Genomic DNA, 45,989 nt, shown 5'->3' with positions numbered 1-45,989 from the left:
AGGCTCTAAGAAAAGATCCCCCGACACTAAACTGGCGATGCGCACCGTCACCACATTGTAGTTACCCGTGGTTAAGGCATAGACACTGGCATAGGCACCGATCGCGTTAGCAATTAAAATAATAAAGGTACCCAGGATAGCAGGCGATAAAACCGGCAATGCAATCTCCGTCCAAAACTGCCATTTTTTTGCGCCTAATAAAGTACAGGCGGCTTGCCAGTCATCCTGTAAAGCATCAAAAGCGGGATACAGCAATAAGGTTGCAAGTGGCACCTGGAAATACACATACAGAGTTAATAGTCCCCACTGTCCATAGAGATTAAAATCATCAATCAGACCGACTTTTTTTAACAATAAAGTCACCGCACCGTTGAATCCTAGAATAATAATAAAAGCAAAAGCCAAAGGCACACCACTGAAGTTGGCGGCCATATTGGTAAAAGCCACCACTGCATCACGCAAGCCAGAGTCAACTTTGCGTAATGAGGCCACAAAAAACAGCGCTAAAATTAGGCTGATACTACTGGACCAGAACGCCAGCCATAAACTATTGCCAAAGGCCTGTAAAATAAAGGCCGAATTAAAGATAGTTTGATAGTTTTCTAAACTCACCTGCTGATCAAACACAAAGCTGTTAAGCACTATCCAAATCATCGGCGCAATTTGAAATAAAAAGAACAGCACTAAAAACGGCAATAATAACCATAAGGGTCTGAATCGCTTTAGTGACTGTGTTTTAAATTTTTCAAAGCGCCCTGTTTTTCTCTGTGCTACGCCGGGTAATACAGTGCTATTCATCGCCTTAACCTTGTTTTAATAAAGCAGGATTATAGGGTTTTTGATGATCAGACAATCCCAATAACTGACACAGCAGCCCGCAAATTTGAGTTTGTTTTAGATCAACGCTTTTCTGGCTAAACTGCGTGCCAAGTAAAAACAGCGGCACCGCGCGCTCCTCCTCTAAAATGCCCCCATGGGTTTTATCATTATTCATGCCATGATCACTGGTGATCACCACTTGATAACCTTCTTCTATCCAGGTGGGTAAATAATCCGATAAAATGATGTCCGCCTGACGGGCACTATTGCGGTACTCGGGGGAGTCCAAACCAAACCGATGGCCCGCATCATCAATATTCATCGGATGAATAAGTAAAAAATCCGGTTGATAGGTTTGCCGTAAATGCTCGCCATCGGCAAACAAAATAGTGTCCGGGTAATGATCTAAGTGATAAAACATACCATGTTGAATATTAAGAGATTTATCATTACAGATACGATCTGTTTGCTGATTGTAGGGGCTGCTATTGTATAATTCACTGACCCAGTGATAGGCCGCCGCAGCGGTGGTTAGCCCCGCTTGTACCGCTAAGCTAAAGACACTGCTGTTAAATGATAAACGCCTCACCTGGTTATTGACTATACCGCTGTGTACAGGCGCTTCGCCGGTTAATAAACATTCATATAACGGCCGTGATAATGACGGTAATTCACAGCTGATCTGGTAAGTCGTTGCTTGCTGGCTGTCCATAAAGGCACTCAAGTAACCCATACAATTTTGGGCTACTTGATAATTTAGGCCATCAAGAACAACAAAGATTACTTTATTGCTCATGCTGCTGCCCCTTATTGGATATGGATAAGAACGTTTTCTTGCCATTGTCTTGGCAATTTACGCGCTGTTTTTTCCCAGTCTTTAAAGTCCGTGATTGGGAAAACATTGCTGTACTGATCATTGCTAATCAGTTTCGCTTGTGTTGCTGCAGGCAGAACGACATTGCTACGAATAGGACGGGCATAACCTTCGGCTAAATTGATTTGCCCTTGATCACTGAAGATATATTCACGTGCGAGTTTCGCGGCATTGGGGTTTTTTGCGTATTTATTGATAATGGTGGTATATCCAGAGATAACCGAGCCATCCTGTGGAATAGTCACGGTAAAGCGTGAACTATCAATTTTAGCGCGGTAGTTCAAAGCGTTAAAGTCCCACATAATAGCTAAGGCAACCTCCCCTTTCTCAATATTGGCAATGCTCGGATCATTCATTGATAAACGCCCTTGCTTGGCCAATTCAGCAAAGAATTTCAATGCGGGTTCGATGTTTTTCTCATTACCACCATTAGCAAATGCCGCCGCTAATACGGCATTATTTGCCTGCGCTGCAGTGCCCACATCCCCCACTGTGACTTTGTAGTCGCCGGCTAATATATCAGCCCAACTCTTGGGTGGGTTTTTCACCAGGTTATTGTTGCTTAAAAAAGAGATAGTGCCGGTATAGGCAATCGCCCAGTGCCCGTCTTTATCTTTTGCCCAATCGGGAATTTCCGCCCACGTGCTTGGTTTATAAGCTTGTGTTACCCCTTTTTCCACCGCGACACGGGCAAAAGCAAAACCCACATCACCAATATCTGCCGTGGCATTATTTTTTTCAGCGGCGAACTTGGCTATTTCCTGCGCTGAACTCATATCGGTATCCTGATGGCTTAAACCGTAGAGCTTGTTCATATCTGCCCAGGTATCTTTCCAGTTTGCCCAGCTGCCCGGCATACCAATACTGTACAGTTGCCCCTCACTTTTTGCCTTATCAATCAAAGTATTAATATCACTATCCGCATGTGCAACAGTGGCAATCAGACAACCGGCTAAGGTGGTCATGGTAAGTAGTTTTTTCATGGCATTTCCTCTGGACTAGGTCAGTTAAATAAGTTGTCATCATAGAGTGGGACTGTGACACTTTAAAGAAGCTAAGATGACAGTTTAAAGAAGGTAAAATAACTGTTTTGTATTGCATACTGATAAAGAGGATTGTCATATTTCTGTTATTAAAGGGTGCTACTTTTACGCCTTTTAAAGCGCTGGAATAGGTCAGTCATGGAAAACACTAAAGCGACGCAATTAAGCCGTATAAAAGATAGCCTCAGACAATTATTAGCACAGAATGTATTGCATGGATCGCAGAAGTTACCCTCAGAAAGAGCGTTAAGTGTGCTGTTTTCCACCACCCGTATTACCCTTAAAGAAGCACTGTCAGCCTTAGAAATTGAAGGGATAATTTACCGCGAAAGTCGCCGTGGTTGGTTTGTTTGCCCTACGCCTTTGATTTACAACCCGCTATCACGTTGCCATTTTCATCAGTTGGTTAGTGACCAGCAGCGCAGTGCCAAAACGCAAGTATTAGCGGTGCACACAAAATTCGCAGATGCACAGCAAAGCAAGCTGTTAGGCTTGGAGAAACTCACTGAATTACATTGCATTGAGCGACTGCGTCATGTGGATAACAGGCCCGTTTTATATGTACAAAACTGCCTGATAAGCGCCCTTTTCCCCGATATATTGAAACAGGATTTAAGTCAGTCTTTAACCCGGCTTTATCAACAGCGATACGGTTATCAGACCTTACGCTCACGCTTTGAAGTGACTTTGTGCGGTGCGAATAGCCAGGTTGCTGACGCCCTGCACCTGGCACAGGGTCAGCAAGTATTAAAAATATGCAGGGTTAATTATCAGCAGCAAGGCACTATTATTGATTGTGAGTTTGAATATTGGCGCCCCGATGCGGTAATCATTACTATTGATAGCCACGAAGGATAATGCAAGAGCTTTCTCGCCCTAGGCGCAGCTTGTTTTATTGCTTCCGGTTGTTTTATCTAGGGCCTGCGCGATCGCTGCAGCACCCTAGATGTCCTCCAGTCGGAAGCTGCGCACTTATTAGGCAGGTTGTTGACTTTAATTTCTCACTCTGTAAAATGTACTTCAGCAAAAGAAAGCCTTACGTTTACATTCTCCATTTCGTTGTTTTATTAATAATACCACGCACTGTAGTTTTTAAGTTCCAGTCTGTTTTTACGCTATTCAAGCCTTTTGAAGGCACCATACATTAAAAAAATTACAGGATATTATTATGTCTGAGAAAGTACAAGGAACCGTTAAATGGTTCAACGAAGCTAAAGGTTTTGGTTTTATCGAGCAAGCATCTGGTCCAGATGTATTCGCTCACTTTAGTGCTATTGCAAGCGACGGTTTCAAAACTTTAGCTGAAGGCCAAAAAGTAGAATTCACTGTAAGCCAAGGTCAAAAAGGCCCGCAAGCAGACAGTATCGTAGCGCTTTAATTCGCTGTGATATATTAGCTCAAAAATAGAGCTGAATAAATAATGGTAAACCTTTGCGGGTTTGCCATTTTTTTTAAATAATTTATATTTATAGAATTCCAAATCGATTAAATTCATACCCATTTATACGACTTAAAGCACATGCTGAGCAGACGTAAAACTACTTTAAGTCTTTTTTATTGACTTTTTAATTAGAACATCCAGTTACTGTAATCAATGCCTTGCTTTCATGAGTTTTTCGGTGCTTAATTTAAGGACAAAGTGTATCTTTACCAGCCGCGCAACTTGAACTTATCTGGTTGTACAGATCGCAGCTTGCCAATCATCAATAGTGAGGAATCAAATAACATGCAAAGCAGTCAGCTTGGTTTTAACCCGAATTATGCAGAAGATGCACCAACACTTGAACAGGTCAGCGGATTAATAGGTGATGCACTTCTGGAATTCGGCGTTCCCTGGTGCGGCCATTGTCAGGCGGCGCGACCTGCAGTGGAAGAGGTACTGAACGAACATTTAAAGCTGCCGCACATCAAGTTATATGACGGAAAAGGTAAACCCCTGGGCCGAGCATTTCGGGTTAAACTTTGGCCGACTTTGATTTTGCTGCATGATGGTAAAGAAGTGGCACGATTGGTGCGGCCTTTGAATACTGACGAAGTACGCCAACTGTTGGCACAATGCGCCTAAACAACCCTTTATCGTCCTGCGGGTATTGAAGCTGCAGGATTTTATGGGTGAATCTTTTAAGCTTACTTATTGCCCTTAAAAATAAAATACCCACAATATTATTGACGTTAAGTTGACCTGCATTTATTTGCCTGTAAAATGTGACTTAAATCTCATTATTTGGTTATTGTCGTTAAAAATAAAAATATGCATAAAATCATTAACGTTAAGTTGACCTCTATTTTTTCCCCAATATGTCAAACATTGCTTCAGGAAGATGATCAAAAACTAAAAACACAAATTCAAGATAAAGACCTGAATAACGGCACCGAGTTACTTCTTATTCGTCTCGATGGCACTATTATCGGTTATGCAACTTTTGACCTTGTGGATCATATATATGTCCATATTAATTCAATCCACTTCAGAAAAATGATTAAAGATCATGCGCTTGCTGAATACTGGTTATCTCGTCAATTAAAGCGCCATTTACGAAAAAACACCTACATCAATATTAAGTTAGCCCGTCAATACATCTGCTAAAGAAAGGGTAAAACAACCTCTATTTAAAGACTCAGTGGTTAAAAGCCCACCTGCAAAAATAAAAGTTGCTTAGTTTTATGGATTGCTTATTGCGCATGCAGAGCTTCAACGGGGTCGAGTCGGGCGGCGCGTCGGGCGGGCAGCACACCGGCAATAACACCAATACTGATGGCGATGACTTCGGCCAGAATGACAAAATTCCAGGAGGTATGTACCGGCAGAGCAGGTAAACTCAGATGCAGGAGTTGGGCAATACCAATACCCAGTCCCAATCCGGCCAGCCCACCAACCGCGGAAAGTACAATTGCCTCTCCTAAAAATAAACTGAGTACCTGAGAGCGCCTGGCGCCCAATGCGCGAATTAAACCGATTTCACTGATCCGCTCATTGACGGCAATAGTCATGATAGTGACTATCCCGATCGCGCCAACTAATAATGAAATACCGCCAATCGCGCCCACGGCAAAGGTCAGCACACTCAGTACAGAGCCCAACACCTCAAGCATCTGCTGCTGGGTGGTAATGGTGACATCGTCCTTGCCATGGCGTGCTTCGAGGATTTGTTTAATACCCGCCACCACGGTTTCAACGGAGGTATTATCATCATAAAGCAGATCCACTTCATGCAGGGTGTCACGGTTAAATAAACTCAGCGCCCTGGATGCCGGAATGTAAACGGTATCATCAAGATCAAAGCCTAATACGTTGCCTTTTGACTCCATCACACCAATAATACGAAAACGATTGCCCCCCACCGTAATGCGTTGTCCTAAAGGATTTAAATCGTCAAATAGTTCATATTTGAGTTTACTGCCGAGTACCGCAAAAGCACGCGGAGCGGTGGGATCATCATCGGGCAGAAAGTGCCCTGACTTTATGACCATTTGAAAAGCTTCCGGCATTTGTGAACCGGCACCATAAATCGTCGTGCGGCGGCTGCGATTACCCGCCTCTACCTCGGCATTACCCTGCACAAAAGCCACCACGGCTTTTGCATAGGGCAGCCGTTTAAGCGCCTGCGCATCTTCAATGGTTAATGGTCGCTCGGTACCAAAGACCCCCATACTGATCCCGCCGGTTGTCGCTTTGCCGGGATTGATGGCCACCAAATTAGTGCCAAACTGGGTAAATTCAGCCAGCACAAACTGATGCACACCTTCGCCGATAGAGGTTAACAACACAACCGCAGCAACGCCCACGGCGATACCTAATGCAGATAAAAAACTGCGCAGACGATGGGCAATCAGGGATGCGGCGGTTAAATGAAGAAGATCACCGAGGCGCATAATCTATTTACCGCTCAGCGCGAGAACAGGATCGAGGCGCGCGGCCTGCCTGGCCGGCAGTAAACTAAAAATAAATCCGGCCAGTAGACTCACAGCAACCGCTGTTAATACCGCCCACAGCGGAGCATAGGCTGGCAGGTCCGGGAAAGCATAGCGAATAGCAAAACAACCCAGCTCACCTAACAATAAACCGATTGCGGCGCCAAAGGTTGATAACATAATCGCTTCAAATAAAATCAGCCGCAGAATCTGCCGTTGCGGTGCACCCAGAGCTTTCAGTAAACCAATTTCCGCAGTACGCTGGGAGACGGCCACCAGCATCACATTCATGATTAAAATGCCGGCAACAGCGAGGCTGATTGCCGCAATGCCGCCGATAGCATAGGTCAGCGCCCCTAATATACTGTCAAAGGTTTTCAGAACCGCATCCTGAGTAATAACGGTGACATCGCGCTTGCCCTGATGACGCTCTTTTAACAGCTCGATAGTAGATTGCTTGACGGACTCAATGGCCGAACGGGTTTTAGCTTCGACCAGAATACGAAACAGTGAAGCACTATTGAATAACTGTAGGGCAGATGCGACCGGAATAATAACCGTATCCTGCACATCCACACCAATCGAGCGGCCTTTCGAGCCCATAATACCAATCACTCGAAAACGTCTATCTCCCAGACGTATCCATTGACCCTGTGCGGCTTGTGCACCAAATAGCTGCTCACTTATATTACGGCCAATCACACAAACGGGAGTGGCGCGATCCAGATCGCCAGCAGGTAAAAAATTTCCCTGCGCCAGTTGCCAATGGCGAATATCTAACAGCTCGGCGTTACTGCCAATAATCGCCACTTCACGTGAACGTCCTTGAAAACTGGCATTAATTGAGCCGATACTGATCGGCGCTATACGGCGAACGTTGCCGTTACGGGTTAACAGCTGCGCATCATCCAGGGTCAGATCCCGAGGAGTCGTGCCCACCATCGCAATCGGGTTAAGCCCTGATGTTTCAGAATAGCCGGGGAAAACAATCACCAGATTGGTGCCTAATGAACTAAATTCATTGCTCACATAGCGCCTTGCACCCTCCCCCAAAGCGGTTAACATAATGACCGAAGCAACACCGATAGCCATTGCAATTAACATCAGGATTGTCCGCGTTGGGAAACCGCTCAGGGCACGCCAGGAAAAACCTATAATGTCACGCAACGAGGCTCTCATATGCTTGCCTGAGATAAAGTCTGATCTGATTCAATACGGCCATCAAGCATTTTTATCTGCCGTGTTGCGCGCTCACCGATGTTGGCGTCGTGAGTCACGATAATCACCGTAATGCCCTGACGGTTAAGCTGCTCGAGAATATTAATCACATCCAGACCGGACTTTTGATCCAGATTCCCGGTGGGTTCATCGGCCAGTAATAGTTTCGGCTGCATAATAGTGGCACGGGCAATCGCAACTCGTTGGCGCTGCCCGCCGGAAAGCTGATCGGGAGTATGCTGAGCACGATCGGTCAAATCCATTTCGGTGATCGCTTTATTAACCAGCGGGTGGCGCAGCTTTGGATCCGTGCCGGCGAGTATTAAAGGCAGCTCGATGTTCTGTGCAGCCGTTAATCGGGGAATAAGGTGAAAAGCCTGAAAAACAAAGCCAATGGTTTTACTGCGGGTGGCGGCCTGCTGGTTATCGGGCAGGCTGGTAACATTTTGCTGATTTAACAGATAAGTGCCCGTCGTGGCGCTATCCAGCAGGCCTATTAAATTCAGCAGGGTTGATTTTCCTGAACCGGAAGGCCCCATAATAGAAATATATTCACCCGCCACAATAGATAGATTGATATCATCCAGAGCATGGACCCTTTGTGAGCCAACCAGAAAGTCACGATGAATATTAGTTAATTCAATCATGCTTAATTCGATCATAGTCAATTCATTCATGGTTATTTTCAACATCTTTACTTTCAACTACAGCACGGACACCCTGTTCAACACCTTCCCGCTCGATTGAAGTGACTAGCTGCTCACCCGCGCTAAGACCCTCCAACACTTCCGTAAAACTCCAGTTGCTTATGCCGATGGTGAGCTGTCGTTGCTCAAGCAACCCATCTTTTTTTAAAATAAGCACCCTGTTAGCTTCAAACAGCGCTGCTGTGGGAATACGCAAAACATTATCACGCTGCTGCAGAATAACTTCGGCATCGGCACTGTAACCGGGTAGCATATTGTCTGTATTGTCGATATTGATAAATTCAACTTCTATTTCAACGGTGCGCGACTGTTTTTCCAGATCCAGCACATAGTCGGCAACCCGCCGTACTGTTCCGGCAAATGTTTTTCCTGCAAAGGCATCCAGTGAAATACGAGCGGGCATTTGCGGGCGAACCTGCGGTGCATCTACTTCATCAATGGGCGCGGAGACATACAGACAGCTGTAATCGATCAAATCAATCGCCGGCAGAGTCGCGACGCCAATCGGTGAAGGCGTCAGAAATTCCCCCACGGCGCCATTCACTTCAGCAACCCGGCCGTTAAAAGGCGCGCTTAAGCGGGTCCGCGCCAACGCTGCTCGAGCCACATCTATTTGTGACTGACTGACCTTGACTGAGGTATGCGCGGCTTGACACGCGGCTTGTCTGGCGTTTGCTTCGCTTTCGGCCTGGTCAACACTCTCGGCAGAGACCATGTTTTTTTTGAACAGAGTACTCAGTCGATAAGCTTCACGTTTGGCAAGGTCGGCAATAATACAGGCTTCGCGCACCAGAGCCGTGGATCTTTCACTTTCATGCTCAGCCAGTGTGACTTGGGCTTGCAGATCATCATTCCATATTTCCAGCAGCAGTTGCCCGGCCTTGACCCGATCCCCCTCTTTAACCAGCAGACTTTCTATCTGGCCACCGACTGAGGGAGAAAGGCGCGCACGTCGGCAGGCCTTGAGCGTTCCCGCACGCGTATTAGTAATGGTTGCCAGTACTTCACCGTTGCTGACCTCCTGCACCACCACCGCGACCGGGCGAGGACGTTGAAGGTAAACAATAAAAGCGCCAATGGTGACGATAATCAGCACACTGATAATGAGCAGGCGATGTCTTTTTAGCATGAAAAGTTCCCGGTTATTTTTACAGGAAAATTATATGGTCGTTTATAAATACGAACCGGATTAATTTATGCTCAGCGAAAAATAGCACTGATTAATCAAGTTGCGATCAGCCCAAAAGATAAAGTTAAGACTCTTAAAATCTCCTTTCGCTAAGAGAGCCTCAGCCCGATGATGAGATAATCAGAACTATTCTAAATATAGATATAAAACAGAATAGAGACAATGATCCAATGAGTTGAGTGCTGTAGCAGATAATTAATAGGTCAATAACGGAATATTATCAATCGAATAAGAGGGTTGTCTGCGGCTGTTTAAGGGCATAAATACAGGGGAAATAAGTGGTCTTGCTAAAGGTCGTCAATCGTAACCGCGCGCCTGAAGTTACATTTTCTAAAGAAAGTACAACATGAGTGCGGATCTTTATAAGGACGAGGGCTTAAATGAAAGGTTGCATCAGTCTTTTAATTTAATCGAGGTAAAGCAGATTGCTGTCGTTGAAAAGGGCATAAAAAGCCCGCTCATTCATTATTTTTATTGCAGCTGTCCATAATTAACGCTTGTTTTTTGTGGGATTGCTCACACACCATAAATGCAAACTGCAAAACAGCTCACAAAAACAGATACAAACGAAGTTTCTCGTTTGCACGGCTAATTTTTATTAGATATCTTTATTCCAGAAAAGTTCAATAATAAAAAAATCAATTAAAACACAAGACCTGTATTACTCAGGTATCTATGATAACAAAGGAAATTAACTACTATGAAAAAATCAATTCTAGCTTCAAGCATTCTCGCTTTATTGGTAGCATCTGCAGCGAACGCAGGTCAAACATTTGATACTGCTGCCGGCTCTTTATACTTAGGTGGTGATGTTGAGTTTGATTACACATCTGAAAACGGTGAAAAATATGATGGCGGAATAGTAGATGCCGACTCAGATTTCGTAGGAAGCGGTCGTTTACTGATTGATATCCACGGTCAGAAAGTTTTAGACAACGGTGCATTTGCATCATTTGCAGTAGCACCTACATTCGGCCAAAATGGCGACCATGGCACTGATGATGTTAAATTTGCCTTTGGTATGATGAATGACTGGAGCTTAACAGTCGGCCATTTTGAAGCACAAGATCTTTCACCAGCAGGTCAGGATACTTACGTAGCTGAATCTGGTACTACTATGTACCGCGCAGATTATGCTCGCGGCCGTAATGATGAGAGTAATGGCGCTCAAGCAACCTTTAATAAAGCAATGGGTGCAGCTGGATTTGAATTAACTGCTTACTCACAAGACAATGGTAACCTTGTGATCCTTCGCCCTGTTGTGACAGCTCCTTTAGGTGATAAAGTATCAATGGCATTTGGTCTTGAATTACCAGTAGCTGGTGACGACGATGGTACTACAGACGCTAAAGATTGGATGGGTGCTGGTGGTTCACTTAGTCTTCAGGCAACTGATGACTTAACTTTAGCTGTTCGTGCTGCTTACTTATCAGATGATAGAGAAGCTGATTCAATTGATTCTTATACAGCCGGTCTTAACGCACAGTTCCAAAACTTATTTATCGCCGCATTATACGGTGAATCTGATTCAGACGAGAATACAGCTGATACAACAGAAATGCAGGTTTACGCTTCTTACAAAATTCCAGCTGTAATGGAAATTGATAACTTTGATATCTACTTGGGTGCGGGCTGGTCACAAGCTGAAGTTGATAATGAAACTAAAGATGACGTACTTGGTGCTCGTGTTCGCTTTAAATACATCTTCTAATTTAGTTTATTTAGCGGCCTAGCCGATAAACAAATTAAATAATAAAAACCTCACTTCGGTGGGGTTTTTTTATGGTTAATTTTTAAGTTAATTTTTAAAAAAACTGTTCACCAAAAACAGTGCTTACTCAAGCACTTGCTTTCATGCCTTTTTCCTGCGCAATATTTTCCCTTAGAGCATTTACTAATTGTAAAAGCAGTTTAATCCAGAGCGGTTAAACCGGCGCTGGATTTGACCACAGAATGCTCAGGTAAAAAACTTTCAGCGGTCGACTCTAACATCTCCCGCGCCACATTTTTAGGGTAGTTTGCAGCAACAAAACTGCTTTTGGCCGGATAGGGGTAAATTTCATCAAAGCGTAAAATAGCGGTTTGGCTGGTACGCCGGTAAATATGTGCGCGGTTAAGCTGGCTCGGAGATTCAAGCCCAGCCGCGTTAATAATCTGCATGGCTGCCTGCACGGTTTTATGGTGAAATGCGGCCACTCGAGTGGCTTTATCCTCAACCACCAGTCCATTAACTAAACTGGGATCCTGCGTTGCTATACCGGTCGGACATCTATTAGTATTGCAGATTAATGACTGCACACAACCCAAGGCTATCATCATACCGCGAGCGCTATTACACAGATCGGCTCCGAGTGCGATATTTTTTACCAGATGAAAACCGGTAAAAATCTTGCCGCTGGCAATCACTTTAATTTCATCTTTCAGGCCAAAACCGATCAGAGTGTCACACACAAAACTCAAGCCTTCCCGTAACGGCATACCCACGGAGTTAGAAAACTCCAGGGGTGCGGCCCCGGTGCCGCCTTCGCCGCCATCAACGGTAATAAAGTCAGGCTTGATGGCGGTTTGAATCATTGCTTTACAGAGTGCAAAAAACTCACTCTTGTTACCGACACAGAGCTTAAAACCAATCGGCTTAGCGGCGCACAGCCGGCGTAACTTTTGGATGAAGAACATCATTTCCAGAGGTGTTGAAAAGGCGGAATGGGTAGCGGGGGAGTTAACCGTTTGTCCTGCAATAACGCCCCTTATCTGCGCTATTTCTATGCTGTTTTTATCACCGGGCAGGATACCGCCATGACCCGGTTTTGCACCCTGTGATAATTTAATTTCAATCATTTTGACGTTATCGAGCAGGGCTATTTTTATGAAATTTTCCGCGCTAAAGTTACCCTGTTGATCGCGGCAGCCAAAATAGCCGGTGCCAATCTGCCAAATTAAATCCCCCGCGTGGCTTAAATGATAAGGGCTGACGCTACCTTCGCCGGTATTGTGGGCAAAACCGCCTATTTTAGCGCCTTTATTAAGTGCCAGGATGGCATTATTACTTAAAGCGCCAAAGCTCATGGCGGAGATATTAAAGATACTAGCGCTGTAGGGTTGCAGGCAATCAGGGCCGCCGATAGTGACGCGGGAATCGGCCATTACGTGGTTAACATGAAGCGCCGCCAGTGAATGCCCGATCCACTCATAACCAACTCGTTGAGTATCAACCTTAGTACCATAGGGTATGGTATCAAGTGCGCCTTTGGCCCTTTGATAAATAACCGAACGAAACATACGGTTAATCGGCACACCATCGGTTTCTGATTCAAACAGATACTGTCTTATATAAGGGCGAATATATTCGGTTATCCAACGCAGATGGCCGACCACCGGAAAATTTATCCACAGGGCATGTTTAGTTTGGCGCATGTCAAAGATACCAAGCAGGGTAACGGGTAAGATTATCATCAATAACCACAGCAGCGCCGGCCAAAATAAAGACAGTAAACAAACCATAACCACTAATAAACCGGCGACCAAAACAAAATATTTTTTAAGCATAATATTACTCCCATGTTTAGTGTGTTGCGCTTATTAGCTTAAGTGTAATAATAAACTAAGCAATTAAGTTCCTGACTTTTTATGGTTTTCCTGCTTTCTCGCCGACGGTTTTGACAAGTGTTTTATTATTAGTCAATAGGACGTTGTTTTTCTCTTATATCCGGCATAATATTGGGCACTTTTTTATTTTTATTTACCTACAGACAACAGAGGTTACCCTTGAAGCTTGCTCGCTTATATTCGATTATGCCCGGGTTAGAAGGACTGCTGGATTACCGCCGGCAATGGTTTCGTGATGATCTTCGCGCGGCGTTATCCGTGGTGGCGGTTGCCCTGCCGGTGGCTATTGCCTACGCCCAATTAACCGGTGTAAATGCAATAGCGGGGTTGTACTCGTGCATTCTGCCGATGTTGGTTTATGCCTTATTTGGCAGTTCACGGCAATTAATCGTCGGTCCCGATGCAGCCACCTGCGCAGTGATTGCGGCGGTTGTGAGCCCGTTAGCTATGGGTGATCCGGTTAAGCATTGGCAACTGGTTATGACCATGACCGGAATGACCGGTATTTGGTGTCTGCTGGCCAGTAAATTTAAGCTTGGAGTGCTCGCCGACTTTCTATCCAAACCGATTTTAATGGGGCTGTTAAATGGTGTCGCCATCACCATCATCGTCGGTCAATTTTCTAAACTTTTTGGTTTTAACTTCGAACATCGTTATCTGATTGAGCGCCTTGCAGACCTGCCTAATTATATTAACCAATTTCATGTGCCGACAATGTTAATAAGTCTGCTGGCTTTATCTGTTTTTTTATTGATTAAACATTTTCGTCCGCAATGGCCTGCGGCATTGGCGGTGATGATATTGAGCGCTTTTGTGGTGTGGTTCTTTAAATTGGGTAGCTTTGATATCAAAACGGTCGGGCTTATTCAATCGGGAATGCCGCTGTTTCAGACACCGGCCTTTGACCTTGGAATCGCACGTGAACTGGTTATGCCGGCACTTAATCTGGCAATGGTGAGCTTTGTCAGTATGATGCTCACGGCGCGCAGTTTTGCCGCCAAAAATGGTTATGATATTGATGCCGATAGAGAGTTTATGGCATTGGGGCTGGCTAATATTGCTTCTGCATTTTCCCAGGGATTTGCCGTGAGCGGGGCGGATTCACGCACAGCGGTGAATGATGCCAATGGCGGAAAAACCCAGTGGGTCTCGATTATAGCGGCTCTACTGATTACGCTGGTGGCATTATTTTTGACCTCACCGTTACAATATATCCCTTCGGCTGCATTGGGCATTGTGCTGGTCATTGCCTCCCTATCTCTGATTGATCTGAAGGCGCTGTGGCAGCTCCGTAAACGCGATAATTCAGCCTTTTTTCTGGCCTTAACGACCTTGTTGGCGGTGCTCTTTATTGGTGTTATTCCCGGGATCACGCTGGCCGTACTGTTAGGTTTATTCCAATTTTTACGCGTGGTAATGCGCCCCACGGAGCAAGTCTTAGGCTTGGATCATAAAGGAGTAATACGCAGCATTGATAGTGCGGGTAAAGCCGAGGCAATACACGGAGTATTTATCTATCGTTTTAATTCTCCGCTGACCTATTTTAATGCGCTCTACTTTAAACGCCAGCTGCTTAAAAAAGTCACAGGCGAAGAGGGGGTTGAATGCCTGATTGTGGATGCTGTGCCCTGTTTTACGCACTTGGATTTAAGTGTGATGGCAATGCTTGCGGATTTACATATTATATTAAAAAAGCTTGGTATTCGTCTGGTGGTGGCCGGACGCAAGCGACAGATGCTCAAGTGGTGTGAATTGGCCGGCGTATCGACCACCGACGGCGGGGTGTTGATCCGTTCAGATCTTTATCTAGCGTTAAAAATGAATCAGATCTATAAACAGGCTCTTGCAGAGGGATTAGCACCTTTAGTACATAAGCAACCCGGCAGTGAGGATGTTGTAATACACCGTCATTTATAGGGATATTAGGGTCTGTTTAATCAAAAAGAGGGTGGTAAATATAAGTTAACTGGCGGTTTTTGATCCTATTATATTTTCATAAAACCGTCATATTCAGCTCATAACAAAAGCAGCCAGGAGACCATATTTATCCGTAAGTTCAGAATCTTTTAAACTTATTACGCCTCATCAAAGGATTCCGATTGAATGCATGCCAATCAACCTTAAAAAACGAAGTAAATACTAACTTACTAAGGATGCTTTAGCAGATAGCTTATTTTGACCATGAGTTTGATCTTTATCAAACCGAGCAAGGCTGACATTTTACAATGTAAATGGATACGCTTATTATATCGTCAGGTTATCTTTGGATTGCATTGATAGGGTAAAAATTTTCTCTTTTGGAACATTTTAACAAATTGTAAGCAGGTTATTCCAGCGCGGCGACGGATAACACGATTCAATAAAACAGCCCCTAATCAACAGATAAAACAAAAAATTTTTAAGTAAGCGCTATTGAATGCAAAAATGTAATTAACCCTGCATCTAATGATAACAAACACAAGGATCTTTTTTACTTATTTATGCAAGGATCTTGTGGCGAAAAACAGATCTTAGCGGTAGAATTATCCGCCCGAATTTAATAACTGGAGTTAATGATGTCCCTGGCAATTTGGCAAGAGTGCCTAGCACAATTAAAAGACGAACTGTCAGCCGGAGACTTTAGTACTTGGTTACGTCCTCTCCAAGCAGATTTTAATAATTCAACCCTGTCGCTTTTTTCTCCGAATAAATATACCAGCGAATGGGTGCGTAACAAATACATGGCGACCATTGAAGACAAGATCCAGCAACTTGTTAATCAGGAAGATCCTAACCATTCGATCAAGATTCGTTTAATGGTGGGTAATGTCAGCTCTGTTGAAAAAAAACCAGCCAAGCCAATCCCTGCCGAGGCAACGCTTAAAAACCAACCTTGGGAAGGGGAGAGCAAAGTTAATCGGGTGCCCCACAAAAGTAATTTGATAAAAAAATATACTTTTGATAATTTTGTTGAAGGTAAATCAAACAACTTTGCTATCGCAACCACCCAGCAAATCGCTGAAAATCCGGGTGATGTATACAATCCTCTGTTTTTATATGCGCATCCAGGCTTAGGTAAAACACATTTATTACACGCCGTTGGCAATGCTATTATCGCAGAAAATCCTGACAGTAAAGTGGTCTATATTCGCTCTGAGCGTTTTGTCCAGGATATGATCAACTCTATCCGTAATAATACGATTGAACAGTTTAAAGAATATTACGCATCACTTGATGCACTACTTATTGATGATATTCATTTCTTTGCCGGTAAAGATCGCTCTCAAGAAGTGCTTTTCCAAACCTTTAATTCGATGTTAGATGCGCATCAACAGGTTATTTTAACCAGTGACCGTTTTCCTAAGGAAATTGAAGGCATTGACGAGCGTCTGCGTACCCGTTTTGGTTGGGGATTATCCATTCCAATCGATCCGCCTGAATTGGAAACCCGGGTTGCCATTTTAATCACCAAAGCAGAAGAACGCGGTCTGAAACTGCCCGATGATGTGGCTTTCTTTATTGCTAAGCGTTTAACCATCACCGACGTACGGGTTTTAGAAGGTGCGATTGCTAATATTTCTGCAAAAGCACAATTCACCGGTCAGGATATTACTATTTCGCTGGTACAAGATGCGCTGCGCGATATGCTTGCGGTGCATACCAAACAAACAACCATTGATAATATTCAAAAAATAGTCGCTGAACATTATCGTATTAAAACCTCTGATATGTCCTCAAAACGCCGTACTCGCACCGTAGCGCGGCCTCGTCAAATTGCTATGGCATTGGCTAAAGAGTTAACCCAACACAGCCTGCCGGAGATTGGAGAGGCATTCGGCGGACGGGATCACACCACGGTCTTACATGCTTGTCGAAAAGTCCAAGAGTTGCGTCGGGAAAACAATGATATTCAAGAAGATTATAAAATCCTCATCCGCACACTTTCGATGTGATCCAGCCGGTCAAAACTGTTGCTCATTTATTTGAGTTAAAGCACAGCGAGCAGTTCATTAATTAAGTAATTTAAAGTATAAATTACCGTCATTAATGACACTCCTGTCAATTTTCAGCGTCTCCAACATTAACCACTTATTTAATGTCATTGCTATAAGGTAAGTTCGATTATGCATTTTTCAATTTCAAGAGAAGCCTTTCTCCGTCCGTTGCAACTGGTTGTCAGCTCCGTTGCCGGTGGACGTCCCGCGTTACCCATTATGGCCAATATTTTAATTGAAGTGAAAGATAACCAATTAAGCCTGACAGGAACTGATCTGGAAGTTGAACTGATTGCCCTTGTCGCACTGGAAAATCCCAGTGAGAATGGTGTTATTACTGTTCCTGCGCGAAAATTACTGGATATTTGCCGAGGTTTATCGGAGCCCTGTGAAATCAAATTTCAGGTAAAGGATGAGAAGGTAACCGTACGCTCAGGGCGTAGTCGTTACTTACTATCTTCATTGCCTGCTGCTGACTTTCCCAATATAGAATCCTGGCAAAGTCTGGTGGAATTAACTGTGCCTCAGGCTGAATTTAAAAAACTGATCGAATTCACCCAGTTTGCGATGGCCAGTCAAGACGTGCGTTATTATCTTAACGGCATGTACTTTGAAGCTTCTGAACAGACATTACGCAGCGTGGCAACGGACGGCCATCGACTCGCATCCTGTTCAATAAAGCTTAATCAACCGATAGAGCAGCAGTCAGTGATTGTGCCGCGCAAAGGGGTGATAGAGTTAGTTAAACTACTCGATAATGATCAGGCAGATGTTACTATTCAAATCGGCCAAAATAATTTACGCGCAGTGATCGAAGGTTTTATTTTCACTACTAAGTTGGTCGATGGGCGTTTCCCGGATTATCGCCGTGTTATTCCTAAAAATGGCGATAAAGAATTAATCTCTAATAGAGAATCCTTAAAGCAGGCCTTTTCCCGTGCCGCTATTTTATCCAATGAAAAATTTCGCGGAGTACGTTTAATTCTTTCTGAAAATCTCTTACAAATTACCGCAAATAATCCCGAAAGAGAGGAGGCTGAAGAGTATATCGATGTTGATTATCACTCTGCCAACTTAGAAATCGGCTTTAATGTAAGTTACGTTCTAGATGTATTAAACACGCTTAAAAGTGAACAGGTTAAAATTACCTTTAGTAATTCAGATCACAGTGCTTTAATAGAGTCCATAGACAGTGATGACTCACTTTATGTTCTTATGCCGATGCGCCTCTAGCGCTTAACTTAGGTGAAAAAAATCCTCAAAAAGATATTTGTCTTTAAGGTCTGGTTATATGTCACTGTCTAAATTGATTATCAATCAGTTTCGCAATATCAGCTCGGCCACGCTCAATTTTAATCCTAAAATAAATGTGCTCGTAGGCCCCAATGGCAGTGGTAAAACAGCACTGCTTGAAGCTATTTATTTTCTTGGACTGGGGCGCTCCTTCCGCACCCATTTAACCACTCGCGTGGTTGAGCACGAATCAAAATCCTTTACGCTTTTTAGCGAAATCAAAAGCAATAACGCCTTAATTCCTATCGGTTTGCAAAAAAGTAAAAGCGGTGAGACTTTATTAAAGATTAATGGCAGTTACTGCAAAAAATTAGCCAATTTAACGCAATACCTGCCGTTACAACTTATTACCCCGGAAGGTTACACTTTACTGTCAGGAAGCCCTAAAAACAGGCGTGCTTTTTTGGATTGGGGGGTTTTCTACCATGATCCTATTTTTTACACTAACTGGTCGCGCATTAAACGACTTTTAAAGCAACGTAATGCTGCTTTAAAGCAATGTAAAACTTACAATGAGCTCCAAGTATGGGATAATGAACTCTGTGTTTTAAGTGAAGAAATCAGTCAACAACGAGAAGCTTATTTTGAGTTGCTAATGCCCTTAGTGAAACAAACCTTAAACGACTTTTTACCTGATTTTTCTATTACCAGTCAATTCTTTTGCGGCTGGGATAAAAACAATAAATCACTACAAGATTATCTGACCGATAATTTTTATCGCGACAAACAAATTGGTTATACCAGCGCCGGACCTCAAAAAGCAGATCTGCGCTTTAAAATCAACGGAATACCTGTTAGCGATGTATTATCAAGAGGGCAGTTAAAGTTATTTGTTTACGCATTACGCTTAGCGCAGGGATTATTTTTAAACTCCTTTGATAATAAACAGTGTGTTTTTTTAATTGACGATTTTAGTTCTGAATTAGACCAGAAAAAACAACAGATATTAGCAAAGCATATTATAAATTCGAATGCCCAGATATTTATCAGTGTTATTTCACAAGAAAATATTGATACCTTATTTGGACAGGAACAGACTGTGTTTCACGTGGAACACGGTAAGATTACAGCAGAATAGGTGGAAGTTTGATGGCTGAAAATAGTTATGATTCGTCAAATATTAAAGTACTAAAAGGGTTAGATGCAGTTCGCAAACGCCCTGGCATGTATATTGGCGACACGGATGATGGCACCGGTTTACATCATATGGTTTTTGAGGTTTTAGATAACTCAATTGATGAAACGTTAGCAGGGTATTGTACTGATATTATTACTACAATCCACACTGACGGCTCAGTTTCTGTACGTGATGACGGCCGCGGTATTCCGGTTGATATGCACGAAGAAGAAGGTGTTTCCGCAGCCGAAGTTATCATGACCGTGTTACACGCAGGTGGTAAGTTTGATGATAACTCCTATAAAGTTTCCGGCGGACTTCACGGCGTGGGTGTTTCCGTGGTTAATGCACTTTCGCAAAAACTGCGCTTAACCGTTAAACGAAATGGCCACATTTACCAGCAAACCTATCTTAATGGTGAACCCGAGACGCCGATCGCCGTTATTGGTGATACTGAGCAAACCGGCACAGAAATTCGTTTTTGGCCCAGTGAAAAAACATTCTCCGATACCGAATTTCACTACGAAATATTGGCTAAAAGGTTACGCGAACTGTCTTTCTTAAACTCTGGCGTGTCAATCAAACTGTTTGATAAACGCGAAGAGGACAAGTCAGATCATTTTCATTATGAAGGTGGTATTGAAGCCTTTGTTAATTATTTAAATAAAAATAAAACCCCTATCCATCAAAAGATTTTTCACTTCACAACTGAGCATGAAGACGGCACAAATGTCGAAGTGGCCATGCAGTGGAATGATGGTTTCCAGGAAAACATTTACTGTTTTACCAATAATATTCCACAAAAAGATGGCGGTTCCCATTTAACAGGTTTTCGGGGTGCATTAACTCGTACTCTAAATAATTACATGGAAAAGGAACTTGCTAAGGTTAAAAACAGCAAGAATAAAACGGCCACAGAAGGCGGTGATTCACGTGAAGGTTTAACCGCGGTTATTTCCGTGAAAGTACCTGATCCTAAGTTCTCTTCACAAACTAAAGACCGTTTAGTTTCATCAGAAGTGCGACCTGTTGTAGAGGGTGCAATGAATGAGAAACTACAGGAATTTTTACTGGAAAACCCTTCTGAAGCGAGAATTATAACGGGCAAAATTATTGATGCCGCACGAGCACGAGAAGCTGCCCGTAAAGCCCGTGATATGACGCGCCGAAAAGGTGCCTTAGACCTGGCAGGTTTACCCGGCAAGCTAGCAGATTGCCAGGAAAAAGATCCCGCATTGTCTGAACTCTATATTGTCGAAGGAGACTCCGCTGGCGGCAGTGCTAAGCAGGGACGTTCGCGAAAAAACCAAGCTATATTACCCCTTAAAGGTAAAATCCTGAACGTTGAAAAAGCACGCTTTGATAAAATGCTTTCTTCTCAGGAAGTAGCAACCTTAATCACAGCATTAGGTTGTGGTATTGGCCGCGATGAATACAATCCGGAAAAGACCCGCTACCATCATATAATTATCATGACCGATGCCGATGTGGATGGTTCTCACATTCGAACATTGTTACTGACCTTTTTCTTCCGTCAAATGCCGGAGTTAATTGAAAACGGCTACATCTATATTGCTCAACCGCCTTTATACAAAATCAAAAAAGGTAAGCAGGAAGATTACGTCAAAGATGAAGCCGCAATGCAGGTATTCTTAACCCGTTTAGCGATGGAAAATTCATCTCTGCACATAAACCCTGATGCACCGGGTATTTCCGGTAATGAATTGGAAAGTATGATTCAGCGTTACCGCAGTGTTCAAGAAACCATTAAACGTTTATCTCGCCGTTATCCGTCGACGATTTTAGACAAGCTTATCTATAAACCTGGACTATCCGCCGATAATCTCATTAATCAATCGGTTGTAACAGAATGGGCAGACGATGTTGTAGCAACATTAAATCAAGAAGATTTAGGCGGCACAATTTATAAAGCTGCGGTGGTTAAATCTGATGATGAATTGACCAACAATGTGATTTTTACGGTGCGTAAACACGGAGTGGATAACAGCTATCTGCTTGATGAAGAGTTTTTTAATTCATCTGGTTATAAATCTTTGGTTTCATTAGGTAATGAAATACAACACCTTCTGGAAGAGGGTGCATACATAAAACGTGGTGAACGCAGAAAAGATGTTAATAACTTTATTGAAGCGGTAAACTGGTTAATGCATGAATCAAAACGCGGTCTTTATATTCAGCGTTATAAAGGGCTGGGAGAGATGAACCCTAGTCAGCTATGGGAAACCACTATGGATCCTAATGCGCGTCGTATGCTGCAGGTAACAATCGAAGATGCGGTGGGTGCAGACCAACTATTCTCTACCTTAATGGGTGATAATGTTGAACCTAGACGTGAATTTATAGAAAAAAATGCTCTGCGTGCTGAAAACTTAGATATCTAAAAATAAGCACAGTAAAACACCCTAAAAAGCCCGTCAGTTTGCCACTGACGGGCTTTTTTTTTACGCTGAAAAACGTCAGTGTAATACCAAACGTAAATTAATGCGTTTGGTATTATCTTCTTGATAGGATGTATTCTATGCACCGCAAACAGCGCACCCTACGGACTAGAATACCAAACCGATGCGGCTACGAATTTCCCGTCCATTTTTCTTGTGGTGAACGACTGTTTTAGCAAGAGGAAACATGGAACGACAAATTTATCAGGAAAAAATTTGAACGTTGGAATTTCTGACAACGACCTGAAAGGCGTAGGGCAGGACGCCCGGAGTCATTTACGGCAGTTCAGGATATGAGCGGGACAGGCTCTGCCGTCCTTGTATACGGCACTGTGAATTATGCGACAGCATAGTGGCATGAACAAAACTACCTTTACCTTATTGCTTTTTCTATTGAGAGAGCATGACTCTATCGAACTGCGAAACTGCGTTTCAGTTTCTCATCGTCTACACGCCGTCAAGGGCGGAATTCCAACAATGAAATTTACAACAACACCTTACAAGCGAAGGCTTACACATAAAAAATGTGGCATTGACATTACCATACTGAACGTGGCAACGAGACATCCAAAAAGAAACAACACTTCAGCAAGTTAAAATAATGTCCAGGTTGTTTCACGTGAAACAAAACGGCTAATAGCAGCTAACCAGCCAGAGCCAATGACTGGCTGAGAAACATATACAGACCGGTACCCGCCATAATACTGAGCAGCGCATTACCACGCCACAGATGCAGAGCAATCACCAAAAGAAGTGCCAGCAGCTCTGCCGGGCCATCACTTAATGCACTGAAACGCAAATCTCGAAAGCAGTAAATCAGCAATAACACCATCATTACCGGTGGTAGATAACGTCCTAAATAGAGCAACATAGGATGGTCGCTGACCTTGTATAACAAAATAAAGGGCAGCACCCGGGTTATAAAAGTCGCTACCGCCATCACCGCAATCAACAGCAGCAAGTAATGAGTATCCTGCATCTATACAGACTCCTGTTTGATAGTATCGCTTGGCTTGTGTGTTAGGCGCAGGATCAGCAATACGATAATCGATAGCAGAATAGACATGAGTAGCATATTGTCCCGGCTGAACAGCCAAATTGATAGGAAAGCCACAACCCCAGCCATCATAAAGGGCCAGGACTCACGTACTGATTTATACTGCTCAATGGCCAGCACCGTAAACAACGCCGGAAGAGTAAAATCCAGCCCGCTGGTATTAAAGTGCATATTGGCACCGATAATGGCACCTAAGGTCGAGCCAATCACCCAATAGCTATGATTTAAAACAGTTATCAGCAGATAAAAATCAGTCTGCTCTTTATCTTTGGGGGGGCGGGTACCGGTCAGCAGAGAATAGGTCTCATCGGTCAATCCGAAAATCAAATAAAACTTGCGCAACCAGTGGGTCTTAAATTTATTAATCAGGGAGATGCCGTAAAACAGATGACGTGAATTTAATAACAAAGTAGTGATAGCCACTTCCATAAAACCGGCGTGGTTAGCCAGCAACCCGACAGCCATAAACTGTCCGGCTCCCGCGTAAATAACCAAGGACATCAATGCGGCGTAGATCCAGTGAAAACCAAGTTCGTTGAACAGAATGCCAAATGCCATGCCCATCGGAATATAACCAAACAACACGGGGATAGTCGTTTTGAAAGCGTTTAGTAAAAGTGACTTATTCATTAAAACAACTCTATTATATTTTATCGGTGGCAAGCCCATAGACAAAACTGCTGAGCATAACGCTATCTTACACCTAAAATTTAAAGATATTATTATAACTAGCTAATAAATTAACGGCTTATTTCTTTGTTGTTTCACGTGAAACACTGTTATTTATTGCCGTACAATTGGTTAATAGTATCTGCCAGAATAGTGATACCGCGCTCAACTACTTTGTCATCCTGCGCATAATTAACCCGAATACACTCCTGCGTATGCCGCCAATCCTGATCTAAACCAGGAAAAAAATAATGCCCCGATACAATTAATAGACCTTTGCTTTTAAGTAATTTGTACAACTCATTGGAAGTGATCGGTAAATCTTTAAACCATAACCAAAGAAATAATGCACCTTCAGCTTTGTGTATTTTAAATTCCGGCAACGCTATCTTTGATTTTAACAGGCTAATCGCTTTAGTTGCTTTACTCTGATAAAAAGGTCTAATTACCTCATTACTTAATTGAATTATTTCTTTAGATTTAACTAAAGGTAATACAATTTCAGGACCAATACCGCCGGGAGACAACGCCATAATTCCCGATAAACTGGACATTGCTTTAATAATTTCAGGTTTGGCGATAACAATACCGCAACGTGCGCCGGGCAATCCAAATTTAGATAAACTTAAACACAATATCGTATTAGTATTCCAGAAGGGAGTTGCCTGTTCAAAAATAATATTTGGAAAGGGCGTACCGTAAGCATTATCAATAATGAGCGGAATGTTATTATTTTTTGCTAATCTATCAAGATGAATTATCTCATCATCCGTTAATACGTTACCCGTTGGATTTGTCGGACGAGAAACACAGATAGCACCGACATCCTCGGTGATTTTCAAAGCATCAAAATCAACGTTGTATTTAAAAAACCCATCCGCTAATTCTGTTATTTTAGGGCGCTGTGCAACAAAAGCATTCTCAGAAACGCTTGCGTCTGCATAACCTATATATTCAGGTGCTAACGGGAATAATATTTTTTTCTTTATATCACCGCTGAAATTACCTGCGAGCAGATTAAATATATAAAAAAAGGCATTCTGACTACCGTTGGTGAGCATTATATTTTCTGCTGTTAATTCCCAATCATAGAGATCATTAAATAACTCAACCAGCGCGTTGATAAAGCTGGTTTTCCCCTGCGGCCCGTCATAATTTGCTAAGGTATTGATTAACTTTCCTTCCGATAATAATTGCTGCATCAGCTCCTGCAGTCTGTTTTGTATCTCGGGAATGGCGGCCGGATTCCCCCCGCCCAGCATTAAAACATCCTCTCCTCCCTGAAGACCTTCATTAAGATCATCCATTAATTCAGTAATGCCTGAATGTTGTGTAAATTTATTTCCAAATACTGAGTAAGGCATTTTTTTTCCTTTGGTCTTTTAAGCATGAAATAGTAAAATTTCAAGCTTATTGATATTTTATTTAATACCAATAAGCTTAATTTTTACAGATAAAATGAAACACTAACAGATCAATAATGTTGCAAATTGTTATCATTCTGCTGTTAATAAGTTTCACGTGAAACAAAAAAGCTCAGTAAAAAACTGAGCCTTTTATAGGATATATCTCTGCCTCTAAAATAAAAGCCAGAGAAAAAAACAGTTAATTATAAAACAGACACATCAGCAATTTTTAAAAATAAGTTACGTAAACGATTTAAAATAGCAAGACGGTTCTGTTTGATAGCCGGATCTTCGGCCATTACCATTACGTTATCAAAGAATTCGTCCACAGGGACTCTCAGAGCGGCAAGTTCAAACAAGGCTGACTCGTAGTCTAAGTTCTCAAATAAAGGGCTTAACGTTGATTCTAGAGAGGCTAAAATTTTCGATAATTTAATTTCAGCGGGTTCCTGCAGTAAAGAAGGGTCGACCTCTGGATTTATATCATCTTTAACTTTCGCTAATATATTACTGATGCGTTTATTGGCAGCGGCAATGGGAGCGGCTTCCGGTAATGTTTGGAACTTGGCAACAGCCTGAATACGCTTTTCAAAATCGACTGGCTTGGTAGGTCTTCTGTCCAGTACCGATTGAATCAATTCAACCGAATAACCGTTAGCTTGATATGTTGCACGGAACCGTGCAAACAGAAAATCCACAACATCCTGGGTGACGTTAAGGTTGGTTAATTTATTACCATATTGCAGTTTCGCAATTTCAACCAAATCGACAATATCCAGATCCAGATTTTTAGCGGTAATAATACGTAACAAACCGATTGCAGCGCGACGCAGTGCAAAGGGATCAGCAGCGCCTTTCGGTGCTTGACCAATACCAAAAATACCCACTAGCGTATCGAGCTTATCTGCTAAAGAAACGGCGCATGCCACTAAAGAGGTGGGCAATTTATCACCGGCAAAACGCGGTAAATATTGCTCATTTAAGGCAATCGCAACTTCCTTATCTTCACCATCATGTAACGCATAATGCATTCCCATAATGCCCTGCACATCCGGGAACTCCATGACCATATCGGACATTAAATCTGTTTTAGATAAAAGACCGGCACGTTGGGCATGTTTTGTATCAGCATTAATTTGCAGTGCAACATCTTCGGCGATGTTAGCAATACGTTCAGATTTTTCTTTTAAGGTGCCTAATTTTTGTTGGAACAAAACACTGGATAAAGATTCTAAACGGCTTGCTAGCGTTTTTTTCTTATCTGTTTCAAAGAAGAATTCAGCATCGGCTAAGCGCGGACGAATTACTTTTTCGTTTCCGCTTACCACCTGTGCAGGATCTCGACTGACAATATTAGAAACAAAAATAAAGCGCGGTAACAATTTACCCTCTTTATCTAATACCGGAAAGTATTTTTGATTGTCTTTCATCGTATAGATCAGTGCCTCGGAGGGTACTGCTAAAAATTTATCTTCAAAAGATCCTACTAAAGTAACCGGCCACTCAACCAGTGAAGTCACTTCTTCAAGTAAACCTTCATCAATGGCTGCAACACCATTTTCATGGGCTGCCAATGCCTCAACCTGGTCACGAATAATCGCTTTACGACGTTCATAATCAACAATCACTTTACCGCTATCGTCTAATAATGCTTCGTATTGATCAGCATGATCAATAATCAATTCAGCTTGACCTAAAAAACGATGTCCACGAATAACGCGATCGGATTCAACCCCTAATAATTTACCTGGAATTAACTGCGCACCAAATAACATGGTCACAGTATGAATAGGGCGGATAAATTGGATGCTCGAAGATCCCCAGCGCATCGGCTTAGGAATAGGTAACTTGGCAAGTGCACTGGCGGCGATTTCAGGAATCAGTTGGGCAACAGATAACCCTTTGACCTCAGCTTTAAATAATAACCATTCACCTTTATCGGTGACCAGACGCTCAGCTTGCTCAACGGTAATACCGTTTGAACGCGCCCAGCCCTGTGCAGCTTTAGTCGTCTGACCTTCGGCATCAAACGCCATATTTACCGCAGGACCGCGTTTTTCTACTATTTTATCCCCTTGCGAGTCCGATAAGTTAGCAATAACTAACGCCAGACGACGTGGAGATGCTAACCAGCGAACGCTTTCAAAGGATAACTGAGCTTTATTTAATTCAGCTTCAACATTACTTGCAAAAGATTCGGCAAGTTTACGCAGTGATTTGGGCGGTAACTCTTCGGTTCCCAGTTCAATCAATAAATTTTCTTGTGACATGAAACTTGCCTCTATTTAACTAGGTTTTTACAAAGTGGAAAACCAAGCGCTTCACGCTTGCTGTAATAGGCTTCTGCGACTGCTTTTGATAAGGCACGAACGCGAAGTATGTAACGCTGACGCTCTGTGACCGAGATAGCATGACGTGCATCAAGCAGATTAAAAGCGTGCGAGGCTTTCATTACCTGCTCATAGGCAGGCAATGCAAGTCCCGCTTCGATCAGTTTTTGACTGTCTTTTTCGCATTGATCAAACTGTGCAAATAAAGCATCTACATCGGCATGTTCAAAGTTATAAGCTGACTGCTCAACCTCATTTTGGTGGAAGATATCACCATAGGTCACTTTACCCATCGGACCGTCGGTCCAGACAAGGTCATAAATACTTTCAACGCCCTGTACGTACATTGCAATACGCTCCAGACCATAGGTTATTTCACCGGTTACCGGCGAGCATTCTAAGCCACCCACCTGCTGGAAATAAGTAAACTGCGTTACTTCCATGCCGTTTAACCAGATCTCCCAACCCAGTCCCCATGCGCCAAGAGTGGGTGATTCCCAGTTATCCTCGACAAAACGGATATCATGAATCGAAGTATCAATGCCGATTTCCTCAAGCGACTTTAGATAAAGCTCTTGAATGTTTTTTGGAGAAGGCTTTAAAACCACTTGAAATTGATAATACTGCTGCAGACGGTTTGGGTTTTCGCCGTAACGGCCATCGGTAGGTCGACGACAGGGTTGCACGTAGGCGCTGCTCATCGGCTCGGGACCAATTGAACGTAAAAATGTTTGCGGATGAAATGTACCGGCACCCACTTCCATATCAAGCGGCTGAACAATAGCGCAACCTTGGCGAGCCCAAAAATCTTGCAATGCAAGAATGAGCCCCTGGAACGTTTTAGTATCGAATTTTTGCATAATTTAGGCTTACAGTTGATGATAGGAAAATGACTGCCATTATACCTATGGTAGATTATTATACCAATGCCAATCAGTTAGATGAATTGATATTGAAGTTAAGAATAAGGCAGATTATTGATTAATATTAAAACGACAAAAGGTTTAACCGTAAAAGGGCAGATATATCATAATAATCAACTGCACAGCTCAAAACAGTTTTCTGTGTTAACCTGCAAAATCCTTAGCAATCATTTTGATTTATTTAAATTGTTAGGACCTGATACTCAATCGGCTTCAAGTCGGCATTCAACATAGAAAATACACATGACGAATAAACTCAAAGAATCTGATCTCTACCTGCCAATCAAAGCCTTCCTTGAAAATCTCGGTTATCAGGTCAAAGGTGAAATTAATGATTGCGATATAGTGGCCAAAAAAAATGATTCTGATTTAAACAATTCATTGATTATTATTGAACTGAAATTAAATTTGAATATTACCTTGTTATTACAAGCTGTTGAGCGTTTGTCTGTTGCTGATACTGTCTATATTGCGATACCCAAACATAGTCCTATTTATAAAAAACAGGCATCAAAGGTGCAAAAACTGATCAAGCTGTTAGGGATAGGATTGATTGTTGTTGATATGCAAAAAGAGCGGCAATATGTTGAAGTACTCAATGATCCTAATGATTACGTACCTCGTAAAAATAAACGTAAACAAGGTGCGCTGTTAAAAGAGTTTTCAACACGTATCGGTGATCCTCAGAAAGGCGGATCTAAATCCACAGGAGCCGTTTTAACGGCTTACCGTCAACGTTGTATCAGAGTGGCACAATATTTATCAGAATTACCTTCAAGTAAAGGTTTTGAAATAAAAAATGCCATCAATGAACCGCAGGCAACGCTGTTTTTAAGAGATAATTATTATGGCTGGTTTGAAAAAATTGATCGTGGGATTTACAGCATCTCAGAAAAGGGCATCAATGAACTCCCTGAATGGCTAATTAAAATGAATAAACTGTCACTTTAATAAAATAAAAAAGGCGACTAATCAGTCGCCTTTTTTGATCAACATTTAGAATGTTAATATTACTTTCGGAGCATCTTAATAACACGCAATTTTGCAATTGCCTGTGCTAATTGTGCTGTGACAAGGGCATAATCAATATCCTTACTCGGATTTGACATTTGCTCTTGTGCCGAACGTTTAGCTTCTTCTGCTTTAGCTTTATCAAGATCTTGACCTCGAATAGCAGTATCAGCAAGCACGGTTACACCACCAGGCTGCACCTCAAGAAAACCGCCAGAGATATAAAAAACCTCTTCGACGCCATGTTGCTTAACCATTTTAACCATTCCCGGCTTAATAGGTGTTAACAGTGGCGTATGCCCAGGCATAACGCCCAGATCACCTTCTTGACCTGAAACTTGCAGATGTGAAACGCGCCCAGAAAAAAGAGATTCTTCAGCACTTACAACGTCTAAATGTGTAGTCATTGCTTTAGTCATAATTATCTCCAGGTATTACATTTTTTTCGCTTTTTCAACAGCTTGTTCAATCGCACCTACGTACAGGAACGCTTGCTCAGGGATATCATCATATTCGCCAGCAATTAACCCTTTAAAACCAGCTAATGTATCTTTAAGCGGTACGTAAATACCCTTTTCACCGGTAAACACTTCCGCTACGTGGTAAGGCTGAGTTAAGAATTTTTCAATTTTACGTGCGCGAGATACAACTAGCTTATCTTCTTCAGATAATTCATCCATACCAAGAATCGCAATGATATCTTTGAGCTCTTTATAACGTTGCAGGGTACCCTGTACGCCACGTGCGATATCATAGTGTTCTTGACCAACAACTAATGGATCAAGTTGACGAGATGTAGAATCTAACGGGTCAATCGCAGGGTATAAACCCATAGATGCGATATTACGGTTAAGTACAACTGTTGCGTCTAAGTGAGCAAAAACTGTTGCTGGAGCCGGATCGGTTAAATCATCCGCAGGTACGTATACCGCTTGGATTGATGTAATAGATCCTGTCTTAGTTGAAGTAATACGCTCTTGCAGCATACCCATCTCTTCCGCAAGTGTTGGTTGATAACCAACAGCAGAAGGCATACGGCCTAATAACGCTGATACTTCAGTTCCCGCAAGGGTGTAACGATATATATTATCAATAAATAATAATACGTCTTTACCTTCATCACGGAAACGCTCAGCCATAGTCAAACCGGTCAGCGCCACACGTAAACGGTTTCCTGGTGGCTCATTCATTTGACCGTAAACCATCGCTACTTTTGATAATTCAGGTTTTTCGATGTTAACAACACCCGCTTCCTGCATTTCAAAGTAGAAATCGTTACCTTCACGAGTACGCTCACCAACACCGGCAAAAACAGACAAACCTGAATGTTTTAAGGCGATATTATTGATAAGTTCCATCATATTTACTGTTTTACCAACACCCGCACCGCCAAATAGGCCGATTTTACCACCTTTAGAAAATGGGCATATTAAGTCTATAACTTTAATACCCACTTCCAGTGGCGAGAAAGATGCTGATTGCTCTTCGTAAGTAGGTGCGCTGCGGTGAATTCCGTAATGCTCTGTTGCACCGATTTCGCCACACTCATCAATAGGCTCACCCAATACATTCATGATTCGGCCTAATGTAGCCGTACCAACGGGTACTGTAATTGCTTTACCTGTATCAGTCACTTCTAAACCACGACTTAAACCATCGGAAGTACCCATGGCGATACAACGAACAACGCCGCCGCCAATTTGTTGCTGGACTTCCATGGTAAGATTCTTTGCAGTCACGATCAATGCACTGTATATACTCGGCACAGTTTCTTGTGGGAATTCAACATCCACAACAGCACCGATAATCTGAACGATTTTACCTGTACTCATCTTTGATCCTCTAAATTTTGTTAATCTGCTTATACCGCACCAGCACCCGCACAAATCTCAGAAAGTTCCTGAGTAATTGCAGATTGACGTGCTTTATTGGCAATAAGTTGTAACTCATCAATCAAATCACTCGCATTATCGGTTGCCGATTTCATGGCAATCATACGAGAAACTTGTTCACAGGCTAAGTTTTCCACAACTCCCTGATACACTTGAGACTCCACATAACGAACTAATAATGAATCCAAAATATCTTTCGGTTCACCTTCGTATATGTAATCCCAGCGATCAGAAGCAACTTCCTTATCACCATCTGCTTTGGGCAGTGGTAATAATTGGCTGATTGTGGGGTCTTGTACCATGGTACTAATGAATTTATTGTTCACTATAAACAAACGATCGAGTTTACCTTCGTCATAGGCATCTAACATAATTTTCACCGAACCAATTAAATCATTAACTGATGGTGCGTCACCCAAACCAGAGGTCTGAGCAACTACGTTAGCGCCTAATCCATTGAAGAATGTGGCTGCTTTAGAACCTATTACAGCTAAATCAACTTCAACACCCGCTTCCGAATGTTTTTTCATTGCTGCAACAACCGGTTTAAACAATTTAATATTTAAACCACCACATAAACCACGATCACTTGAAATAACAATATAACCAACTCGGCTTATCTCTCTTTCTTCAAGATAAGGGTGATGATACTCCAACTCACCAAGTGCGATATGACCAATCACTTTTTGCATGGTTTTAGCATAAGCAAGACTGCTAGTCATGCGCAATTGCGCACGACGCATCTTTGATGCTGCAACCATTTCCATGGCACCAGTGATTTTTTGAGTATTTTTAACACTCGCGATCTTATTTCTAATTTCTTTATCGCCGGCCATTTTCTAGCTCCTAATTAATGATTAATTAACCGTCTAAGTAGTTAAATAATTACCAGGTTTGCGTCGCTTTGAAAGTTTCCAATATTTTATTGAGTTGACCTTCAATTTCTTTGCTGTAATCACCGGTTTCATTAATTTGAGCATAGAACTCAGCATGCTCAGTTTTAGCATAAGAGATGAGAGAGGCTTCAAAGTCTAAGATTTTTTCAACCTCAATATCTGCTAGATAACCTTTCTCTGCTGAAAACAGTGATAACGCTTGTTCAACAACTGACAATGGAGCATATTGTTTTTGCTTCATCAATTCAGTTACTTTCTTACCGTGGTCAAGCTGTTTACGTGTTACTTCATCAAGATCCGAAGCAAACTGTGCAAACGCGGCTAATTCGCGGTATTGAGCCAGTGCGGTACGAATACCACCCGCTAGCTTTTTAATTATTTTAGTTTGCGCAGCACCACCAACACGTGAAACAGAAACACCAGGATCAACAGCTGGACGAATACCACTATTAAATAACTCTGTTGTTAAAAATATCTGACCGTCGGTAATGGATATTACGTTAGTAGGTACAAATGCTGATACATCACCAGCTTGTGTTTCAATGATAGGTAACGCGGTTAAAGAACCGGTTTTACCTTTCACTGCACCTTTCGTGAATTTTTCAACGTAATCCGCGCTTACACGAGATGCACGTTCAAGAAGACGAGAATGAAGGTAGAAAATATCACCAGGGTATGCTTCACGACCAGGCGGACGTTTAAGCAGCAGTGAAATTTGACGGTAAGCAACAGCTTGTTTAGACAGATCGTCATAGACAATCAGTGCATCTTCACCACGGTCACGGAAGTATTCTCCCATTGAACAACCCGCATAAGGGGCTAAGTATTGCAGTGCAGCGGTTTCAGATGCAGAAGCAACAACAACAATAGTATTTGCTAATGCGCCATGCTCTTCAAGTTTGTTTACCACGTTTGCAATGGTTGATGCTTTTTGACCAATCGCAACATAAACTGAATACAGTCCGGTTGATTTTTGGTTAATGATTGCATCGATTGCAATAGCGGTTTTACCAACTTGACGGTCACCGATGATTAATTCACGTTGGCCGCGGCCAATAGGAATCATTGAATCGATTGATTTCCAGCCAGTTTGCACTGGTTGATCAACTGATTTACGCTCGATTACGCCGGGTGCTATTACTTCAATTGGCGAGTAACCGTCATTTTCAATCGGGCCTTTACCATCAATAGGTTCGCCAAGTGTGTTTACAACACGACCTAATAAACCTTTACCTACTGGCACTTCAAGAATACGTCCAGTTGATTTAACCTTTTGACCTTCTCGAAGATCATCGTAAGGCCCCATTACAACAGCACCAACTGAGTCACGCTCAAGGTTAAGTACCATTGCAAAACTACCATTTGGTAGTTCAATCATCTCACCCTGCATACATTCAGCAAGGCCATTGATACGAAGAATACCATCGCTAACAGAAACGATTGTACCTTCGTCACGCGCTTCACTTACCGCTTCGAATTTTCCAATTCGCTGCTTGATAAGGTCGCTAATTTCAGTGGAATTCAGTTGCATGCCAATTTCCCATTAAGATTGTAAAGTATTAGATAAACGAACTAGTTGACCTTTAGCAGAGCTATCAATCACTAAGTCACCCGCAGTAATTACCATTCCGGCAATCAGGGTTTTATCAATACTACAATGTAAATTTACTTTTCGTGCGAGACGTTTTTCTAACGATTTACTCAACTCAGTATGTTGCTTTTTAGAAAGGGCATAAGCAGATACAACGTTTACGTCGACCTGTTTTTTATACTCATCTTCTAATCCAGCAAAGAGTTGTGCAACGCGAGGTAAAACACTCAAACGTCCATTTTCAGCCATTATTTTAATGAAGTTCAGACCATTCTCATCGAGTTGGTCTTCACAAACATTAAGAAACAATTTGGCCAGCTCTTGTGCAGCTTTATCACTTGTTAATATTTTTACCATCGTTGGATTATTAACAACTTCAGCGCTAAAAAACAGCATCTCAGACCAAGCTTCGATCTTGTTGTTATCAACGGCAAATTCAAAAGCAGCTCTTGCATAAGGGCGAGCTACGGTAGTCAATTCAGACATAAGCTCGCTCCTTATAGTTCAGCAACCAATTTATCGATAATATCGCTGTTCGCTTCTTTATCGACAGTACGCTTAATTATTTTCTCAGCACCCGCAATAGCAAGGCTGGAAACTTGTAGGCGTAACTTTTCACGCGCACGATTCATTTCAGCTTCGACTTCCGCTTGACCTTGCGTAATTATTTTTTTACGCTCGATTTCAGCTTCCTCTTTTGCTTTTTCAACAATTTGTGCGCGACGTTTATTTGCCTGATCAACAATTACAGCTGCTTGTGCTTTAGCTTCTTTCAACTTTTCAGTTGCTTTCACTTTTGCTAATTGAAGATCTTTTCCTGCACGTTCAGCTTGTGTCAGACCATCCGCAATTAACTTTTGGCGTGCTTCAATAGCAGCCATAAGTGGGGGCCACACGAACTTCATGCAAAACCAAACAAAAATTGCAAATGCAATTGCTTGGCCTAGTAAGGTTGCGTTTATATTCACCGCATTATCTCCCGTGTTTACAAGTTAGAAAAATACTGGAAATAATTATTTATCCGGCGACCGCAAACATCAGGTAAAGACCAAGCCCTACAGCTATCATAGGAATCGCATCTACTAATCCCATAACAATGAAGAATTGAGTACGAAGTAGAGGTATTAATTCAGGCTGACGAGCAGCGCCTTCTAAAAATTTACCACCCAACATACCTATACCGATTGCAGCACCTACTGCTGCTAAGCCCATCATTAGTGCAGCTGCAATGTATAATAAATCCATACTGATATACTCCTAAAAATTATAAGTAATTATTTTTGCTATTTAATAGCGAAAAAGGTTTAAAAAGTGATTAGTGATCTTCTGATGCTTGCGACAAGTAAACTATTGTCAACACCATAAATATAAATGCTTGTAATGTAATGATTAAAATGTGGAAAATGGCCCAAGGAACGGATAATAACCATTGTGACCACCAAGGTAATAACCCGGCAACCAAAATAAATATAAGTTCACCTGCATACATATTTCCGAATAGTCGAAGACCTAAAGATACAGGTTTGGAAATGAGTGTAACACCTTCTAATATTAAATTAAGCGGTATAAATGCCCAATGATTGAAGGGTTGTAACGTTAACTCCTTAACAAAACCTGAAACACCTTTAATTTTAATACTGTAAAACAGTATTAAAAAGAACACACCTAATGCCATTGACATTGTTATATTAACATCAGCAGAAGGTACAACCCTAAAGTAAGGAATCCCCACAGCTTTAGCTGCTTCCGGTAAAAAATCAACCGGAATCAAATCCATTAAGTTCATTAGAAATACCCATCCGAAGATAGTTAAAGCTAATGGAGCAATTAATGCATTTTTCCCATGGAAAATATCTTTTACAGTTCCGTCGACAAATTCAACCATCATCTCAATAAAGCACAAAAACTTTCCGGGTACACCAGTTGTTGCTTTTTTACTGGCGCTGCGAAGCAACCAAAGCATCAACACCCCTAAAAGCACAGAAATAGCGATTGAATCTATATTAATAGACCAAAATCCCTGCCCTGCATTTAAGAAAGTGAGGTGGTGTTCAATGTACCTCTGAGAAGTTAAAACTTCATCTGAACCAGTCATAAAAGTCCTGTCTAGTTACGCTTATGTAAAACACATGACATAACATATTGTGTAGCAAGTGTTATCGTATAAGCAGTGAAAAAAACACCTGCATTTATCGGTATATTTTTAAAAACATATATAAATAAACAAATAGAAACAATCAATTTATAGAGCGTTCCTATATATGCTTTTGTAACCACTAATACCGCTGATTTATTACTTGCTTTGCTCATAAACAAACTAGCCAACAACGTAGGCACACAATACACTAGTCCCCCTAAGATAACTGAAAGTCCAGTTGTCTTATCTTTTGTATAGTAAAAGAAAAGTGAAAATAGTCCAAGACTTATAAGCTGACCAAAAAATATTACAAATACATTTTTTAACCACTGACCATCTGAGCTCATTGCTAATCCCTTCTTACCACGAAAGATACTCGCATTGTATTGCAATAATGCTATTAAATACAATGAATTTGCAAACAAAACATGTTCTTTGAGATGAACAACAAATAGCGCCTAAATTACCATAAATGGTTAAAGAGTTTACAAACACAAGACTGGCACCTGATTTTTGTTTTTTTGTGCGGTTGAATAATTATTCAACATTCAGGACGTTTTTGTGTAATTTGCAAGCTATTTTTGGGCTTTTAATCACATTTTTGTAAAAACAAATAGATTAAAGATAAAAACAGTTTGCTTTTTTATTTACATTTACCCGCACTTCACTGACCCCGATTTATTCGTAGCTTACTAGTATATTTAACCTGTTTTTTGTTCTTTGCATAGCACTATGCTGATGGTGTACGATGGACGATAAATAACATTTTAAATCTCTGTTTGTTTACCACTTTGTCAGCATCAGTATTACCTAATTCAGTACTACCCCAGACCTTAAATTAACGTATTGGATCTCTTAATTACGGCTGAGCGAAAAAAAACACCCGTTTAATGTGTTTTTCTGAGTTTCAGGGTGGGAAAGTGATATTTCATTCTGTATGCTTTTAATAGTAATGGATCGTTTTTTGTTAAATCAATTACCATGGAAATCCATTCCTGCCGTTCAATATTTCTCTTATATTTATTGAGATTCGACAGTGTTTGTTTAAAAAACACATAGAAAGCAGCTGATATTTAGTTTTTCAATAACCACTACCACTTGTAAACTCTATGTTATAGATAATTAAAATAAAAATGTAGAGGCAACTCATAAATTGGAATAAAAGATGGAAATATTAAATATGGAGAGGCGTTTAATAAAAGACAGAATCCTCTCTTTAATAAAAGCTCTTTGTAATGGCGTTTATGAACGGGAAACAACCATTCGATTATGTTTATTAGCCGCTCTTGCCGGAGAAAGTGTATTTTTACTCGGTCCGCCCGGTATCGCCAAAAGTTTTATTGCTAAACGATTAATTAAAGCCTTTGATAAATCCTCTTTTTTTGATTATCTGATGACCCGTTTTTCAACACCCGAAGAAGTATTTGGCCCTTTATCAATACAGGAATTAAAAGATAATGGGAATTATATCCGCTTAACCGAGGGCTATTTACCAACGGCTGATGTGGTCTTTTTAGATGAAATATGGAAGGCTGGACCGGCTATTTTAAATACATTATTAACCGTTGTAAATGAACGCACCTTTAAAAATGGCCAACAAATATTGCCTATTCCGATGCGTTTATTAATCACTGCATCCAATGAACTGCCTGAAGCAAATAGTGGGTTAGATGCGCTTTATGACCGGATGTTAATTCGTATTTCTATCCATCGAATTGAAGAAAAAAGAAACTTTAAAGCGATGTTAATGGGGGAAGGGGAAATGGCAGATATTTCACCTGAACTAACCATTAAAAATGATGAATTTCAGTTATGGCAAAATCAAATTAATGACGTCAAATTAAGTGACGCGCTGTTTGAAAAAATTTACCAATTAAAGTCACAAATAGAGCAAGAAAAAGAAAATAATGAAGCGGGTGGTAATAGTAACAATGATCTGTATATTTCCGACAGACGTTGGAAAAAGTCTATTCGCCTGCTAAAAGCTTGTGCTTATTTTAATGGTCGTGATGAAATCAATCCCTTAGATCTACTTATTTTAAAAAACTGCCTATGGAATAATCCACAATCATTACAAACGATAAGTTCGATAATTCAAATATTTGCAACAACTCAAGCATTTGATCAGCAAAATGCTGACAACCATATTAACCAGTCTGAGCAAACATTAGAAAATGCGACGAAGCAAATGCTTGAGCGTTTAAGTGCAACTATCTCTATTGAAAAAACCCGGCGTAAAGAATTTTTTAAATTTGACATTAACAATGCTAAGCGTTTTACCATAAACGATAATCCACGCATGATTAAACTTGTTTTACTGCAGGTTAATCCTTCCGTGTCAGAAATTTCACCAGGGGATAGTGAATGGGTTTATATTGATGGAGATGATTTAGCCAAGAAAATTCGTAGCGGAAAATGTGAAATTTATGGATATATCAATCGGAAATTAAAACTTTTCCCTTTACGATTTGAAATTGATGCCTATCAGCAATTAATTATCAAAGATATCAGCAATCGGAATATTAATATTAGTCTTGTAAAAGAAAATAATGAGCTGTTATCTGATCAGGTTAATTGGCAACAACAGGTTGAATCGGCACAACAAAGTTTAAATCAGGCAACACAAAGTATCAGTCAGTCTCGCATTCAATTCCATTCGGCTCTTCCCCATAATTTCTTAGATGAAAAACTGCCGGTGAGCATCGATAATGGTTTTCAACAAAGCATTAATAAAGTTGAAACTCTGCAGGGAAAAATGAAAAAAAACAGTCAACGAATATTAAATATTGCTAAATACTTTGAATAAAAGGCAGATATAATGGCACTTTTTGAAGAATTTAATATGGCTATTGCCGTACTAGAATCTGGATTTATTGAAAATATAGTCAGTGAAGTGATGGTCACACCAGGAATTATTGCCGCATTGAAGTCAAGTGACGGTATCAAAAGATCCTTAAAAAAAGAGATGAATCTCTGGAAATCGCAAACAAAACAAAAGTTACTAAAAAACCCGATCGATACCCATCTTAATGAAGAAATGACTTATTATCATGAGGTTAAATCTTATAACCAAGCATTTTTTTTAAAAAATATTGAGCAAATAGTTGCACAGATAAATGTTAACTCGCCTTTTTATTCGCAAGCTGTCGGTTTAGTCGATAATCAAAAACAGAAATACAATCCGCTATTTAAACACTATTTTTGCGACCAATGGTATCAGGCTTTATTTACTCATTTACAAAAAGAACAAATAAAAAAATTAGATAAAGATAAATTATTGCAAAACCTTTATCAGCGGATCGACACAATGACCCAATTAAATGAAATTGATGGTGTCATAGATGAAAAAAAAAGCTTACGCCTATGGGATATGGCAAAAGCAAAACTGACTAAAACAGACACCAGAAATCTCAAAAAGATAGTTAAATTTCTTAATAAAAATAATGAACTGCAAAAAATAGCCGAAAAATTGGGGCGCATGGCTAATGAAATAGAAACACAGACAGTCAGCAATGTGAAAATTGAAAAGATTGAAAAAGTAGATACAAAAAGTACTCAGGCAAGCGGGGATATCATAGGTATTCACGAAAGTGACGATCTGGAAAGATTATTACCCGCAGAGGCGATGTTTTTAGTTTATCCCGAATTAGAAACTATTTTTTATAAACACCTTGCCGATAAACGATTAGCCACTTATCAGCTGCAAGATACACAACAGACAAATCAAAAAACCATAACCTTTGAACAACGATCTAAACAGGCCGAAGAAGATAAGGGCCCCTTTATTATTGCCATTGATGCTTCCGGCTCTATGATGGGATTACCGGAGCAGTATGCAAAATCTTTTGCCTATGGATTAATGCAAATAGCACTAGCCGAAGATAGAGAATGCTACATAATTATATTTTCAACACAACAGATCACCTATCAATTAACCAAAAAAAATGGCTTATCAGAAGTCCTTAATTTTCTTTCCTATAGTTTTAATGGCGGGACGGATTTAACATCTGTGCTCACCCAGTCAATCGACCTGATGAGCACTGAAAAATATATTAATTCAGATCTAATTGTAATTTCTGACTTTATTGCTCCTGCTCAAGCAGAAGCTTTAGTAGATAAAATAGATGCCATCAAAAAATGTAAAAATCGCTTCCATGCATTAAATTTATCTAAACATGGCAATCCTGATCTATTAGCTATTTTTGATTACTACTGGGAGTATTTCCCAACCAGATTAAGCAAATTAAAAGGGTTCTTTATAGATGAAAACAGTAACTTATGATTGAAAATGAGTGAGAATTTCCTGTAATTTATCATTTGCATCAAAGCTGATAACTAATTTGCCTTTACCATTTTTTGATTGGGATAATGAAACAGATGTCCCTAATTTTTCAGATAACCCCCCTTGTATTGCTATTAATTGATCATCAATGCTTTTACTTTTAGACGCTAATTTAGGGGTCAATTCTTTCTTTACAAGCTTTTCAGTTTCACGCACATTTAAGCGTTTATCTATGGTTATATTAGCAATTTTAAGCTGCTTTTCTGCGCTTAATGATAACAGTGCTCGAGCATGGCCCATCTCAATCTCACCGTGCTCCAATAATAGTTTAACGTCTTCATTGAGATTGTTTAATCTTAATAAATTACTGATAGTGGTGCGGGATTTTCCAACCGCTTTAGCGACTTCAATATGGGTTAAATTAAATTCATCTAAAAGGCGTTTTAATGCAATAGCTTCTTCCATCGCATTGAGGTTTTCGCGTTGAATATTTTCTATTAATGCAATGGCTATTGCCGCGTTGTCTTCTACATTTTTAATAATGCAGGGCACATTTGCAAGACCAGCAATTTTAGCTGCTCTCCAACGACGTTCTCCAGCAATAATTTCATATTTTTGGTGACCGGTTTCTCTAATAACCAGTGGTTGGATGATACCTTGGGCGTGGATTGAATTAGCCAGTTCATCCAATGCCTTGCTGTCCATCTCTCTTCTGGGTTGATATTTACCAGCATGCAGAGAATTAATATCAATGTCTCTTAATAGCCCTTTAACACCAACATCCTCAACCAACTGTTGGGTTTTTTCTGCATTGAAATCATTAGAAACCTGTTTTTGACGGTGGGATGAACTACTGCTTAATAATGAATCGAGTCCTTTGCCTAAACCTCTTTTTTTCCCTAACATAGTCAGCCCTCTTTAGACAGTTCCAGCAATTTGTTGATCAAGTTTCTCTTCGCGACGTAATATTTCACCCGCCAATGCCAAATAAGCTTTTGCACCACTTGAGTTTTTATCATAATACATAACCGGAGTACTAAAACTTGGCGCTTCAGCTAAACGGATATTGCGCGGAATAATAGTGCGATAAACTTTTTCACCAAAATGTTTTTTTAATTGATCCGAAACATCTGAACAAAGGCGATTACGAGGATCGTACATAGTGCGTAAAAGACCTTCTATCTTAAGCCCCGAATTAACCACTGATGCGAGCTTACTGATAGTATCAACCAGCGCAGTTAATCCTTCCAATGCATAATATTCACACTGCATAGGAATTAAAACCGAATCAGCCGCCGTCATGGCATTGACGGTCAGCATATTTAACGAAGGAGGGCAGTCAATAAAAATATAATCATAATTATCTTTGTAATTTGCTAATGCACTGCGCAGGCGCGTTTCTCGAGCAAAAAATTCCATTAGTTTCACTTCAGCCGCAGTCACATCACTGTTTGCTGCAACCAGATGATAACCTCCGGTTGTTTCAACCTCTACCACTTGATTCAGTGGTAACTCATCAATTAATAAATCGTAAGCACTATGAGCAACTTCATATTTATCAACACCACTTCCCATCGTTGCATTACCTTGGGGATCTAAATCAATCACCAAAACCTTACGTTTGGTTGCCGCCATTGAAGCCGCTAGATTTACGCAGGTTGTTGTTTTACCTACACCACCTTTTTGATTTGCTATCGCAATTATTTTACCCACAAGACCTACTCTTAATTAAAATTAATACCATACCCAAACAACTTGAAAATGCAGACTCAGAGCTAAGCGGTTGTCACTGAACGATCTATAATCCAAAGATCCTGATTGATTATTTAACTACATTTAATTTTAACCAAGCAACGTTCGCCTTCAAGTGTTGGCACTTGTAATGAAATTGATTCTATAAATTCAAACTCTTTATCCAGTTCTTTTATTTCTTGCGCCGGAAATTGACCTTTTAAGGCGAGAAAGTGCCCTTTTTCACGGGGCAAATGTTTACACCAGTACAACATATCATGAAGTGAAGCAAATGCACGGCTGAGAACAACATCAAATTTGTCCTCGGGTTGATAATCTTCCACACGGCTTTGAACTGCTGTTACATTCTTTAAACCCAGTTCCAAAAGTGCTTGACGAATAAACCGCAAACGTTTACCGAGGCTGTCTAATAAAACAAATTGTTTATCGGGATTGAGAATAGCGAGTGGCAACCCGGGCAAACCCGGACCGGTACCCACATCAATAAAGCGTTCTCCGGCCAGATAAGGAGAGACAACTATACTGTCCATTATATGTTTAACAAGCATTTGATCAGGATCTCTTACAGAAGTGAGATTGTAAGCTTTATTCCACTTGTTTAATAACTCGACCAACTGAACTAACTGTTGCTTTTGCAGATCGGTCACCTCAAGTGCTGTTTGATCAATTAATTTTTGTAACTTTTCAAGCAGACTCATTTATAAAACCTTACGTCTTAGAGAATTTTTCTTTATATAAATTAATAAAATAGAGATTGCAGCCGGTGTTACGCCTGAAATTCTCGAAGCTTGACCAATATTTTCGGGCTTAGTATTATTTAATTTAGCCGTTACTTCGTTTGATAAACCTTTAATATCAGAGTAATCCATATTATTAGGCAATAATGTATCTTCATTACGTTTAAGTTTTTCTATTTCATCAAGTTGACGATCTATGTAACCCTGATATTTTATTATAATTTCAACTTGCTCAGCAGCCTGGGCATTTTCGATGACCGGACCTAATCCTTCAATTGAGATTAAACTTTGATAATTGACTTCTGGCCGGCGGATCATCGCTTCAAGCGTACTTTCACGCTGCATTGGTGCTTTTAATAAATCATTTATCTGCTGGGCATTTTCTGAGAATGGATTAATCCATTGATTTTTTAAGCGTTGGATTTCTGTTTCTACCGCTTCCTGTTTCTCGCTAAATGCTTTCCAGCGAAGATCATCAACCAGACCCAATTCACGTCCTTTTTCTGTTAATCGAGCATCGGCATTATCTTCACGTAACAACAGGCGATATTCAGCACGACTGGTAAACATGCGATAGGGCTCTTTTGTACCCAGGGTAGACAAATCATCTACTAATACACCGGCATAAGCCTGATCACGACGAGGGCACCAGCCCTCTTTATCCTGCACCATTAATCCGGCATTCATACCCGCTAATAAACCTTGAGCTGCCGCTTCTTCATAACCCGTTGTGCCGTTAATTTGGCCGGCAAAGAATAAACCGTCGATATATTTACTTTCTAAGGTTGATTTTAGATCCCGTGGATCAAAATAATCGTATTCGATTGCATAACCAGGTCGAGTAACAAATGCCTTTTCAAAACCTTTCATTGAACGAATAAAATCAATCTGCACGTCAAAGGGTAAACTTGTTGATATCCCATTAGGGTAAACTTCATGGGTTGTTAAGCCTTCCGGTTCAACAAATATTTGATGAGAGGTTTTATCGGCAAAACGCATTATTTTATCCTCAATAGAAGGACAATAACGTGGACCAACACCCTCAATCACGCCGGAATACATCGGGCTGCGATCTAAATTACGGCGGATAATATCGTGCGTTTTTTCATTGGTGTGAGTAATGTAACAAGGAATTTGTCTAGGATGATCACTACGATCGCCCAGGAATGAAAAGACCGGAGTAGGGTTATCACCGTGCTGAACTTCTAATGCTGAAAAATCAATACTGCGGGCATCTATTCGTGCTGGAGTACCCGTTTTTAAACGGCCCATACGTAACGGTAGCTGTTTTAATCTTTCTGCTAAACCGATTGAAGCCGGATCACCTGCTCGGCCACCACTATAATTTTTTAAGCCAACGTGAATTAGGCCATTTAAGAAAGTTCCAACGGTTAACACAACCGTTTTAGCTGAAAATTTAATGCCCATTTTAGTGACAACACCGGTAACCCGATCGTTTTCAACAACAAGATCTTCCACTTCCTGTTGAAATATTTTTAGGTTTTCCTGGTTTTCAAGCTTTTCCCGTATCGCTGCTTTGTACAACAGACGATCCGCCTGAGCCCGTGTCGCCCTAACTGCAGGTCCTTTGCTGGCATTAAGTATTCTAAATTGAATACCGGCTTTGTCTGCCGCGCTTGCCATCAGACCGCCTAGAGCATCAATTTCTCTAACCAGGTGCCCTTTACCAATCCCACCGATCGCAGGATTACATGACATTTGACCTAATGTTTCAATATTATGGGTTAATAACAAGGTGTTCATGCCCATACGAGCAGAGGCGGCAGCAGCTTCTGTTCCTGCATGACCTCCGCCAATAACAATTACGTCAAAATGTTCGTGGTAATTCATTCATTTTTCCAAAACTATAAGTTAAAAAGACTAAAGGGATTTTACTCTTTTCTTGCATAAAGGAAAACAGATAAGATCAAATCAATAGTATTAGTATTATATATAGATCTTTAAAGATCTTTTATTACTATACTTATTAAGCAATTGAATTTCTGTGTAAAACCGCTTATTGATCTTAAAGATCAGGATCTTAAAGTAGATCTTTAAATGTGCGCAATAAGAGATCTTCCTGCGCTTAACTAGGGGATAGTTTAGCTACTTATGCACAGGTCAAACAGGGCACAGGTTTATGCACTGTTTAAACAAAACTAATGCATAACTTATAAATAACCTATGCACATCTTCCTGTGGGTAACTAATTGGGGGAAATTGTTATAAATCGTTAAGATCTTCAATCCATGAAGGGATCCACTCTAAGATACTGTCTTCAGGGATTGGATGATCAACGACATCGATTTCAAAACGATCGCCAATGCGAACAGCACCCATTTCTTCCAAAATATAATCTATATTCTTAGCAGCTTCGCAGAAAGTATCGTAATTGGAATCACCAATGCCGATAATACCGTAACGAACATCATCTAAAGGTGCATTGACACCTTGAAGTTGTTCAACAAAAGATTTGAAATTTTCAGGGTAATCGCCTGCTCCATGTGTCGATAAACAAATTAGCCAAATTTCATCTTCAGACAAAGATAAAGTATTCAAGTCCGGATCAAATTGAAGTTCAGAATCAAAGCCTGCTTCTTCTAATAAAACCTGTGCGGCTTCCGCAACGTATTCTGTTCCGCCCAAGGTACTGCCTACTAATATTTGTAATGTACTCATTGATTAAATCTCCATAAAATTTATTTTAACTATATAGCTAAAATAAAAATAAAGAATATTAGAATAACAAAATTTGTTAATTTAGATAAAAATGCGGAAGAAAACAGCACTTTGTTTATTAATTATTCGTTCGCTTGTTTTTTTGAAATAATTGCCAATAAACGCTTGCCAGCGCTGTCTAAATCTCTATAATGCGCATCCACGGAAACGGGAAAGACGCAAGTTAATCCGGTTACTTAGAACGAAAGAGATTAAGTTTTTAATAACGTTAAACGTTGATTAGAAACAAAAATTAATCGTTGACATCGTTTGCAGGTAGCGTAATATACGCACCTCGCCGAAAGGCACGCTCTTTAACAATTTAATCAAACAATCTGTGTGGACACTTATTGTTGATGTGATTTCAAAAAAATCAA

40 protein-coding genes are annotated in these 45,989 nt (G+C 41.0%); 13 read left to right on the top strand and 27 right to left on the bottom strand.

Annotation, left to right across the window (positions count from 1 at the left end; translation table 11 throughout):
* From ACJAZP_RS14460 to ACJAZP_RS14450, 3 genes are all read right to left on the bottom strand, one after another.
* Positions 1 to 798, bottom strand: a 798-nt coding sequence (locus tag ACJAZP_RS14460; RefSeq protein WP_415231450.1) for an ABC transporter permease, incomplete at its 3' end; no start/stop codon positions are given.
* Between the two features lie 4 nt (positions 799 to 802).
* On the bottom strand, positions 803 to 1,615 hold the full coding sequence (locus ACJAZP_RS14455; RefSeq protein WP_415231449.1) for an alkaline phosphatase family protein: 813 nt from the start codon (positions 1,613 to 1,615) through the stop codon (positions 803 to 805).
* Between the two features lie 11 nt (positions 1,616 to 1,626).
* A complete protein-coding gene (locus ACJAZP_RS14450; RefSeq protein ID WP_415231448.1) occupies positions 1,627 to 2,676 on the bottom strand; it encodes an ABC transporter substrate-binding protein in 1,050 nt (349 codons plus the stop codon).
* Between the two features lie 198 nt (positions 2,677 to 2,874).
* Between ACJAZP_RS14450 and ACJAZP_RS14445 the strand changes: the two genes are divergently transcribed.
* From ACJAZP_RS14445 to ACJAZP_RS14430, 4 genes are all read left to right on the top strand, one after another.
* Positions 2,875 to 3,594 carry a UTRA domain-containing protein gene (locus ACJAZP_RS14445; protein ID WP_415231447.1) on the top strand — a complete coding sequence of 240 codons (720 nt, stop codon included), beginning with the start codon at positions 2,875 to 2,877 and terminating at the stop codon, positions 3,592 to 3,594.
* Positions 3,595 to 3,904: 310 nt separating this feature from the next.
* The gene (locus ACJAZP_RS14440) at positions 3,905 to 4,114 is read left to right on the top strand and encodes a cold-shock protein (protein ID WP_415231446.1); all 210 of its coding nucleotides are present in this window, start codon (positions 3,905 to 3,907) and stop codon (positions 4,112 to 4,114) included.
* Between the two features lie 348 nt (positions 4,115 to 4,462).
* Positions 4,463 to 4,801, top strand: coding sequence for a thioredoxin family protein (locus ACJAZP_RS14435; protein ID WP_415231445.1), 339 nt, complete (start codon positions 4,463 to 4,465; stop codon positions 4,799 to 4,801).
* A gap of 186 nt (positions 4,802 to 4,987) precedes the next feature.
* Entirely contained in the window at positions 4,988 to 5,323 is a 336-nt protein-coding gene (locus ACJAZP_RS14430) for a hypothetical protein (protein ID WP_415231444.1), read from the top strand.
* An 86-nt stretch (positions 5,324 to 5,409) separates the two neighbouring features.
* On the opposite strand, the gene ACJAZP_RS14425 is transcribed toward ACJAZP_RS14430, so the two are convergent.
* The 4 genes from ACJAZP_RS14425 to ACJAZP_RS14410 are packed head-to-tail and all read right to left on the bottom strand — an operon-like array spanning position 5,410 to position 9,702.
* On the bottom strand, positions 5,410 to 6,609 hold the full coding sequence (locus ACJAZP_RS14425; protein WP_415231443.1) for an ABC transporter permease: 1,200 nt from the start codon (positions 6,607 to 6,609) through the stop codon (positions 5,410 to 5,412).
* Between the two features lie 3 nt (positions 6,610 to 6,612).
* Complete coding sequence (locus ACJAZP_RS14420) at positions 6,613 to 7,827, bottom strand: ABC transporter permease (protein WP_415231442.1); 1,215 nt, start codon at positions 7,825 to 7,827, stop codon at positions 6,613 to 6,615.
* On the bottom strand, positions 7,824 to 8,543 hold the full coding sequence (locus tag ACJAZP_RS14415; RefSeq protein ID WP_415231441.1) for an ABC transporter ATP-binding protein: 720 nt from the start codon (positions 8,541 to 8,543) through the stop codon (positions 7,824 to 7,826). The genes ACJAZP_RS14420 and ACJAZP_RS14415 overlap by 4 nt, the downstream gene beginning before the upstream one ends.
* Entirely contained in the window at positions 8,536 to 9,702 is a 1,167-nt protein-coding gene (locus tag ACJAZP_RS14410; protein WP_415231440.1) for an efflux RND transporter periplasmic adaptor subunit, read from the bottom strand. The genes ACJAZP_RS14415 and ACJAZP_RS14410 overlap by 8 nt, the downstream gene beginning before the upstream one ends.
* Positions 9,703 to 10,462: 760 nt before the next feature.
* On the opposite strand from ACJAZP_RS14410, the gene ACJAZP_RS14405 reads away from it, so the two are divergent.
* Positions 10,463 to 11,473, top strand: coding sequence for a carbohydrate porin (locus ACJAZP_RS14405; protein ID WP_415231439.1), 1,011 nt, complete (start codon positions 10,463 to 10,465; stop codon positions 11,471 to 11,473).
* Between the two features lie 200 nt (positions 11,474 to 11,673).
* Here ACJAZP_RS14405 and ACJAZP_RS14400 read toward each other — a convergent pair whose 3' ends face one another.
* Positions 11,674 to 13,308 (bottom strand): FMN-binding glutamate synthase family protein, encoded by a 1,635-nt coding sequence (locus ACJAZP_RS14400; protein WP_415231438.1) that lies wholly within the window; start codon positions 13,306 to 13,308, stop codon positions 11,674 to 11,676.
* Between the two features lie 219 nt (positions 13,309 to 13,527).
* On the opposite strand from ACJAZP_RS14400, the gene ACJAZP_RS14395 reads away from it, so the two are divergent.
* The 5 genes from ACJAZP_RS14395 to gyrB all read left to right on the top strand — a co-directional run bounded on the left by ACJAZP_RS14395 (position 13,528) and on the right by gyrB (position 22,154).
* Positions 13,528 to 15,285: a SulP family inorganic anion transporter gene (locus ACJAZP_RS14395; protein ID WP_415231437.1), complete on the top strand. Its 1,758-nt coding sequence runs from the start codon at positions 13,528 to 13,530 to the stop codon at positions 15,283 to 15,285.
* A 638-nt stretch (positions 15,286 to 15,923) separates the two neighbouring features.
* Entirely contained in the window at positions 15,924 to 17,300 is a 1,377-nt protein-coding gene (gene dnaA, locus ACJAZP_RS14390; RefSeq protein ID WP_415231436.1) for a chromosomal replication initiator protein DnaA, read from the top strand.
* A 171-nt stretch (positions 17,301 to 17,471) separates the two neighbouring features.
* A complete protein-coding gene (dnaN, locus tag ACJAZP_RS14385; protein WP_415231435.1) occupies positions 17,472 to 18,575 on the top strand; it encodes a DNA polymerase III subunit beta in 1,104 nt (367 codons plus the stop codon).
* Positions 18,576 to 18,633: 58 nt separating this feature from the next.
* Positions 18,634 to 19,713: a DNA replication/repair protein RecF gene (gene recF / locus ACJAZP_RS14380; RefSeq protein ID WP_415231434.1), complete on the top strand. Its 1,080-nt coding sequence runs from the start codon at positions 18,634 to 18,636 to the stop codon at positions 19,711 to 19,713.
* Positions 19,714 to 19,724: 11 nt separating this feature from the next.
* On the top strand, positions 19,725 to 22,154 hold the full coding sequence (gyrB, locus tag ACJAZP_RS14375) for a DNA topoisomerase (ATP-hydrolyzing) subunit B (RefSeq protein WP_415231433.1): 2,430 nt from the start codon (positions 19,725 to 19,727) through the stop codon (positions 22,152 to 22,154).
* Positions 22,155 to 22,854: 700 nt separating this feature from the next.
* Here the strand turns inward: gyrB and ACJAZP_RS14370 are convergent.
* The 5 genes from ACJAZP_RS14370 to glyQ form a co-directional block, all read right to left on the bottom strand.
* A complete protein-coding gene (locus tag ACJAZP_RS14370) occupies positions 22,855 to 23,190 on the bottom strand; it encodes a branched-chain amino acid transporter permease (protein ID WP_415231432.1) in 336 nt (111 codons plus the stop codon).
* Positions 23,191 to 23,898 carry an AzlC family ABC transporter permease gene (locus tag ACJAZP_RS14365; RefSeq protein WP_415231431.1) on the bottom strand — a complete coding sequence of 236 codons (708 nt, stop codon included), beginning with the start codon at positions 23,896 to 23,898 and terminating at the stop codon, positions 23,191 to 23,193.
* 149 nt (positions 23,899 to 24,047) lie between these two features.
* Complete coding sequence (locus ACJAZP_RS14360) at positions 24,048 to 25,301, bottom strand: valine--pyruvate transaminase (RefSeq protein WP_415231430.1); 1,254 nt, start codon at positions 25,299 to 25,301, stop codon at positions 24,048 to 24,050.
* Positions 25,302 to 25,546: 245 nt separating this feature from the next.
* On the bottom strand, positions 25,547 to 27,613 hold the full coding sequence (gene glyS, locus ACJAZP_RS14355; RefSeq protein ID WP_415231429.1) for a glycine--tRNA ligase subunit beta: 2,067 nt from the start codon (positions 27,611 to 27,613) through the stop codon (positions 25,547 to 25,549).
* 11 nt (positions 27,614 to 27,624) lie between these two features.
* Complete coding sequence (gene glyQ, locus ACJAZP_RS14350) at positions 27,625 to 28,533, bottom strand: glycine--tRNA ligase subunit alpha (protein WP_415231428.1); 909 nt, start codon at positions 28,531 to 28,533, stop codon at positions 27,625 to 27,627.
* A 306-nt stretch (positions 28,534 to 28,839) separates the two neighbouring features.
* Here glyQ and ACJAZP_RS14345 point away from each other — a divergent pair, with 306 nt between their 5' ends.
* Complete coding sequence (locus ACJAZP_RS14345; RefSeq protein ID WP_415231427.1) at positions 28,840 to 29,547, top strand: DUF2161 domain-containing phosphodiesterase; 708 nt, start codon at positions 28,840 to 28,842, stop codon at positions 29,545 to 29,547.
* Between the two features lie 59 nt (positions 29,548 to 29,606).
* Here the strand turns inward: ACJAZP_RS14345 and ACJAZP_RS14340 are convergent, their stop codons facing one another.
* The 9 genes from ACJAZP_RS14340 to ACJAZP_RS14300 all read right to left on the bottom strand — a co-directional run bounded on the left by ACJAZP_RS14340 (position 29,607) and on the right by ACJAZP_RS14300 (position 36,470).
* On the bottom strand, positions 29,607 to 30,026 hold the full coding sequence (locus ACJAZP_RS14340; protein WP_415231426.1) for a F0F1 ATP synthase subunit epsilon: 420 nt from the start codon (positions 30,024 to 30,026) through the stop codon (positions 29,607 to 29,609).
* Positions 30,027 to 30,041: 15 nt separating this feature from the next.
* On the bottom strand, positions 30,042 to 31,439 hold the full coding sequence (atpD, locus tag ACJAZP_RS14335) for a F0F1 ATP synthase subunit beta (RefSeq protein WP_415231425.1): 1,398 nt from the start codon (positions 31,437 to 31,439) through the stop codon (positions 30,042 to 30,044).
* Between the two features lie 29 nt (positions 31,440 to 31,468).
* On the bottom strand, positions 31,469 to 32,335 hold the full coding sequence (gene atpG, locus ACJAZP_RS14330; RefSeq protein WP_415231424.1) for a F0F1 ATP synthase subunit gamma: 867 nt from the start codon (positions 32,333 to 32,335) through the stop codon (positions 31,469 to 31,471).
* Positions 32,336 to 32,384: 49 nt separating this feature from the next.
* On the bottom strand, positions 32,385 to 33,926 hold the full coding sequence (gene atpA / locus ACJAZP_RS14325) for a F0F1 ATP synthase subunit alpha (RefSeq protein ID WP_415231423.1): 1,542 nt from the start codon (positions 33,924 to 33,926) through the stop codon (positions 32,385 to 32,387).
* A 12-nt stretch (positions 33,927 to 33,938) separates the two neighbouring features.
* Positions 33,939 to 34,472, bottom strand: a complete 534-nt coding sequence (gene atpH, locus ACJAZP_RS14320) for a F0F1 ATP synthase subunit delta (RefSeq protein WP_415231422.1) — start codon at positions 34,470 to 34,472, stop codon at positions 33,939 to 33,941.
* Between the two features lie 11 nt (positions 34,473 to 34,483).
* Entirely contained in the window at positions 34,484 to 34,954 is a 471-nt protein-coding gene (atpF, locus tag ACJAZP_RS14315; RefSeq protein ID WP_415231421.1) for a F0F1 ATP synthase subunit B, read from the bottom strand.
* A 49-nt stretch (positions 34,955 to 35,003) separates the two neighbouring features.
* Positions 35,004 to 35,231: a F0F1 ATP synthase subunit C gene (atpE, locus tag ACJAZP_RS14310; RefSeq protein WP_415231420.1), complete on the bottom strand. Its 228-nt coding sequence runs from the start codon at positions 35,229 to 35,231 to the stop codon at positions 35,004 to 35,006.
* 70 nt (positions 35,232 to 35,301) lie between these two features.
* Complete coding sequence (gene atpB / locus ACJAZP_RS14305; RefSeq protein WP_415231419.1) at positions 35,302 to 36,081, bottom strand: F0F1 ATP synthase subunit A; 780 nt, start codon at positions 36,079 to 36,081, stop codon at positions 35,302 to 35,304.
* An 11-nt stretch (positions 36,082 to 36,092) separates the two neighbouring features.
* Positions 36,093 to 36,470 (bottom strand): ATP synthase subunit I, encoded by a 378-nt coding sequence (locus tag ACJAZP_RS14300; RefSeq protein WP_415231418.1) that lies wholly within the window; start codon positions 36,468 to 36,470, stop codon positions 36,093 to 36,095.
* 818 nt (positions 36,471 to 37,288) lie between these two features.
* Here ACJAZP_RS14300 and ACJAZP_RS14295 point away from each other — a divergent pair.
* Both ACJAZP_RS14295 and ACJAZP_RS14290 read left to right on the top strand, forming a co-directional pair.
* Positions 37,289 to 38,929: an ATPase RavA domain-containing protein gene (locus tag ACJAZP_RS14295; RefSeq protein ID WP_415231417.1), complete on the top strand. Its 1,641-nt coding sequence runs from the start codon at positions 37,289 to 37,291 to the stop codon at positions 38,927 to 38,929.
* 12 nt (positions 38,930 to 38,941) lie between these two features.
* On the top strand, positions 38,942 to 40,405 hold the full coding sequence (locus ACJAZP_RS14290; RefSeq protein WP_415231416.1) for a VWA domain-containing protein: 1,464 nt from the start codon (positions 38,942 to 38,944) through the stop codon (positions 40,403 to 40,405).
* Here the strand turns inward: ACJAZP_RS14290 and ACJAZP_RS14285 are convergent.
* From ACJAZP_RS14285 to mioC, 5 genes are all read right to left on the bottom strand, one after another.
* Positions 40,400 to 41,311, bottom strand: coding sequence for a ParB/RepB/Spo0J family partition protein (locus ACJAZP_RS14285; RefSeq protein WP_415231415.1), 912 nt, complete (start codon positions 41,309 to 41,311; stop codon positions 40,400 to 40,402). The genes ACJAZP_RS14290 and ACJAZP_RS14285 overlap by 6 nt on opposite strands.
* Positions 41,312 to 41,323: 12 nt before the next feature.
* The gene (locus tag ACJAZP_RS14280) at positions 41,324 to 42,118 is read right to left on the bottom strand and encodes a ParA family protein (RefSeq protein WP_415231414.1); all 795 of its coding nucleotides are present in this window, start codon (positions 42,116 to 42,118) and stop codon (positions 41,324 to 41,326) included.
* 113 nt (positions 42,119 to 42,231) lie between these two features.
* A complete protein-coding gene (rsmG, locus tag ACJAZP_RS14275) occupies positions 42,232 to 42,855 on the bottom strand; it encodes a 16S rRNA (guanine(527)-N(7))-methyltransferase RsmG (protein WP_415231413.1) in 624 nt (207 codons plus the stop codon).
* The gene (mnmG, locus tag ACJAZP_RS14270; protein WP_415231412.1) at positions 42,856 to 44,745 is read right to left on the bottom strand and encodes a tRNA uridine-5-carboxymethylaminomethyl(34) synthesis enzyme MnmG; all 1,890 of its coding nucleotides are present in this window, start codon (positions 44,743 to 44,745) and stop codon (positions 42,856 to 42,858) included.
* A 372-nt stretch (positions 44,746 to 45,117) separates the two neighbouring features.
* Entirely contained in the window at positions 45,118 to 45,573 is a 456-nt protein-coding gene (gene mioC, locus ACJAZP_RS14265; RefSeq protein WP_415231411.1) for an FMN-binding protein MioC, read from the bottom strand.
* Positions 45,574 to 45,989 lie beyond the last annotated feature (416 nt).

Origin of the sequence: Psychromonas sp. (genome assembly GCF_047632955.1) — a bacterium.
Taxonomy (GTDB): domain Bacteria; phylum Pseudomonadota; class Gammaproteobacteria; order Enterobacterales; family Psychromonadaceae; genus Psychromonas.
This window is presented reverse-complemented; position numbering and strand designations above follow the sequence as displayed.

Bases quoted from the DNA above. Each gene is read 5' to 3' on its own strand.
- glyS (WP_415231429.1), bottom strand. From the start codon at position 27,613: ATGTCACAAGAAAATTTATTGATTGAACTGGGAACCGAAGAGTTACCG.
- atpB (WP_415231419.1), bottom strand. From the start codon at position 36,081: ATGACTGGTTCAGATGAAGTTTTAACTTCTCAGAGGTACATTGAACAC.
- ACJAZP_RS14345 (WP_415231427.1), top strand. From the start codon at position 28,840: ATGACGAATAAACTCAAAGAATCTGATCTCTACCTGCCAATCAAAGCC.
- ACJAZP_RS14340 (WP_415231426.1), bottom strand. From the start codon at position 30,026: ATGACTAAAGCAATGACTACACATTTAGACGTTGTAAGTGCTGAAGAA.
- dnaN (WP_415231435.1), top strand. From the start codon at position 17,472: ATGCATTTTTCAATTTCAAGAGAAGCCTTTCTCCGTCCGTTGCAACTG.
- ACJAZP_RS14435 (WP_415231445.1), top strand. From the start codon at position 4,463: ATGCAAAGCAGTCAGCTTGGTTTTAACCCGAATTATGCAGAAGATGCA.
- ACJAZP_RS14405 (WP_415231439.1), top strand. From the start codon at position 10,463: ATGAAAAAATCAATTCTAGCTTCAAGCATTCTCGCTTTATTGGTAGCA.
- glyQ (WP_415231428.1), bottom strand. From the start codon at position 28,533: ATGCAAAAATTCGATACTAAAACGTTCCAGGGGCTCATTCTTGCATTG.
- recF (WP_415231434.1), top strand. From the start codon at position 18,634: ATGTCACTGTCTAAATTGATTATCAATCAGTTTCGCAATATCAGCTCG.
- ACJAZP_RS14290 (WP_415231416.1), top strand. From the start codon at position 38,942: ATGGCACTTTTTGAAGAATTTAATATGGCTATTGCCGTACTAGAATCT.
- ACJAZP_RS14285 (WP_415231415.1), bottom strand. From the start codon at position 41,311: ATGTTAGGGAAAAAAAGAGGTTTAGGCAAAGGACTCGATTCATTATTA.
- dnaA (WP_415231436.1), top strand. From the start codon at position 15,924: ATGTCCCTGGCAATTTGGCAAGAGTGCCTAGCACAATTAAAAGACGAA.
- ACJAZP_RS14370 (WP_415231432.1), bottom strand. From the start codon at position 23,190: ATGCAGGATACTCATTACTTGCTGCTGTTGATTGCGGTGATGGCGGTA.
- atpG (WP_415231424.1), bottom strand. From the start codon at position 32,335: ATGGCCGGCGATAAAGAAATTAGAAATAAGATCGCGAGTGTTAAAAAT.
- ACJAZP_RS14450 (WP_415231448.1), bottom strand. From the start codon at position 2,676: ATGAAAAAACTACTTACCATGACCACCTTAGCCGGTTGTCTGATTGCC.
- ACJAZP_RS14445 (WP_415231447.1), top strand. From the start codon at position 2,875: ATGGAAAACACTAAAGCGACGCAATTAAGCCGTATAAAAGATAGCCTC.
- ACJAZP_RS14430 (WP_415231444.1), top strand. From the start codon at position 4,988: ATGCATAAAATCATTAACGTTAAGTTGACCTCTATTTTTTCCCCAATA.
- ACJAZP_RS14440 (WP_415231446.1), top strand. From the start codon at position 3,905: ATGTCTGAGAAAGTACAAGGAACCGTTAAATGGTTCAACGAAGCTAAA.
- ACJAZP_RS14420 (WP_415231442.1), bottom strand. From the start codon at position 7,827: ATGAGAGCCTCGTTGCGTGACATTATAGGTTTTTCCTGGCGTGCCCTG.
- ACJAZP_RS14400 (WP_415231438.1), bottom strand. From the start codon at position 13,308: ATGCTTAAAAAATATTTTGTTTTGGTCGCCGGTTTATTAGTGGTTATG.
- ACJAZP_RS14425 (WP_415231443.1), bottom strand. From the start codon at position 6,609: ATGCGCCTCGGTGATCTTCTTCATTTAACCGCCGCATCCCTGATTGCC.
- atpD (WP_415231425.1), bottom strand. From the start codon at position 31,439: ATGAGTACAGGTAAAATCGTTCAGATTATCGGTGCTGTTGTGGATGTT.
- ACJAZP_RS14455 (WP_415231449.1), bottom strand. From the start codon at position 1,615: ATGAGCAATAAAGTAATCTTTGTTGTTCTTGATGGCCTAAATTATCAA.
- ACJAZP_RS14360 (WP_415231430.1), bottom strand. From the start codon at position 25,301: ATGCCTTACTCAGTATTTGGAAATAAATTTACACAACATTCAGGCATT.
- gyrB (WP_415231433.1), top strand. From the start codon at position 19,725: ATGGCTGAAAATAGTTATGATTCGTCAAATATTAAAGTACTAAAAGGG.
- ACJAZP_RS14295 (WP_415231417.1), top strand. From the start codon at position 37,289: ATGGAAATATTAAATATGGAGAGGCGTTTAATAAAAGACAGAATCCTC.
- rsmG (WP_415231413.1), bottom strand. From the start codon at position 42,855: ATGAGTCTGCTTGAAAAGTTACAAAAATTAATTGATCAAACAGCACTT.
- mioC (WP_415231411.1), bottom strand. From the start codon at position 45,573: ATGAGTACATTACAAATATTAGTAGGCAGTACCTTGGGCGGAACAGAA.
- atpH (WP_415231422.1), bottom strand. From the start codon at position 34,472: ATGTCTGAATTGACTACCGTAGCTCGCCCTTATGCAAGAGCTGCTTTT.
- atpE (WP_415231420.1), bottom strand. From the start codon at position 35,231: ATGGATTTATTATACATTGCAGCTGCACTAATGATGGGCTTAGCAGCA.
- mnmG (WP_415231412.1), bottom strand. From the start codon at position 44,745: ATGAATTACCACGAACATTTTGACGTAATTGTTATTGGCGGAGGTCAT.
- ACJAZP_RS14300 (WP_415231418.1), bottom strand. From the start codon at position 36,470: ATGAGCTCAGATGGTCAGTGGTTAAAAAATGTATTTGTAATATTTTTT.
- ACJAZP_RS14410 (WP_415231440.1), bottom strand. From the start codon at position 9,702: ATGCTAAAAAGACATCGCCTGCTCATTATCAGTGTGCTGATTATCGTC.
- ACJAZP_RS14365 (WP_415231431.1), bottom strand. From the start codon at position 23,898: ATGAATAAGTCACTTTTACTAAACGCTTTCAAAACGACTATCCCCGTG.
- ACJAZP_RS14415 (WP_415231441.1), bottom strand. From the start codon at position 8,543: ATGAATGAATTGACTATGATCGAATTAAGCATGATTGAATTAACTAAT.
- atpA (WP_415231423.1), bottom strand. From the start codon at position 33,926: ATGCAACTGAATTCCACTGAAATTAGCGACCTTATCAAGCAGCGAATT.